We start from the raw sequence: 56922 nt of genomic DNA, 5'->3' as shown, positions 1-56922 counted from the left end.
ACGTCTTTTTGGGGTTTCAATCCTCTTGGAATGGAGGCAAGACTTCCGACGAAAACGCCGATGAGGCGGGGCAGGTCGAGGAACAGTGGGTGTTTCAATCCTCTTGGAATGGAGGCAAGACTTCCGACGCGTGGTCAGCCACGTTCTCAACACGTCACGCATCTGGTTTCAATCCTCTTGGAATGGAGGCAAGACTTCCGACGGTACCTGAAAGAGAGGTGAATACCGGTGCGAAAGGCAGCGGTTGCGGCCGCTGCAGGCCGTTGGTCGTAGCTCGGAGGCGTCATTTCCGCAGACCCTGTGCTAGCATGCGCTTGCTTCATGGCTTTTGATGAAGCCATCGTGAAGGCATTTTGCGCAACCCTATGTAAAAGAACATCTTGCGCGTGTGCCGCAGACCCCCCGCCTTGAGCGGACATTTTAGGTCTGCAACGCGCGTTGAATTCAATGGCATAGCACTGATTTCAACGCCACACGATTGCAGGGTATGTAAGCGGCTGGAGAATGTCAAGCGCCGCGGCCCACTTTTTCTGTGCGGTGGGCTGACGGGCGCGGTGGACTGCCCGACTGCGGAGATTGCCCGGCTGGGGAGATTGCCCGACTGCGGAGATTGCCCGACTGCGGAGATTGCCCGACTGCGGAGATTGCCCGGCTGGGGAGATTGCCCGGCTGGGGAGATTGCGCTTTCAGGATGACCTAAAGGCCCCCACGCTCACTGCGTTCGCTCGCAATGACAACAGCGGTTGATGAAAAATAGAGCGTCGATGGTTCAGATGGCTATTCGGGGTGGTCTGCCCAGCTGCACGCGCAGCGCACGGAAACAACTCACCCTTTTCATCGGCCCCGTCGTGTAACGCCCGGCCCGGTCGGATAACGTAACATTGCAGGCGGACCTGTCGCGCGGCTCGTGGGATATTACTTCCGTGCGAGGCGGTGCGCCTGCCTCGCCCCCACGCCACTTTCTGACACGATGCGCCTATCGCCATGACCCCGACCGATGCCATCCGCGCCGAAGATCAGTCGATTTGGCTCGACTACATCCGCCGCAGCCTCATGCAAAGCGGCGACTTGCATCGCCTCATTGCGGAGGACAACCTGCGCGGCATGACCTCCAACCCGTCCATCTTTCAGAAAGCCATTGGCGGCACCGGCGAGTACGACGCCGACCTGCACGCCCTGGTGGAGGCGCAGCCCGACGCGCCCGCCGAGGCGCTCTACGAACAAATCGCCATTGCCGACATCCAGCGCGCCGCCGACATCATGCGGCCCGTGTTTGAGGAGACCGGCACCGACGGCCTCGTGAGCCTGGAGGTGTCGCCCCACCTGGCCCGCGATACCGAGGGCACCATCACCGAGGCCCGCCGCCTGTGGCACGCCGTCAACCGCCCCAACCTGATGATTAAGGTGCCCGCCACCGACGCCGGCATCCCGGCTATCGAGCAGCTCATCAGCGAGGGCATCAATGTGAACATCACCCTGATGTTTTCGCTCGACCACTACGAAGCGACCGCCGAGGCCTACATCCGCGGGCTGGAGCGCGCCAACGACCCCACGGGCATCCACTCGGTGGCTTCGTTCTTTGTGAGCCGCGTGGCGGTGATGGTCGACGATCTGCTCGACGAAAAGGATGTCGATGTCGACTTCAACGGAAGTGACGTGGCCATTGCCAACGCCAAGATGGCGTATCAGCGCTTCCAAGAAATCTTTCATGGCGATCGCTTTGCCGCCCTCCGCGCGGAAGGCGCGCTCGTGCAGCGCCCGCTGTGGGCCTCCACCAGCACCAAGCACCCCGAGCGCTCCGATGTGCAGTACGTAGAGGAGCTCATCGGCCCCGAAACGGTCAACACCATTCCGCCGGATACGCTGGATGCCTTCCGCGACCACGGCACCGTGCGCGGGGCGACCGTCACCGAAACCCTCGACGACGCCCGCGCGGTCCTGTCTGGGCTGGCCGACGCCGGCATCGACCTCGACGACGTCACCGAGGCGCTACAGGAAGAGGGCATCGACAAATTTGTGCGCCCCTTCGACAACCTCCTCGACGCCATTGAGGAGAAGCGCGCGCAGCTTGCAGGCGGTACCGGACCGGCACGCTACGCCCTCAGCGCAGACACCGAATCGGCGGTTGAGGAGCAACTGGCGGCCTGGGATGCCGCGGACTTCGGCGCGCGCTTCTGGCGGCACGATCCCACGCTGTGGGCCGATGTGGACACCCCCGAGCTGGCCAACCGCATGGGCTGGCTCACGCTGCCCGCCCGCATGAATCGCCACCTGGCCGACCTGACGGCCTTCGCCGATGCCGTCCGCGATACTATTGACCACGTGGTGGTGTGCGGCATGGGCGGCTCTAGCCTCGCCCCGGAGGTGTACAGCGATGTGTTTGGCGCAGCGGAGGGCTATCCGTCGCTCACCGTGCTCGACAGCACGCACCCCGAGCACCTGGAGGCCCTGGCCGATACGCTCGACCTCAACCGCTCGCTGTTTCTGATTGCGTCGAAGAGCGGCACCACCGTTGAAACGCTCTCGTTCTTCCGCTTCTTCTGGGATCGCGTACAGGCCCTTACCGACACGCCGGGCGACCACTTCGCCGCGGTCACCGATCCGGGCTCAAAGCTCGTGGCGTTGGGCGCAGAGCGCAACTTCCGACGCGTGTTTACAGCCATGCCCGACGTGGGCGGGCGGTACTCGGCACTCACGCACTTTGGCCTCGTGCCGGCTGCGCTCATGGGCGCCGACCTGCACGGGCTGCTGTTTCGGGCGGGCCTCAAGGCAACGGCGGAGGGCTTCGCGGCGCCCGCGACAGCTCCGCACGACGGCCTCAAACTGGGCGCGGTGCTGGGCGCGCTCTGGAACGACGGCCGCGATAAGCTGACGTTTGTGCCCAGCGCGGGCCTTGCGGCGCTTCCGGCCTGGCACGAACAACTGATTGCCGAGAGCACCGGCAAGGATGATGTGGGCCTCGTGCCGGTGGCCGGCGAACCCCTCGCCGGGCCCGACGCCTACGACGACGATCGCGTGTTCATCCACTTTCACCTGGAGGGCGCGGAGGACGAGGCGCTGCACGAGACCCTCGATGCGCTCGAAGCAGCCGGCCACCCGGTCCTGCGCATCGCCCTGCGCGACACCACCGACCTCGCCCGCGAGATGTACGTGTGGGAGGTCGCCGTGGCCGCTGCCGGGGCCGTGATGGGCATTCAGCCGTTCAACCAGCCGAACGTGGAGGCCGCCAAGAAGCACGCCAAGGCCGCCATGACGGGCGACGACCCCGCCGGCGACGCCGTCTCCACCGTCGATGGCACCGACACGGCCGCCCTTACCGACGCGCTGCGCATGTGGATGGGCACCGTGCAGCCGGGCGACTACCTGTCGGTTCAGGCCTATCTCGCCCCGAATGCTTCCACCGATGACGCCTTGCATACCCTGCAAGCCCGCCTGCGCGACCGCCTGCAGGCAGCCACCACCCTGGGCTACGGCCCGCGCTTCCTGCACTCGACCGGGCAGCTGCACAAGGGCGGCCCCAACACGGTGCGCGTGCTGCAACTGGTGGACACGCCCACGGCCGATGTGCCGGTGCCTGAAACGGACTTCACCTTCGAGGCGCTGATCCGCGCGCAGGCCCTGGGCGATTACCACGCGCTGCGCGACCAAGACCGCACGGTGCTGCGCATCCACCTGGGCCCCGATCCCGCATCGCGGCTCTCTGTGCTGATCGCCGCGCTGGAAGATGCACAGGCCCAAGCGACAGCGTAGCCACCACACGCTCGTTACGCTCCTTTCCACGCCCACCAACCACACTATGAACGGACTCTTTGAGTTCTGGTACATGCTGCCGGTTTCCGTCGTCTTTGCCACCGTGGCGCTTGGTTCGGGCGTGGAAGGGGCCACGTTTTTCTCGCCGTTTTTCATCCTGGTGCTGGGCCTCGACCCCATGACGGCCATCGGGGCGGGGCTCATCACCGAAGTGTTTGGCTTTAGCAGCGGACTGTATTCGTACGTCCGCCGTCGCCTCATCGACTATCGAATGGGCGGACAGCTTTTGGCCGTGGCTGTACCTATGGCTCTGGCAGGCACGTACGCGGCGCACTTCATCGCCGACGACATTCTAAAAACCATCCTTGGCATGGGCTTGGTCGCCGTTGCCATCAGTTTTGTGCGCACGCCCGATGCGGAAACAGTCAGCGCGCTGAATGACGATGCCGTTGTAGATGCCGACGAAGCCGAGCGCTGCGTGACCCCCTCCGATGGAGAGGAAGTCTGTTACCGCGTCTTCAATCGCACTGAAGGACTCTTCACCGGTGGCATTGGCGGGTTGTTTATTGGAATGGTATCCACCGGTCTAGGCGAGATGAACGGGTACTTGCTCCTGCAGCGCTGCCGCATTCCCTCCCGCGTGGCCATTGCTACGAGCGTCTTTGTGGTGGCCGTAACGGCCCTCGTGGCCTCGGCCGGGCACGTCGTCGAGTTTGTGCGTGCCGGCGGCGATCAGCTTACGCAGTTGCTGCACCTGCTGCTGTGGGTGGTGCCCGGCGTGGTGGTGGGCGGACAAGTGGGGCCTGCGGTGGCCGAGCGCATCCCCGACCGCGTGCTAGAGCTCGGGATGGGCGTGCTGTTTCTCCTGGTTTCGGGCATCCTCCTGGCCGAAGTGGCTCTGACCTAATTCTCACGTGCTATGATTGATGCTTTTGTGTTTGACCTCGACGGCACCCTGGTGCAGACCGAGCGCCTAAAGGCCCGCTCATATGCACAAGCCGCGGAGGAGCTATGCCCCAATGGCCTCTCTGAAGACGCTGTCCTCAATGCTTACAGAGACGTGGTGGGGCGCTCGCGTGAGCATGTGGCCACCACGCTCATGGAACGCTTTGACCTGACCGACGCGGCCCACGAGTACATGGAGGCGCAGGATGGTGAAGCACACGCACCCTGGCAGGCCTTCGTCAACGTGCGTCTCGGCTACTACAATGCCATGATGCGCAACCCCGACACCATTCGCGACCACCGGTGGACGCACACCATCGGCCTGTTGCAGGCCGCCCGCTCCAACCAGTGTGCCGTGGCGCTGGCTACCACCTCGCGGCGCGACCAGACCGAGCGCGTCCTTGAGGCCCTCGGCCTTGCTGATGCGTTTGACTGCATCGCCACCGCCGATGACGTGCAAGCAACCAAGCCGCACCCCGAGATTTATCGGCTCGTTGCTGTTACGCTTGGCATTCGTCCCGATCATTTGTTGGCTATCGAAGACTCGCCGGCAGGCGTGCAGGCTGCCCGAACCGCCGGCTTGCATTGCATAGCCGTTGCGACAGACTTTACCCGAAACGCCTTGTACGACGCCGATTTGTTGCCCAGCGACCGGATCGTCGACGATCCGAACACGCTGCCAACAGCGGTTCAATCCCTCCTCGACACTCAATCATCAGACGCCTAATCCGTATGACGCTTGGAATGGTAGGACTTGGCAAGATGGGTGCCAACATGACGCGCCGCCTCTTGCAAGACGATCACGACGTGGTGGGCTTCGACCTGAATGAGGACGCCGTCGCCGCCATTACGGACGAAGGAGCCGCCGGCGCCCCCACGCTGGAGGCTCTCGTCGACCGGCTCGACGCACCGCGCGTCTGCTGGATCATGGTGCCGGCCGGCGATCCCGTCGACCAAACCATCGACACGTTGCTTCCGCTGCTAGAGGCGGGTGACATCCTCGTCGATGGCGGCAACTCGAACTACAAAGACACGCTCCGCCGCGCCGAGCGCGTGCACGACGCGGACCTTCACTACGTCGATGTGGGCACCTCGGGCGGCGTGTGGGGGCTGGAGCAAGGCTACAGCATGATGGTGGGCGGCTCCGACGAAGCCGTCGATGTCCTCCGTCCGGCCCTCGAAACGCTCGCGCCGGGGCCCAACAAGGGCTGGGGGCATATGGGCGCCGTGGGCAGCGGGCACTTCGTCAAGATGGTGCACAACGGCATCGAATACGGCGTCATGCAGGCGTATGCCGAAGGATTTGACATCCTGCAGGCCAAAGACGACTTCGACCTCGACCTCCATCAGGTGGCCGAGACGTGGCGCTTTGGCTCGGTCATTCGCTCGTGGCTGCTCGACCTGACCGCCCGCGCCCTGGAAGACGGCGATGCCCTGGACGACATCGCGCCGTGGGTGGACGACTCGGGCGAGGGCCGCTGGACCGTGAAGGAGGCCATTGACCTCGACGTGCCGGCGCCGGTCATTACCGATGCGCTCATCAGCCGCCTGAATTCCCGCGTGGAAGACTCCTACACGCACAAGCTGCTGGCAGCCATGCGCAATCAGTTTGGCGGCCACGACGTGAAGGAGAGCAACGACTGATGATGTTGGCGCGCCGCATGACCCATCGGTGTCCGTAACCCACCAATCGAACAAGACATTCAACCATGGCCCCGATCGATCCGCACCTGTTTGTCATCTTTGGCGCCACCGGCGACCTCACCAAGCGCAAGCTGCTGCCCGCGCTGTACCACCTCATGCAAGAGGCCGGCGTCGCCGAGCAGTGCTACATCCTGGGCGTGGCCCGCTCGGAGTGGTCGGACGACGACTTCCGCGCCGAGGCCCGCGATGCGCTCGCGGACGAGGAGCTGGGCCACTGGTGCGACGAGCATCTGTTCTACCAATCCATTGGCTCCAACTCGCAGCGCTACGATGCCCTCCGCGACCGCGTGGAGGCGCTGGAGGCCGCGCACGACCTGCCCGGCAACCGCGTATTTTACCTCTCGCTGCCGCCGGCGGTGTACGGCGACACGGTGGAGGCCATCGGCGAGGTGGGACTCAACGCGAGCGACGGGTGGACGCGCGTCGTCATCGAAAAGCCGTTTGGGCACGACCTGGCCTCGGCGCAGCAGCTCAACGAGCGCATCCACCGGCACTTCTCCGAGGACGAAATCTACCGCATCGACCACTACCTGGGCAAAGAAACCGTCCAGAACCTGCTGGCCTTTCGGTTTGGCAATGCCATCTTCGAGTCGCTCTGGAATCGCGACCGCATCGAGCGCGTCGAGGTCACCGTGGCCGAGCCGCTGGGCGTGGGCACGCGCGCCGGGTACTACGACGACGCCGGCCACCTGCGCGACATGGTGCAAAACCACCTCACGCAGCTCTTTACGCTTGTGGCCATGGAGCCGCCGGCCACCTTTGGTGCAGACGCCATCCGCGGCGAGAAGGTGAAGGTGCTGCGGGCCACGCGGGCCATTGACAAGTCACAGGTTGTCTTTGGCCAGTACGATGCCGGTACCGTAGCCGACGAAGAGGTGCCCGCCTACCGCGCCGAAGACGGCGTGCCCGACGACTCGGACACCGAGACGTTTGTGGCCCTTCCGCTGTACGTTGACAACTGGCGGTGGCAGGGCGTGCCGTTTTACCTCCGCACCGGCAAGCGCCTGCCCGAAAAGCGCACCCAGATTGCCGTGCACTTCCGCTGCGCGCCCGTCTCCATCTTTGAAACGGAAACCGGCGGCGCGTGCGACGTCAACCCCAACGTGCTCGTCATCACCTTGCAGCCCAACGAGGGCTTCGATCTGCACTTTGAGGTGAAGAAGCCCGGCGACGGGATGCAACTGGCCACACAGCGCCTCGACTTTCGATACAAAGATGCGTTTGGCCCCATTCCCGACGCATACAGCACGTTGATCCGCGACATCATCACGGGCGATCAGACGCTGTTCGTGCATAGTGACGAGGTAGAAGCATCGTGGCGCCTGTACACGCCCCTCTTGGCGGCCGACCTGCCGGTGCACACCTACCCGGCCGGAAGCTGGGGGCCGGAGGCGGTAGCGCAGTTGCTGCCGCGCTGGACGAACGGCGCGGTGCCCGCGTCCGAAGGAGCCGCCGCGTAGGCGCTCCCGACGGCCGTCAGATGCCGGAGGCGATGAGGAGTTCGATGTCGCGGTGGCTCATGCCAAACATGGTCGCCAGGCTCTTTTTGGTGAGATGCTGGCGGTACACGTAGGTGCCATTGCGCAATCCTTCGTCGCGCCATAACGCCTCGTTGATGGAGCCCGCCTCGCCGATGCGGATGAGGTACGGCACCAGCACGTGCGTGAGCGCATAGCTGGCCGTGCGCGCCGCGTTCGAAGGCATGTTGGGGACGCAGTAATGAATGATGTCGTGCCGGCGGAAGATGGGCTTCGAGTGGGTGGTGGGGCGGCTCGTCTCGATGCAGCCGCCCTGGTCCATCACCGCATCGACCACCACGCCGCCCGCGGTCATCTCGGCCACCATGTCTTCCGTCACGAGCATGGGCGACCGCTGGCCGTCCGACATCATCGCCCCAATGACGACATCGGCCGAGCGCACCGCCTGCCGGATGTACTGCTCGCTGGCCATGGCCGTCGTCACGCGGCGGTCGAGGTAGTGCTCTAGCGTGCGCAGCTGGCCGAGCTCGGTGTCCAGCACAATGACGTGGGCGCCGTAGCCCAGCGCCGTCCGCGCGGCCCACTCGCCCACCACGCCCGCGCCCAAAATGACAACCGTCGCCGGCGGCACGCCCGAGATGCCGCCCAGCATGACGCCCTTTCCGCCCGCATTGCTCTCCAGGTAGCGCCCCGCCACCTGGATGGCCATCGAGCCGGTAATCTCGTGCATCATACGGATAAGCGGAAACGTACCGTCCGGGTCGCGGATGAACTCGAACCCGACGCCCGTGATGCGATGGTCCATCAGGTGCTTCAAAAAATCGGGCGTGGTGCCGCCCAGGTTCAGCGCCGAGATGAGCAACTGACGCTCCTGCAGATAGCCGAGCTCGTCGTCCCCGGGCGGGCCCACCTTCACGATGAGGTCGCAATGGCCGTACAGGTCGCCCGGCCCGTCCATCAGCTCGGCGCCCGCCTCCATGTACTCGTCGTCCTGAAAGTGCGCCTGCCGGCCCGCGCCTTGCTCCACGTACACCTCGTGTCCATTGGCCACCAGGGTGCTGGCGCCGGTGGGCGTAAGCGCCACGCGGCGCTCCTCGTTGGCCACCTCGCGGGGCACCCCAATACGCAACGCTTCGTGATCGCTGGAGCGCTTTAGGCGCCGTTCCATCGTCATGAGGCCTTGCTCGCTCGCAAGGCCCTGCAGCGAAGGGATTTCCATAAACGCAGTTGATTGCCAAAAGACAGGTATGCCCCGCGCCGGATGCTGGGGCCTACCGGGTAATATAACGCTCCGGCCGGAGAGTGTCATCCCGGCGCGGCAGGTGCTATCCTTGAATTTCCGTGACCAGCTCAATCTCTTTGAGCACGGCTTGCACCTCGAAGCACTCCTCGAAGGTGCCCTCGTACACCGTGGCCTTGCCCTGCGTATGCACCGTCCAGGCATGCTTTTCGGCCTGACTGCGCGAGCATCCCGTGGCCTTCACCAGCTGACCGATCACCTCCTCGAAGGTGTGCACGTCATCGTTGTACAGGATCACCGCCCAGGGCTTATCGGTGCCGGTACCGTCGTCGGTACGCTCTTCGGTGGTTACGTCGGGCGTGGCCGGTTCGATGGTGGGAGACGGTGCTTCGGGCATGGAACTACGGGCGCTAAGACGAGCGAGCAGCGAACGTTGGAGGCTAAGCCGCAGCGGCATCAACGGCCGCTACAGTAATCGTGTAATTCTCCGTCACCGGGTTGGCGAGCAACTTTTCGCAGGCGGCTTCCGCAACGGCGCGAGCCGCTTCGGCATCGGCGGCGTCGATGGTCAGCTCCACCCGCTTGCCCATGCGCACGTCTTCGACCTGCGGATAGCCCAGGTTGTCGAGCGCGTGGTGCACGGCTTTCCCTTCGGGATCGAGGATGGACGGGCGCAGCGTAACGGCAATCGTGGCTTTGTACATAACACAGAAGCTTGAGCATGGAAAGCGGACGGCAGACGTACGAGCGGTATGCGCTGCGGGTTCACGCGCACGGCACGTTCACCGCGCTTCGCAGGGCCCGCGAGGCCCCCGGTGCTCACTCCTCCCCCGGCGCCCGCGCACCGTCGGAGGGGCCCTGCTCGATGGGCGCCGGCGTGGCCAGGGCCTTCCCCAGCTGGTAGATGGCACGGCCCACCCCGTGCGCCAGGTACACCATCAGCACAATGAACAACCCCAGGGCCTGCAACCCCACGATGAGCACGCCCGCCAGCACGTACAGGGCCGTCTTTTGGGGATGGGCCCGCACGTAATCGACCGTTGGGGTAGGGATGCTGTCAAACTCGATGCTCGACACCATGAGCGCCGAGAGGGCCACCACCACGGGGATCATGACCGACGCGGTATCAAGGCGCAGCGTATCGGCCCAGGCCGACTGCTCGGCGGCCAGGATGAGGGCCACCAGCGCGATGCCTTGCCCGGGAATGGGCAGTCCTTCGAAATAGTCTTTGCGCTCGCCGTCGTAGCTCATGTTGTAGCGCGCCAGGCGCACCGCCCCGCAAAGCGCCGGCAGCGCGGCCACGATCATGCCGATGGGCTCAAGGTCGTGCAGGCCGTAGGTGTACACGAGGTACGCCGGTGCCACCCCAAACGACACCACATCGCTGAGCGAGTCGAGCTCTACGCCAAACGGACTGGCGGCGTTGGCGAGGCGCGCGGTCATCCCGTCGAGCAAGTCGAAGAACGCCGCCAGGATGATGAGCCACGCAGCCATGACGTACGCCCCCTCATGAATCTGCGTAAGGGCCAAGAAGCCGCTGAACAGGTTCATGAGCGTAAAGAACGACGGCACCGCCACGCGCGGGGGCGGGCGTTCGCCGCGCTGCTCGCGCCGGGCCGAGCGGTAGGCCTTGTATCGATGCCGAATGCGCCGCGGATCGGAGCGGGCGCCGGGCGACGAGGAATCGGAAGCAGGCATTAGGGCGTGGTGGCGGTCTGTTCAGAAGCATCGGCAGCCGCCGGGGGCGCATCGGGGAACGTCCCCAGCACGGTTTCACCCGCCCGCACCACATCGTCCACGGTAGCGGTAACCTCCACGCCCGGCGGCACGTGTACGTCCATGCGCGATCCAAACTTCACGATCCCGAAGCGCTCGCCCGCCCGCAGCGTATCGCCGGTCTCCACATGAAAGACGATGCGCCGCGCCACGGCACCGGCAATTTGCTTAAACAGCACCTTGGAGCCGCTGGGGTGGCGGGTGCCAATCTCGGAGCGCTCGTTCTTCTCGCTCGCCTTTGGGTGCCACGCCACCAGGTAATCGCCCGGCCGGTACTTTACGTACTCAACGACGCCGTTGGCCGGCGCGCGGTTTACGTGCACATCGAGCGGCGAGAGAAAGATGGAAATGCGTGTAGACGGCCCCTTGAGGTACAGGGGCTCGTTCTCCTGCACAACCTCTACCACGCGGCCATCGGCCGGTGCCACAAACGCTTCGCCGTTGCGGGCCACCGGCGGCGTGGTGCGGTCGGGATCACGAAAGAAGTACACCGTGAAGGCCACCAGGGCCACAGCCAGCACAAGCACCGGCGCGCGCGTCATCCACGACTGCAGCCACAGCGAACCGATACCCAAAAGAAGCGCCAGCACCGTAGCACCGGCAATAAGCGAATAGCCTTCGCGAGCAATCACAGACAAATCGAGGGGTCGGGAGAGCGATGATACGAGGAGGCGCTACTGCTGCACGAGCGGAGCCGCCGTGCCCCACGTCGCGCCAAACACGAAGTCGGCCAGCGTCTTGCGCGAGCGCGGGGCCGTTTCGCCGGCTTGCATCTTTTCGGGCAGCTGCTCCGGATCGCCCAGGTAGCCCAGCGCAAGGCCCGTCACCGGCTCCACGTCCTCCGGCAGATCAAACGTTTCGTGGATTACGTCCGGCTCGATGCCCGCCATCTGGTGCACGTATAGCCCACGCATGGTGGCTTGCAGGGTGAGCGCCGCCGAGGCCGCGCCCAAGTCGTGGCGCGCGTGCGGATTCGACCGTCCATTTTTCGCAAAGGTCGTACGCACCAGGCCCAGCAGGAGCACCGGCGCCGTTTGGGCCCACGCCTGGTTGAACGAATTCAAGCACGAGAGCACCGCTTCGTAGTGGGCAGCATCACCGTCACGGCGCGCAATGATGTAGCGCCACGGCTGCTCGTTGTACGACGACATCGTCCAGCGCGCCGCCTCCAGCACCTCGCGGAGCGTCTCCGCAGGCACCACGCGGTCGGCAAAGGCCCGCGGACTAAACCGGTTACGAAAGGGCGCGTCAATGCTATGGTGGGTGTCGGCCCGCTTCACATCGGGCGTAGCGGTCGTGTCGGTAGCCACGGAAAATGAGGGTTGATGGGCATAAATGAACGAGCGTATGCTGTACCTTCCGTAGAGGCAAAGGTTCGTGCGCACAGCGCGCCCGTCATAATTTGCGTAATTTTTCGGATGCGTCGCCTGCGGCGGGGATCCTTCCGCACCCGTTGCCCGGTTTCATTGGGTGTTGCTCTACTCATCACGCGCCACGCCTATGTCTACGTACGACGTCGCCATCATCGGAGGCGGCATTGTGGGCCTTGCCACCGCCTACCGGCTCACGCAACGCGCCCCCGATGCGTCGGTGGTGGTGCTGGAGAAGGAAAGCCGTGTGGCGGCGCACCAAACCGGGCGCAACTCGGGCGTCATCCACGCCGGACTGTCGTACACGCCGGGGTCGCTCAAGGCCAAAAACTGCCGCGAAGGGCGCCGCATGCTCGTCGAGTTTTGCGAGCGCGAGGGCGTGGCGTACGACCTGTGCGGCAAGGTGATTGTCGCCACCCGCGAAGAGGAGCTGCCCATCCTTCAACGGTTGGAGGCCACCGGACGCCAAAACAAGATTGCGTTTGAGCGGATTGGCCCCGAACGCCTCCGCGAGATTGAGCCGCACACGCGCGGGCTGGCGGCGCTGCACGTGCCCAACGAGGGCATCGTAGACTATACCGGCATGAGCGAAGCGCTTGCGCGCATCATCCGCGAGGCCGGCCACGACATTCTGCTGAACACTGCCGTACGCACCCTGCACACGGCCCGCACCGGCGTGACGCTGCAAACCACCGCGGGCGACGTGCAGGCGCGCTACGTGGTAAACTGCGCGGGGCTCTACGCCGATCGCATCGCGCAAATGAGCGGGCAAGACCCCGAAGCCAAGGTGGTGCCCTTTCGCGGCGAGTACTATCAGCTCGTTCCCGAGCGGCGCCACTTGTGCAACACGCTCATCTATCCCGTCCCCGATCCGGCGTATCCGTTCCTCGGCGTCCACTTTACGCAGATGATTGACGGGCGCGTGGAGTGCGGCCCCAGCGCGGTGCTCGCGTTTGCCCGCGAGGGGTATCGCCTCACCGATGTGAACTGGCCCGAGCTGTGGGACATCCTCACGTATCCGGGCTTCTGGCGCCTAAGCGCCACCCACTGGCAAAAGGGGCTGATGGAACTGGTGCAGTCGCTCAGCAAACGCTACTACGTCCACAAGGCCCGCCACCTGATTCCAGAGGTAACGGTCGACGATTTCGAACCGGCACCGTCGGGCGTGCGGGCGCAAGCGCTGCACCCGGATGGCACGCTGGAGGATGACTTCTGGATCAAGACCACCGACCGCGTCGTGAACGTCATCAACGCGGCGTCGCCGGCCGCCACCGCCTCGCTGAGCATCGGACAGCTTATCGTCACGCGCTACCTCGAACAGCGCCTGTCTTCGGTGACGGCTACGGCGGCGTAAGTCCTCCTGCACCCGAACGCTTTGTGCCGTGGCTGCTGCCCCCTCAAACGATACGTGGAACGATGCCCTGCAGCTGATTATGGCGGTGGGGGGGCTGGCGCTCTTTCTGGTGCTGCTGTACGAGATGGAGGTGCCGCCGCGCGATGGGAGCTTCCTGAACCCGCCGCTGGTGGCGCTGGCGGGCGTTATCTTGCTGTGGCCGCTGCGCAAGCGGCCGGCTGTGCAGGCCCTGCTGGTGTCGGGCGGTACGCTGTTGCTGCTGTGGATTCTGGACACCGTAAGCGGCATCCTCATTCCGTTTGTGGCGGTTTATCTGCTTGCCTACCTGCTGAATCCGGTCGTTACGCACCTTCACGAGCGTCGGGGCATTCCCCGCTGGGCGTCGTCCCTCACCACCACGCTGCTTGCGGTGGGCGCGCTGGTTCTGTTCTTTTTCGTGGTGGCCCCCAACCTCGTCGGCCAGCTCGACAGCCTCTCGCAGCGTCTCATCACGGCCGTCGAGGAGGTACGTGCCTGGCTTGGCACCACGAACATCATTGAGCGGGTGGCTGAGGCGAGCGGCCTGTCGAAGCAGCGCCTGTTGGATCAGGGCGCGGCGCTCATCGAGCAGCAGGTGGAGCAGCTTCCGAGCACCATCGAAGACCTGATGCAGTCGGTGGGCTCGGTGCTGGGCGCGCTCACGCTCGTGGCACTGGTGCCCGTGCTGCTGTTTTACACGCTCAAGGACTACCCGCGCATCCGCGATGCGCTGATCGCACTCTCTCCCACAGCCAACGGCCGGCGCGACTACCTGCTGAAGGCGGGCGGCATCGTGGGGCGGTACCTGCGCGGGCAGCTCATCATCAGCGGCATTGCGACGTTGAACGTGTCGGTGGCGCTTTACCTGTTCGATGTGCCGTTTTGGCTGCTGATTGGCCTGCTTACGGGCGTGCTCAACTTCATCCCCAACATTGGCGCGCTCATCAACACGGGCGTCGGCGCGCTGCTTGCCTTTGCCTTTAGCGGCTGGGTGAGCGCGGCCGTCGTGGTGGGCGTGCTCCTCGGCCAGTACACCCTGGAGCAAAGCCTGCTTACGCCCAACGTGATGCAGTATCAGGTGGGCCTGCACCCGGTGCTCGTCCTGTTCTCGCTGCTCGTCTTTGGCTCGTTCATGGGCGCCTTTGGCCTGTTTGTGGCGGTGCCCACCACGGCCATTCTCGTTACGGGCTACCGCGCCTACAGCGAGGAGCTGACGCTTGACCTGCACGCGTACAGCAACCCGCCGGGCGCGTAGCCCCGCGGCGGCCCGCTCACGAACCGCCGGTGGTATCTGGCGCGAGGGCCTGCTCTAGCGCGCGCAGTCGCTCGCCGAACGTGGAGAAGTCGCCCTGCTGCAGGGCCTCGCGGGCCTCTTGCAGCAGCTGACGCGCCCGCTGAAGCTCCGCCGCCGATCGGTCGACGCGGCGCACCGGCGTAGCTTGCGTGGCATCGCCCTGTTGCGGGCCGTCGGACTCTACGCCCGGTGTGGGCAGGAGCTGCCCCTCGAACACGGCGTTGAGGGCCTGCTCCAGCGTGGGCTCCATGGCCACCTCCTCGCCGTACGACACAATCACGCGGCGCAGCTGCGGAATGCTGATGTTTTGCGCGATGAGAAAGATCGGCTCCACGTAGAGGAACGACTCCTCGATGGGCACCACAATCAGGTTGCCGCGCACCACCCGCGAGCCCCGCTGATCCCACAGCGACAGCTGCCGCGAAATGTCGGTGTTCTGGTCGATGCGCGACTCGACCTGGTTGGGGCCATAAATCAGCTTCTCCTTAGGGAGCTTGTACGCCACAAGCTCGCCGTAATTGGGCGGGTCGCTCTTGGCCGCCACCCAGGCAATCATGTTGTCGCGGTTGGCTGGCGTAAGCGGTGTCATCAAGAGAAACTGCAGGCGCTTCTCATCGGGCAAGCGCGTTAAGACGTAGTACGGCTCAATGACCTGCTGCTGCCCCGCGTACTGCTCCATCGGCCGCTCCCACAAGTCCTCGTTGTTGTAGAACACTTGCGGCGACATCATATGATACCGGTTGTACTTTTCGACCTGAATGGTGAACAGGTCTTCGGGATAGCGCACGTGGTCGCGAAGCGTGGGCGGCATGGCATCGATCGGCTCAAAGAGCGAGGGAAACGCCGCCTGGTACGCCTTCAGGATCGGGTCGTTGGGCCGGTTGACGTAGAACGATACGTCGCCGTTGTACGCGTCCACCACAATCTTCACCGCATTGCGGATGTACTTCGTCCCGCGAAAGCGTCCACTCTGCACGGGCTCGGCATAGGGGAACGACTGACTCGTGGTGTAGGCGTCGATGATCCAGTACTGCCGGTCGTCGCCCATCACAAAGTACGGATCGCTGTCGAGCCGCAGAAACGGCGCAATCTTTTGCACCCGCTCGGTGATCCGATTCCAAAACTGGATCCTCGAATCGCTGGTCAGGTAGTCCGACAGCAAAATGTTGTAGTCGCCAAGCTCGTAGGCAAAGAGCAGCTGCCGCCATCCGGACGCGAGCGAGACGCCGCCGGTGCCCTTGTAGGAGATGTAGACGTTGTCGTCGCCCTTGGGGTAGGCCAGTTCCTGTGCCGACGTACTGACGATGCGGTAGGTAGGCACGGCCTCGCCGTAGTAGATGGCCGGCTCCTTAACGGCAAAGCTGGAGTCGGTGGTTACGGGCGGCAGGTCTTTCACCAGGAACTCCGGCGACCCTTCGGTGCCCTCGCGCGCTACGAGGTTGGCTACGGCGCCGTAGCCGTGGGTAAACTGCAGGTGACGGTTGAACCATGTGTTGGCATTGCCCGGCAGCGTCTGCGTCAACTCGCGGGCCGCGAGCATGACCTGGCGGTAGTCGCCGTTCACCATGTAGCGGTCAACATCGACGTTGTAGAAGCGGTAGTACGGGCGAATCTGCTGCAGCTGAATGTACGTGTCGATGAGCAGCCGCGGGTCCCACAGGCGGATGTTGCGCAGCGTCGACTGGTTCGTTTCGATGTCTTGACGCGTCAGGTTGGTGCGCGCGGCGTACGAGCGTTCTTCAATGGTGTTGAGGCGGTAGGCCTCGCGCGTGTTGGCAATGTTGTATTCAATGTAGGGGCGCTCCACGTTCAGCTCGTTGGGCACCACGTACACCTGCTGGACGAGCGCGGGCGCCGCCACGAGGCCCGCGGCAAGGAGCACCACATAGCCGCCGATGCCCCACCCCAGGGTGAGCCACGCGGTTTGGTAGACGCTATAGCCCACCACGCCGATGAGCACCACCGTGGCCGCAACCATCATCCACAGGGCCGGCAGCGTGACATACACGTCGGTGTAGCTGGCGCCGTACACCGTGCCGCTGGCGTTGAGCAGCAGTTCGTAGCGATCGAGGTAGTACCCCCACGCCCATCCCACCAGCAGCAGCATGACGTTCCATCCCACGTGGCGCACCACGGCGGGGCGCAGCTTAAACTGCCCTTCCTCAATGCCGATGGTGCCCGTGAGCAAGTAGGCCGTTACCACGGCCATCAGCGCAAGCACGGCCAGGCCCACCCACGCGCTCTGCAAGATCTGGATGAACGGCAGCTCCAGCAGATAGAACGAGAGGTCAAGCCCATACAGCGGATCGGTTTGACCGTAGGGCGTGGCCTGCCAGTACCGCACGAGCGCATCCCACTGGCTCGAAAACCCGAGCGCAAAAAGCAGCCCGAGGCCGCCGGACATCAGATACCCCACGCGCCGCAAGCGGGCCTTGGTGAGCGGCTTGCCGCCCACGCGTGGCGCCTCGCCCTGCTGTGCCCATTGCGACGCCCACAGCGGGGGCATCGTGCGGATCACCCACGCCACGTTGATCCCAAAGTAGGCCGTGGCCACCACAAACATGCCCACAAATAGCCCCACCTTGAGCTGCAAAATGGTGCTGTAGACAGACGCAAACGTGAGCGCGTCCATCCACAAGTACTTTACGATGATGTTTGAGCCCACGAGAAGACCCGTGAGCATGAGCCCTACAACAGCCAAAAGGGCTTGTACGCCGCGGTTGGAAAGCCAGCCAGCCATAAAACATCCGTTCGGTAGAAGAAATCCGTCCGGCATGCCAATGCCATACCGTGCGTCAGGTTCAGAGCGCAGACCCAAAGGTTACGCCTAATCCGCCTGATCCGAGAGTTCTTTTGGGTCGTGCCACTCGGCGGTTGGCTCAACGTGCGGGGCCGGCTCGGGGCCGGGGTCGTCCCATCCTTGCGCGCGGGCCGTCATGAGCGGCTCGACGGTCATGTCACGGTCCACCACAATCTGACAGGCCAGCCGGAAGCTGCCGTGCTGCTTGATGTCGTGCAGCTTTTCGTGCTCGGCCTGGGTCATCACCTCGGGCTCGCCCGCTGCGAAGCGCACCCGGCACGTGGTGCACTGGGCGTGGCCGCCGCAGCGATGGCCAATGTCGATGTGTTCGGCCATCGCCCGTACGAGGCGCGTGCCATGTTCAACGTCGAAGGTACCAACATCCTTGATGGTCAGTGTGGGCATCGGCAAAAGGGGGCAGTGTGTGAACGAGTGTGTGCGTGCGGCCCACAACGATCGGGCGGTGCATGGGCGCTTGGGGCGGCAGGCCTGCTACGCCCCGCCGCCCGCGGCTACCGGGCCTGATCAGGATAAATGGGCTTTGTGCGTGAGTGGGCCTGGTCGAAGATGATGGACGTTTCTACGTTTTGCACCTCGGGGCGCGTGGTGAGCGCACTCAAGATAAAATCGCGCAGGTGTTCGGAGCCACGTACGGCCACGTGCAGCATGAAGTCCGTGCGGCCGCCCAGGTGATACACCGCAAGCACTTCGGGCCGGTCGTTAGCGGTCGAGCGGAAGCGGTCGACGGTGTACTGCGAGTGCTTGCTGAGCTGCACCGTTATCATCGCCTGCAGCTGAATGCCCACCGCCGCGGCATCCACCGTGGCGTGAAAGCCCGTCAGGACGCCGTTCTCGCGCAGCCGGCGCACGCGCTCTAAGCACGTCGACTCGGCCACGCCCACCTCCTCGGCCAGCGTCTTGTTCTGGATGCGCGCGTCGCGCTGCATGGCGCGGAGGATGGCGTAGTCGGTATCGTCAAGCAGAGCCATAGGCGAAATGGGGTGGAGGGCAGCGGCGAACAACACATGACTACAAAGTGCAGCGAAGTCCGGGGAAATGCAACCGCTTCCGCTAGCACAGCTGCTCGGCCGTGTACGCATTTCCCCCACACGGCCCTGGCGCGTGCCCTGACACGCGCATGTGGCATTTGTCCAAGGGCTTGTGCGGATCTTGCGGGCAACACCCGCCCCTCGCAGCGCCGAAGTTACATCCGCAATCCATTGTGGCCCCCATAACGCCATAGGCCCATGCTCCGCATTCTTCTTTCGATTCTCGCCAGCGGCATCCTATTCATCGGCGCCTCTCCCCCGCCGGCCGCACCTACGCCGTACACCATTCTGCCCGATCATAGCACGCTCACGATTGCCGGCACGTCGACCCTGCACGATTGGACATGCGACGTTCAGTCGTTTGAGGGCACGCTCCGCGCCGCCCCGGCCGATTCTTCCGCAGCGGCTGTTGCCGCCATCAGCGGCGGACAACTGCGCGTCCCGGTCGCGGCCATCGAGTGCGGCAAAGACCGCATGAACAACAACCTTCGCGACGCGCTGCGTGCCGAGGCCTACCCCACCATCTTTTATATGATCGAGAGCGCCGAACTGACGGCCCTCCCAGATTCTGCCGGGGCATGGTCAAGTGCGCAGGCGACCGGCACGCTTATCATTGGCGGCACACGGCACAAGCTGACGGTACCGGGCACGGTGCAGCGACAGCCCGACGGCCAGCTGCGCATTGTGGGCGACGTGTCCTTCAAGATGTCGACGTGGGGCGTTGAGCCGCCGAGCGTCATGCTGGGTACCATCACCACCGGCGACCGCGTGACGATCGGGTTCGACATCCTCGCGGCCCCGTCGCGCTAACCCGCCACCCGCTCCTTCTGTCCCTTTTTGGTGGATCCCATGAACCGTTTACGCGCCTGCTTACTGCTGCTGTTGGTCATCGCGGTCGAACCGACCGGGGCCCACGCACAGTCCTTCGAGCTGCTGGATGCCAGCCGCTTCTGGATTCGCGGCACGTCGTCGGTCAATACGTTCACCTGCCGGGCTCCCTACGTACGCGCCGCGGGCAGGCTGCCCCTGTCGCAGCCGGTACGCGCCCGCCCCGACAGCCTGCAGCCCCGCCTTGCGGTGCCGGTGCAGCGCTTCGACTGCGGCAACGACCGCATGACAAACGATCTGAAAGAGACGCTGAAGGCGCAGGCGCATCCCACGATTCGATTTCAACTGCAACGCGTGGAACGCGTCGTGCCGCCCGACACCACCGGCGGCTGGTACCGCCTGCACGTGCTGGGCACCCTTACCGTGGCAGGCACCGAGCGCCTGGTGCGCGTGTCGGCCCGCGGGCAACGCCTGGGGCCCGGAACGTATCGCGTCACCGGCTGCAAGCCGCTTCACATGACGTACTTCGGCATCACGCCACCAACCAAGTTCATGGGGCTGATTGAGGTGCACGATCGCATCCAGGTGCATTTCGACCTGGCCGTGCAGGTTGCTTCGGCAACGCCTGCGGTGGCCGCGGTGACGGCACCGGCCCCCACACCATCCTGTTCTTCAAACTAATCATTCCCCGAGGTTATCATGCAACAACGCAACCAACAGCATCCCCCACGCTTTTTTGCGCTGCTCATGGCCGCGCTCCTTTCCATCGGCGCGCTGACGGCCCCCAACGCCTACGCCCAAGAGCGGGCGGCGTGGAAGCAGGCCGACGATGCCCGCCAAGAACGCCTCAACACGCCCTCGTACGACGAAGGCGAGCGCCTCAAGATTGGCGTACAAGCCGTGGGCGTCATGCAGCTGCTCTCGCAAAGTAACGACGGTAACACCCTGCCCGACATTGAGGGCGGCTTTCAGAGCGCTGCCGGTAACCTCACGCTCGATGCCCGCATCACCGATGGCATTGACGTGTACGCCGAGCTCTACCTGAGCAGCCCCAACCATCAGGGCGACGTGTACGACCGCGAGGGCTACCTCTACATCGACTACCTTCCGGAGCTGTTTGGACCGGTCAATGGTCTGTTCAAATACGTCGACCTGAAGGCTGGCCACATGGAGCTCAACTTTGGCGACGAGCATTACTACCGCTCGGATGTCGCCCAGGTGATGGACAACCCGCTGATTGGCAACTACATCGTTGATCCCAACACGATTGGCGTGGGCGTTGAGCTGTACGGCTTTGCCGGTCCGGTGACGGCCATGATAGGCTACAACAGCGGCGCCACCACGGGCGACTTTACCGACGGCCACCGCAATGCCTGGCTGGGCAAGGTAGCCTTGGGACGCCTGGAGGGGCCGTACCGCCTGTCAGGATCGTTTTACCGGGTGAACCAATCGCGCAACGGCCCGGGCTACCCGCTGGGCGGTTCCTCGTCGAACCTGTTCGCCGGCAACTTCAGCGGCTCGCGCTACGCAGCCATCTGGGACGGCAGCGCGACGGCGGGTCAGCTTACGCTGGGCGGCGGACAAGATGTGACGGCGTATCAAATTGACGGCCGCGCCACACCGGCGGAGGGCTTTACGCTCTCGGGCGTGTACGGCTGGTTTCAGGACGACGACACGAACGGCTTTTTCGTGAACCCCGGCGCCGGGCGCACCGGCGACGACGGCAATCCGACCGATGAGTGGATGTACTACGGCGTGACGGCGCAGTACTACGTGGCCAAGCCGCTGTACGTGGCGGCCCGCTACAACGCCGCCGCGGCCCAAACACTTGGCGATGCTAGCGCCGAGGGCACCGTGCAACGCGTACAGGCCGGATTTGGCTTGTGGGTTGTCCCGAAACAGCTGCTGTTCAAGGTCGAATACGTCAACCAGTGGGCCAGCGACTTTGCACCGAATGCGGCGCGCCTTCGCAGCCTCGACCTCGCCACCGACCCGACGTTCTATGGCGTGGTGGCCGAGATTGCCGTAAACTTCTAACCCCCGGACTTCGCACGTATCGGTGGTTCAGGCGGCCTGTTGCATGAATGCAGCGGGCCGCTTGCTTGTGGGCCACTCGCGGAGTTAGCGCAATCCTTCGGGCGTCCAGCGGTGCTGCTCCAGGTCTACGCGGCCGTCGTCGGTGAATGTGACGCCCTCGCTGCGCAAGCACTCCTCCATGAACGTAGGCGACGGAAAGTGCCGCTTGCCCGTCAGGGCACCGTGGCGGTTTACCACGCGGTGGCACGGCAGCCCGCTATCTACCGCGGCCTTTAAGGCCCATCCCACCGTGCGGGCGGCGCTGCGCTGCCCGACGGCTTCTGCGATGTCGCCGTACGTAGCCACGCGGCCCGCGGGGATTTGGGCCACCACATCGTACACGCGATCAAAAAAGGAGGACGTAGCCATAACAGAAGAAACGGATGCTTAGGCCGTGTGTGAAAACGCCTCGCGGACCGCATCCGGTTGGACAGCCGCTGCTGCTGCGTTGTTCTGCATCGCTGTAGCCTCGTTACAGCTGCTTTGAGCGCCGTGCACCTACGGCTTCCACCCCGGGCGTGGGCGGATCACCCAAACCGCTCAAACTTGGCGTACATCGCATCAATCGCGTCCGCGTACTGCTCCTCAATGGCTGCGCGCTTCAGCTTCATCGTGGGCGTTAGGGTGCCTTCCTCCACCGTGAACGGGGTGGCCAGCAGGTGGTAGTTGCGGATTTTTTCGTGCGCCGCCGCGTCGTGGTTGAAGGCGTTGAAGGTTTCCTTGGCCAAGCGCTCAACCGCTGGATCGGTGAGCAGGGCCTCGTCGCTCACCGCCACTTCGGCGTCTTCCGCGTCGCGCACATGCATGCGCAGCGTCTCCAGATCTGGCACCACGAGGGCCGTGAGGAACGGCCGGTCCTCGCCAATCACCACGATCTGGTCGATCCAGCCCTTCGTCTTGAACTGGTCCTCGATGGGCCCCGGGTAGATATTTTTCCCGCCGCGCGACACGATCATGTGCTTGATGCGGTCGGTCACCATCAGGTAGCCGTCGTCGAAGCGCCCCACGTCGCCGGTGTGGTACCAGCCGTCCGAATCAAACGCGGCCCGCGTTTCCTCGGGGCGCTTCCAATACCCGCTCATCACGTTGGGGCCCTTCACCACAATCTCCCCTTCGGCCGTTGTGAGCGCCGAGGGGTAGTCGTCGCCATGCTGCGTGCCAATCAGCGCCTCGCTCTCCAGATCCATAATGCCCACCTCCACGCCCGGCAGCACGTGGCCCACGGTGCCGTAGCGCGGCTCCTCAAGCGGATTCACGGCCATCACCGGGGCAGTCTCCGTCAGGCCGTAGCCTTCAATGATGGTCACGCCCGCCGCCTGAAAGAACGTGCCAATCTCTTTCGGAAGGGCGGCCCCGCCCGACACCGCAAACTTGAGGTTGCCACCCAGCTTCTCATGGAGCTTCGAAAACACGAGCGTATGCGCCAGCTTGTACTGTGCCCGCAGCCACGCCCCCGGACGGCGCGCCGCGGCGTAGCGCTTGCCGATGCGCACGGCCCAGTCAAACACCGACTGCTGCAGGGCGCTGCCTTCCGATGCTTGCTTGGTCACGCGGTTGTACACCTTCTCGAACATGCGCGGCACCGAGATCATTACGGTGGGCTTTGTTTCGAGCAGGTTCTGCGATACCGCCTCAATGCTCTCCGCATAGCTGATGGTGCCGCCGGCCGAGAGCACCGCCGTGAATCCCGCCGTGCGCTCAAAGGCGTGGCAGAGCGGCAAAAACGACAGGTGGTGATCGTCATCGTTGAAGGGTACGCGCTGCAGGGCAGCCTTTACGTTCGAGCAAAAGTTGCGATGCGTGAGGATCACCCCTTTGGGCTCGCCCGTGGTGCCGCTTGTGTAAATGAGCGCGCTCGTGTCGTCGGGCGTCACGTCGCGGGCGCGCTGTTCCAACGCATCGGTGTGGGCCCGCCAGTACTCGGCCCCCGTGGCCCGCGCCTCCGCCCACGCCGTCATCCAGTCCGGCGGATCGTCCGGAAGCGCATCCATCACCACCACGCGCTTCAGGTCGGGACACGCCTCGAAGATGGATTCCACCTTTTTGCGCTGTACGGGCACCGACACAACCAGCGTCTCGGCCCCGGCATCTCGCAGGATGTACCCCACCTTGGCGGGCGGAAGCGACGTGTAAATGGACACGTTCACGCCGCCTAGAATTTGCGTCGCCAGGTCTGTGATGGCCCACTCGGGGCGATTTTCGGACAGCAGCGCCACGCGATCGCCCGGCATAACGCCTTCTGAAGCCAAGTAGCCCGCCACCGCATGCACTTCGTCCTGCAAGCGCTCCCACGGAATGTTCACCCAGGTGTCGTTGGCCTTATGCCGCAGGGCCGTGTGCTGCGCGCCGTCGTAATGATCGGCGAGGCGGGTGAACAACTGCGGGATCGTGTTGAAGGCGACCTGGGCGGGCATTGACGTTGCATACTTGGAGCGGAGGACGAACCACCACGCGCCAACCGTTTAAGGAATGCCCTGTTTCCAGAGTGTTACGGACGTGTAGCGACGCCTCCGTACATGCACGCGTTCTGCCCGGCCGTACCAACGATCGACCCAACGATTCGACGAAGAAGGGGCACCATGCAAAAAGCGCCTGAGCCTTAACGGCCCAAGCGCTTCGATTGGCGTTTCGTTGTGCGGTGCCCAAGAGAGGATTCGAACCTCCACGGGCGCAATGCCCACTGGCTCCTGAAGCCAGCGCGTCTACCAGTTCCGCCACTTGGGCGTGGATAGCACCGGCTGCGGCGCACGAGGCGTCACAGCGCGCTATCAAAGACGCAGCGCGCGCTTCGGTTCCTTGCAAATTGTGTCAAGGATGCGTGGGAGGCCTTCAGATCGCTGCGCCCCCGATGGCTAGCAACGAAAACCTTGGCGTCTGACCTTTCGCATTTCTCCCCTATTGTTACGATACTGTTAACTCGCCCATAGGAACGCCCCTCCTGATCCCCATGACTCGACACGGACTGACCGAACGGCTCCGCAAAGAATTGGCGTTTACCGACGAAGACCTCGCCCTGAATCGACAGGGCAAGCTCTCGGACGCCCAGAGAAGCACCCTGGAAGGACAACGCAGCCGGCAGTCCAAGCAATTGCTTTATTTCAGCCTGGCGGTCGGTGTTGCAGGGATCGTTGGGCTATTTTATGAGCCCATGCTTGGCATCATCGCGCTGATGGCCGCGGCGGGCGCTTTTGGGTTGCGGGCACTCGGCGCGTACGGGCACCAACGGCAAGCCATCAGCCGCGAGGGCGCGTGCACGATCATTAGCGGTCCTGTCGCGCTCCATCGCACGTCCAGGGCTGGAGATACAGGGCCTGCTTTTGAGTATCATGTGTGGCTCAACGTACAGGCCACCGAACGACCCGATGGGCGTACGGTAACAGCCGCCGAACAAGTGAAGACGGTGCCGAAATCCGTTTGGGACGCCTTTGTGGACGGTGCCACGTACCGCGCCTATCTCTGCCACGAGTTTCTAGTGGCCGCCGAGTGCTTGGCCCCTCCACAAACGGACTGAGCCGCTGGAAAGACACGGCGCTTCGCTCTGCCATTCCGCAGACGACGCCCGAGACGGACTGCTGCTGCATTTCCTGGCACTATCGGGGCGCTCGTACAACTGCCCCGCATGCCTTGCAACATCGAAGTCCGTCCCGGGCGCATCCACACGTCAGCGTTTCGCACCGGACTTAGCCCAGCGTGTCGTGCACGGTTTGCCCAATGAGCGCCGGGTTTTTCACCACCGTAGCGCCCGCGGCTTCGAGCGCCGCAAACTTGGCTTCGGCCGTTCCGCTGCCGCCCGATACAATGGCGCCCGCGTGGCCCATGCGGCGGCCGGGAGGTGCCGTTTGTCCGGCGATGAAGCCAAAGACCGGCTTGCTCATGTGCTCCTTGATGTAGGTGGCCGCTTCTTCCTCAGCCGATCCGCCAATCTCGCCAATGAGCACCACGCCCTCGGTATCGTCGTCGGCCTCAAACAGCTTCAGCGCGTCCACGAAGCGCGTGCCAATGATGGGATCGCCGCCGATGCCTACGGCCGTGCTTTGGCCAAACCCGGCGCGCGTCAGCTGATCAACCGCCTCGTAGGTAAGCGTGCCCGAGCGCGAGATCACGCCAATGGGCCCCGGCTCAAAGATCATCGCCGGCATGATGCCGACCTTGCATTCACCCGGCGTAATGAGCCCCGGGCAGTTGGGGCCAATCAGGTGAGCGCCCATCTTTTGCACGTAGTGATAGGTGGGCTTCATGTCCTTCACCGGAATGCCCTCGGTGATGCAGATGATTACCTCAATGCCGGCTTCGGCGGCTTCCTGCACCGCATCGGCAGCAAACGGCGGGGGCACGAAGATAATGGAGGTGTTTGCGCCTTCCTGCGCCACCGCTTCCGCTACCGTGTTAAACACGGGCCGATCGAGGTGGGTGGTGCCGCCTTTACCCGGCGTAACGCCCGCCACCACGTTGGTGCCGTACTCAATCATTTGCTCGGCGTGGAAGCTGCCTTCCTGGCCGGTAATGCCCTGCACTACCAGGCGCGTGTCGTTGTCGACGAGAATGCTCATGCGTAGATGAAGTCGTTGATGATAAGGGTGTGATCTATGCTGCGTTGGCACGCTCAAGGTGCGCGCCGACCTGCAGTAGGGTGGCTTCGTCGAAGGGACGCCCCAACAATTGGAGTCCGACCGGCAGATGCGGCGGCGTTGGGTGCGCCCCAATGGGCAGCGCAAGGCCCGGTACGCCGGCCAGATTGGCGGCGACGGTGTAACGGTCGCTGCGATACATCGCCAGGGGGTCGTCGGCTGCCTGCTTTCGGAACGCCGTACCTGGCGTGACGGGCGCAAGCAGCACATCGACCGTATCAAAGACGCGGTCAAAGTCGTTTCGGATGAGGCGCCGTACGCGCTGCGCTTTGTCGTAGTAGGCTTTGTAGGCCCCGGTCGAAAGGGTGTACGTGCCCACCATGATGCGCCGTTTTACTTCGTCGCCAAACCCTTCGGTGCGCGTTTGACGGTAGAGGTGCTCCAGCGCATCGGCATCGGCGGGCGGGGCGGTGTTGGTGCGATGGCCATAGCGCACGCCGTCGTACCGGGCCAGGTTGCTCGACGCCTCGGCGGTGGCCAGCACGTAGTACGTGGGCACCGTGTACGCGGTATGCGGCAGCGACACGTGCGTCACGGTGGCGCCGGCGTCTTGCAGCGCCTCCACCTGCGCCTGGATCATGCGTTCGATGTCGGCATCGAGCGCATCATCGAAATACTCCTGGGGGAGACCCACCGCGAGGCCGTCGATGGGCTGAGAGCAAGCGGCGCTGTAGTCGGGGCATGGCACGGAAGCCGTTGTGGCATCGTGCCCGTCGCGGCCCGCGAGGCACCCCAGCAGGGTCGCTGCATCCTGCACGCTGTGCGTAAGCGGCCCGATGGTGTCGAGCGACGAGGCGTAGGCCACGAGTCCGTAGCGGCTGACGCGGCCGTAGGTGGGTTTTAGGCCCACCGCGCCACAAAACGCCGCCGGTTGCCGGACCGACCCGCCGGTGTCGGAGCCCAACGCGGCGTGACACAAACCGGCCGCAACGGCCGCTGCCGAGCCGCCCGAGGAGCCGCCGGGCACGTAGTCGGCTTGTTGCGGATGGGCCACGGGGCCAAAATAGGAGGTTTCGTTGGTCGACCCCATCCCAAAGGCATCGCAGTTCGTTTTGCCAATGAAGATGGCGCCGGCTTCGCGCAGCCGCGCAATGACCGTAGCGTCGTAGGAGGACGTGAAGTCGGCCAGCATTTTCGAGCCGCAGGTGAGCTGCTGCCCGCGAATGCTGATGGTGTCTTTAACGCCCAGCACGAGGCCGTCGAGGGGGCGTTCGTTACCGCGCTGGCGCTGGCTGTCGAGGTAGCGCGCGTGGTTGAGCGCGCCGTCGCGGTCGACGCTCAAGAAGGCGTTCAGGTCGTCGTTGCGGGCATCAATCCGCTCCAAAAAAGAAGAGACCAGCGCTTCGCAACTGGTCTCTCCATGCACCAGGGCCTGGCGGGCCGCGGCAAATGTTTTATATTTCATACCTACAACGGGCCTTCAGAAAAGCGTCGTAGCAGAAACAGGACGCACGGGGCTCACTCGCTCCCCGACGTACGCGATGGATCGTCGGCGCGGGCCGGCTCGGGCGCCGGCTCCGGACGTGACGCGTCCGACGTTTGCGGCTGCGTGGCGCCTTGGGGGGCCTGCGGCTTGTCGATGCGCCGCCGCTGATCCTCCGCATTCAGCTCGCGCGATATCTCGTTGGTGGCATCCTTGAACTCGCGGATGCCCTTGCCCAGCCCGCGCGCAATTTCCGGAATCCGGTTGGCGCCAAAGATGAGCAGCACGACTAGAAAAATAAGAATTAGCTCGCCAAATCCAAAGCTCCCGAGCATAGCATGACCTCGTAATTAAAGACTGCTGCCGATGGCAACGCGCATGTGCCAAGGTACGCGACCGGGCAGACCATCGCCAGGAAAAATACAACGAAATTGAGCGGCCTACGGGCGCTCTGTTCTGCCGCTATCCCGAACGACACCTGCACCCTGCGGTTCCTTTTGCCAGGCTGCGGCTGGGCCAAGGGCTACTGCACCACCGACAGGCGATCGGTCGCTGTGTAGGTGGGCGTCTCGGCACGCAGGAAGTACGTGCCGCTTGCAAGCTGCTGTGCATTGAACGTGAGGGCGTAGGTGCCGGGCGCATGCTTCTTATCCACGAGCGTCGCCACGCGCCGTCCCATCACGCTCCACACGGTGATGGTGAGCGGAGTTGCACGCCTCACGCGGTACTGGATGGTGGTGCGCGTAGCAAAGGGATTGGGCGCGTTGCCCAACAGCTCCATCGGCGCCATCTGGGCATTCTTGGCCAACTGCGACTCGGCCGGCGCCCCCACGCCGACTTTAAGCACCCCCGACGTTTGGGCGGCCTGCCCCGACAGGCGCTGCCGAATCCGGTAGTACACGACGCCCGCGCTGGGCGGGTCGTCGTAGAACACGAAACGGGCGGAAGACCCGACCCGCACGTCGTCGGGCGGGCGCTGTGCGATCACGTTGAAGGCTTGGCCGCGGGGCGACCGCTCAATCACAAAGGCGTCGATGCCCGCGGCCGTCGTTTGCCATTGCAGGCGCACCCGGCCGTCGGTGACGGCCGCCCGCAGGTTTCGAATGGACGGCGGCACGGGCAACGCAACAGGTGTCTCCGATACGCCGTCCGGCAGCGACGTGACACCGCGCAAGGGACGGCGTGCTGTGGATGCGGTATCGCGGCGCCACCGGGCGGCGGCAATCATGGCGGGGGTAGGGGCTTGCGACCACAGGCGGAGCGCGGCCACCGTGCCCACAAACGCCGCCCGCTGCGCTTCGGGGCGTCCGCCTAGTGCCAGCGCGCCCCGAGCCACCGGCCCCATCGGCTGCCGTAACGAGTCGACCGGTTGCCCGTCAAGCCACAGCGTAAGCTGCTCTGAGGCATCGGCGTACGCGAAGGCAACGTGATGCCACTGCCCATCGGCCACGGGCGCTTTCGTAAGGGCCACGTGATGGCGCGCGCCGCGGCTGAAGTAGTACCGCAACCGTCCGGCGCGGTCGATAACCACCTCCAGCGGATACCGCTGCCCCTCGACGCCCGTCCAGCGCGAGAGCACCACGGCATCACGAGCGAGGGTACGGATCCAAAACGCGCCACCAAACGAAGCGCGTCCCTCCCCCGAACGCCGCGCGTCCTGCAGCGGCAGCGCCACCGGCTGCGCGGCCTCATCCGAAAAGACCAGGGCCGGATGGGCTGTACCACGCGACGCCCGCGGCTGCGCATGCAGCCGGATGCGTTGCGCGGCCACCGTCCGCCCGCGCTGCCACCCGTTCGCGGTGCGGTCGAGCGTGGCCACCGACCACCGCGTGGCCCCCGGCTGCCGGCCGGTGCGCACGCGAACCACGAGCTGGTAGGGGCCCCGAAGCCTGGCGCGCGCTTCGAGGCGGTACGCGCCGTCCGCTTGCCCTGGTACGACGCGCACAGCGGCGGGCGTCGTGCCAAAGCGCAGAAGCGCCACGCGCTGCAGCTCCCAATCCGCCGGAAGCTGCACCTGCACGGCAAGCGTGGAGTGCTGCAGGTCGATCGACGCAAACAGTTGGGTGACGGCCTGCACCGGGCGCTGCACCGATGGCGCACCGCCTACTTGCGCCACCACACGGGCGCTGCAGGCACTCCACACGAGCGCCAGCAGAGCCAGTCCGAGGCCGATACGTTGTCGCGCGTTGTGCATGGACGGGGGCGGGCCGCCGGGGGAGGATCACCGATACGTCACAGCAGCCATGTATCATGCAAGACTACACGCGGTAAGCATACTGTTCGTAACCATCAATCACAAACGTCCCCTTGGTTTATGACGACCCACGAAGCCACAATCACCTCCATCCACCCCATCACGCCCCACGTCAAGCAGTTCATCTTGGAGGTGCCCGGCCACACCTTCGACTTCCAGCCGGGCCAACACACGCAAATCCGGATCGAACAGCCGGACGAGGACGCGCCCGTGCTGCGCCCCTACACGCCCGTCACGCTTCCTGGAACCTCGTCTATTGCGCTCACCATTAAGCGCTACCCCGACGGCACCGTATCCTCGTGGATGGACACCCGCAGGATTGGCGACACCGTAACCATCACGGATCTATCCGGAAACCTGTACTTGCGGGAGCCCGCCCGCGATGCGGTGTTTTTCTCCACCGGCACGGGCATCACCCCCATGATGGCGCTGCTAAAGCATTACCTGAACGAAGGCACCGGCAACGCCCTGTTTGTACACGGCGAGCGCACCCAGGACGACCTGATCTATCGCGAGACGCTCGACCACCTGTCCACCGACTACGCATCCCTTTCCGTCGACTTCGTGCTGTCGGATGAGGAGTGGAGCGGCCGGACGGGCTTCGTGCAGGAGCACCTGAACGACTGGAGCGATGCCCTCGACAGCGCAGACATCTACGTGTGCGGCGTGCCCGAGATGGTGGTCCAAACCACCGACGCGCTTGCCGAACGCGGCATCCCCGAGGACCGGATCATCACGGAAGGGTGGGAAGCCGGCGCCACCGAATAGCCGCTGTCTGAAGACTCTTTTCGGATATTGTGCTCGGCGGGCCCGTGGTGCCATCAGTCATGTGTCTAACGCATCGCGGGCCACCGATTCGGGAAGCGACTTTTTGCTGTCAACCCTTAGTTCTTGCAGCATTTCTACCTGTCGCGTGAGGTTTCCTCTTCCATCCACCAATCGATTGCGCACCGTTTGGTAGCTCTCCTGGACTTGGTCGATGCGCTTGCCCACATCCTCGAGTGCCTCCGCAAACAAAACGAACTTGTCGTAGAGTTTTCCACCTCGTTCTGCAATCTTTTGCGCGTTGCGGCTCTGATGTTCATGTCGCCAGATGTTTGCAATGGTAGCCAGTGTAGCCTGCAGCGTCGTCGGACTTACGATAATGACGTGCTTGTCGAAGGCATCCTGGTAAAGTTGCTCGTCGTGCTGCAAGGCCAGTGCAAACGCCGGTTCAATAGGCATAAACAGCAGGACAAAGTCGGGGCTACGGTCGTCGTATAAGCGATCGTATGGCTTTCCACTTAACGTCTGCACGTGGTTGCGCACCGATTCAATATGCTGCTGGAGATGCTTTTCGGAGGTTTGTTCTCCGTCTTCCTCGGCGCCCGCGCGCTCCCCGTCGCCTTTTGCCGAGACGTAGCGCCGGTAGGCGGTAATGGAAACCTTGGCGTCGACGACCACGAACCGGTCGTTTGGGAGCTTAACCACCACATCGGGCCGCAGCCTCCTCCCATCCACCGTTTCGCTAACTTGCGTTTCGTACTCCCGGCCCTTGGTAAGCCCCGATTCTTCGAGGATGCGCTCCAGGATCATCTCACCCCAGTCGCCCTGCGTTTTGGATTGCCCTTCGAGCGCCGTTGCTAAGTCGCTCGCGCGCTGGCTCATCTCCTGGTTGAGCTTGGTCAGCGTATGAATCTCCGTTTTGAGCGCGCTGCGGCCTTCTAGATTTTTCTCGTACGTCTCCTGCACCACCTCCCGAAAATCCTTCATCTTTTTGTTAAGAGGCTTCAGCAACGTATTAATATTTTTCTCGTTGCGCGCAATGAAGGTTTCGCTCTTCTTTTCCAAAATGTCGTTCGCTAGGTTCTCAAACTGCTCCCGCAGCCGTTCTTGTTGCGCTTCGAGCGAACTTTCCTGCGTTTTCAGCTGCTGCTCCAGTTCTTCGTTTGCACTTCGCAGTTCGCCCCTTTCTTCAGAGAGCTCGTTTACACGCTCCTCCAACGTGTTTCGCTCGTCCACGAGCTTCTCAATACGCTGTTCGTACGTTTCTCGCTGCTGCTGTAGGTGCCTTTCGTGCTGGGCCGCCTGATTGTCGATTTGATCACGCAGGGCCTTGCGTGCCGACTCCGCCTTTGCGGTTTGCTGAGCAGCGTATAAGTAGGCAACCACACCTCCCAACAGCAGACCAACACTAGCAGATAAAACGTACATCATGATAGAATGGAGTGATACGAATAAATTGATAAGCAATACGCAACGTACAGGATAATCCCCGCAATCTCAATACCCAATAGTGCAGTGCTGCTTGCCGGATGCGCAGATTGTTGTTGTAGCAGACACGCTACTTCATGTAGAGCTTCGCCTTCTCGGTGAGTACGTAGCGGCCCTCCAGCGGGTCGTCGAGGTCGAGGTAGTCCTCGGTGAGGAGCCAGCGCAGCAGCTCATCGGTACGGTGCGCGGCGGGTAGGTCGTCCCAAGCCGTACGGGGCCGGTCGTCGGCCACGTAGCGAAGCATCTGCTGCAGGGCCGACTCGTCGCTAGGCCGCACGGCCTCGGGGCGGTGGCGCCCCAAGCACACGTCGCACTGGCCGCAGCGCTCGCTATGGGCCTCGCCAAAGTACGTAAGCAAAAAGTGACGGCGGCAGGTGACGGCGGTGGCGTAGCGCTGCATGTAGCGCAGCCGCGCCTCGGCACGTTTGCGGGCAGCGCGCACCGTTGCATCGTCTACCGGCCACTGTTGCGCGCGCGGCGCGAGGAGCTGGATTTGCCCGGCCGTGCTGGGGCGGTTCCACCGCAGCAGCCCGCGTTCGGCCAAAAAGTCGAGGCCGTTCATCACGCGGGCCCGCGAGAGGGACGAACGCCGTACCAGCCGCCGCACATCCAGCGGCCACCAGTCCCGGAACGCATCCGCGTGCACGGTGCGCAAGAGCGTGTACACAAACGACCGCACCACCTCGCTCGACGACTGATCCGCGAACTGCCGCAGGGCGCGCGGCGTCTGCAAAAACCGAACGCGCCCGGTGTGCTTCCGGATGGGCAGCCGCTTCCAGGCTTCCTGCCGCTCCAAAAGCTCCATCGCCGTGCGAATCTTGCCCGGCGCAAACGATGTGACGCGCTGCATCGCTTCCATCGAGATGGGCACCGGGTCGTCGGGCATGGTGCCAACGGGAATCTGTCCGATGCTGCACGCCGCATCGTACACGCGGCGCGTCTCGCTGGCGGTGGGATGCGAGGATTCAATCAGCGCCTCCTGCGTCTCTACGTCGTTTGGATGGTACAACAGCACGGCGTGGGCGCGCTCCCCATCGCGGCCCGCGCGGCCTGCCTCCTGATAGTACGACTCCACCGATGACGGCATTTCGACGTGGATCACCGAGCGCACGTCGGGCTTGTCGATGCCCATGCCAAAAGCGTTGGTGGCGACCACCACCCGCGTCTCGTTGCTGATCCACCGGTGCTGCACGGCACCCCGCTGCCGCGCCGAGAGTCCGGCGTGGTACGGCTCGGCGCTGATGCCCTCGTGCTGCAACCACTGCGCCCACTCCTCCACCGAGCGCCGCGTGTTGCCGTAGATGAGGCTGGTGCCCGGCACGCCATTGAGCACCGCACGCACGCGGCGGCGCTTGTTGGCGTCCTGAAAGACCGTCCACGTGAGGTTGGGCCGGTCGAACCCGTGCACCACCGCCCGCGCATCACGCAGCTGTAGCTGCTCTATCACGTCGCGGCGCACATCGGGCGTGGCCGTGGCGGTCACGGCCAGTACGGGCGGGGTGCCCATCGCGTCGCGCGCGTCGCCAATCTGTCGGTACGCCGGGCGAAAATGATGCCCCCACTCGCTCACGCAGTGGGCCTCGTCCACCGCCAGCAGGCTGATGTTGAGGTAATCGAGGCGCGCGCTAAACAGGCGCGTGTCGAGCCGCTCCGGGGCCACGTACAACAAATCGTAGCGGCCGTGCTCGCTGTCGGTGAGGCGCTGCTCCACCTCGCGGTACCCCAGCGTGCTGTCGAGGTACGCCGCCGCAATGCCGCGGTCCTGCAGCTGCTCCACCTGGTCGTGCATCAGGGCAATGAGCGGCGAGATAACCAGCACCAGCCCCTCGCTCATCAGCGCGGGCACCTGGTAGCAAATGGACTTTCCGCCGCCGGTGGGCAGTACGCCCAGCACGTCGTGTCCCTGAAAAAGTGCCCCCAAAATGGCCTTTTGTCCCGGGCGAAAGGTGTCGTATCCCCAATGCTGCTGGAGCACCTCGCGGGCCGCGTGGAGGGTGTGCGCGTGCATGGATACCTGTTGGGAGTTCACGATTGGAACGGTTGCCGGCACGTGCCTTACACGTCGACGCTTCTTTCATGTGCCCACCGCTGCCCATGCCCGCCCCGCGCGTCTCCATCATCATCGTCACCTGGAACGGCCTCGATCTGCTCCAGCAATGCCTCCCCTCGGTGGTGGCCACCACGTATCCCAATGTGGAAATTATCCTGGCCGACAACGCCTCCGCCGACGGCTCCATTCCCTGGGTGCGCACCGCCTTTCCCGACGTTCGCATCGTGCAGCACCCCGACAATTGGCTCTTTGCCCGCGGCAACAACGCGGCCGTGCAGCGCGCCACCGGGCGCTACCTGCTGTTTCTGAACAACGACGTAGAAGTGCCGCCCGGCTGGCTCGATCCGCTGGTCGAGGCGATGGAGGCGCAGCCCACCCTGGGCGCGGTGCAACCCAAGCTGCTGCAGTACGACCGGCGCGACCGCTTCGAGTATGCGGGGGCGGCGGGCGGCTTCATCGATCGCCTGGGCTATCCGTTCACCCGCGGCCGCGTGTTCGACACCATGGAGCCCGATCGCGGGCAGTACGACACCCCGCGCGATGTCTTTTGGGCCACGGGGGCCGCGTGCATGGTGCGCCGCGCGGCCTTCGACGCGGTGGGACGGTTCGACGAGCGCTTCGAGATGCACATGGAAGAAATTGACCTGTGCTGGCGCCTGTGGCGGGCCGGATACCGCGTGCGCGCCCTTCCATCCAGCACGGTGTACCACATCGGCGGTGCCTCGCTGCCCCAGGGCACGCCGCGGAAGATCTACTACAACTTCCGCAACAGCCTGCTCATGCTCTACAAAAACCTGCCCCCGGCCCGGTGGGCCCGCGTGTTTCCGCAGCGCGTCGCCCTCGACGGCATCGCCGCCGCCCGCATGCTCCTGCAGGGCGAAGCCGCCGGCGCCCGCGCGGTGGTGCGGGCCTACCGCGACGCGCACCGCCTCCGCTCCTACTACACGCCGCCCCGCCGCTCGGCCGTGCGCATGCCCTACCGCCGCCTCATCGCCGCCGACTATTTTCTACGCGGCCTCCGAACGTTCGACGCGCTCCCCCGCCGCCACTTCACGTCCATCCGCGCCGCGGCGTAGCTGCACCACCGCCGCAACGCCCACAAGCACCAGCAGCATGCCCGCTACGGCAAGCGGCTTGGGCACCTCGCCGAAGAGTCCGTACGCCAGCAGCGAAGCCCCTACCGGCTCCAGCAAGGCAAGCATCGCCACCAGCGCCGCCGGAACGGCCTTCACGGCATAGTTGAAGGCCCCGTGCCCAATGATCTGCGGCCCCAGCGCCAGCGCAATGCCCATGGCATACGGCCATGCCGAATAGCCCAGGAGCGGAACGTCGTTGCTCCACGCCAGCCCCACCGTAACCGCCGCGGCTACAGTGTACAGCGGCGTGACGTAAGCCAACCAGTCCACCCGCTGCCGCACCACCCGTCCAATGAGCAAGTAGACGCTCACCAGCAGGGCCGCCCCCAGCGCCAGCCCGTTGCCCCACAGGGTTCCACCGGGGCCCGCGCCCGCATCGGCCCATCCAATGCAGGCCGCTCCGGCAACCGCCACCACGATGGCCCCCAGCGTCGCCCACCGCAGCCGCTCCCCGAGCACCACGTAGCCGAGACCCGCCAAAAAGATGGGGCTCGTGGTTACCAGTACCGAGGCGCTCGCCACCGAGGTGTACTGCAGCGACTCGATCCAGGCGACAAAGTGAAGCCCAAGGAGGGCGCCCGCTGCCCCGATGAACACCCACTCGCGGCCGCTGAGGGCACGCATCGTCCCCTGCCGCTGCGCGCGAATCCACCACGGCCACAGCACGACGGCCGCGGTTACGGTGCGCCACGTGGCCAGCGCGAGCCCCGGGACGTCGCCCGCCCATCGCACAAAAATGGGCGCCCAGATGAAGCTCAGAACGCCCGCTGCCAACGCGCCATAGAGAACCGGTTTGCTGTCCATCAGGAAGCATTGTTGGTGAGAAAAACGGAACGGCCTGTACCGGATGCGCAACACCTGCGTTTCTGCACCGGCCCGTTTGTCCACCGTCTCTTGCGCACGAAAACACACTGACGGAAGCGCAACCGCAGTTTTGACAGGCAAGCCGCTATTCCTTACAATAAAAGTCCACGCTCACCTTAACGTCGCTTTACTAATTTCCTTGATCTGCTGCACATAATGAACGATCTATCGTGGGGAGACATCACATGGGACATATTTCGCTACACTGCAGATCGGCATTCCGTTGCCGTGGGCCTGCTCCTGGTAGGGCTCCCTTACGTTTTTAGACCGGCGACAGCAACGACCGGGGCTCTTGTGGGATGGCTAGGCGGCATCGCTGGCCTCGTGTTGCTCGCGCTGGCTGCCGCAGCCTGTGCCTTCGCCGCCCACCAAGCCCGTCAGGAGACGATAGACGATAAGCGGCTGCGGCTTCTGGTGCACGTTCACGGCTTCGATGCACCCAAAGAGCCTGCACGGCGGCTGCATGCGGTGTACACGGCCCACACGTCCGCGGTTTGGACGTGGAGCGTGGCGCTTGCGCTCGTCATTGGGGCCGGCTTGTACAACCTGTTGCCGGTGCTTCCGCTTACGTCGCCTCTTGATTTGTTAGAACGGACGACCGTTACAGGGATCGTTTCCCTGGTTTTGCTTGCCGCCCCGCTGCCGGGCGCCGTTATTCTGGGCTACCTGTGGAACGAGCAGCCGTCCAGCGCAAAGACGGACGCGTTTCATCCGGCATCGTGAAAAGGTCGGCGTCGCGAGCGAGTGACGCACATTACGACGACTTCGATTCGTCGCGAAGCGTGGTGAGGTCAATGCTGGGCAGCTCCTCCGTTGGCGCAAAGCGGGCGTCCAACTTCTCCTGGACCAACGCTGCAAAAGCGGCCTCGTGCGAGGCGGGAACGAACCAGTCAAGACGCTGCCACTGGTCGTTGCTATCGACGTAGAAGAAACGGTAGTAGGTACGTCCGTCGCGGGTCGTTTGCACGTAGTCGCGGATCTGGCTCCAGGCCACGCTGCGTTCTGGCGCCGAAAGCTCAGGGATGAGGCCGTAGGCCGAGACGATGCGGGTGCGGGCAATCCAGGTCGCAGCCCACCAGCACAGGCCCCCCACCGGATAGCCCAGCACCACGTAGCGCGGCGGGGCCCCGCCCTGACTCACCTGATAGGCCACCCCAACGCCCACAAGCAGCAAAAAGAGCGTGGGCCCCAGCGGAATGCACGTTACCGGGCCGCAGGTCCACGTCATCAGGGGCCGGCGCACCCGCAGGCGGCGCACCACGGCAACGCTCAGCGTGAGCGACGTAGCCGTCACGAAGGCACCAATGAGCCCTATGTGGAGCCATGCAAGCATTGACGACGTCATCGGCCCATGAGCGTGGCGGACAGTTGTCGGAGAGAAAAGCGCTTGCAGGATGCGTAGGCGTCGCTACGCAGCGGCTTCTTCTGGCGTCCAGTAGCGTACCAAGAGCATCTCTGCAACCAAGCATAGCAACGCCAGGAGCAAAAACACGTTCCAGATTTCGGTGCCGGTTTGGCTGGCGCGCAGGGCGCTGGTTACAGTTGCGGCCTGCAGGTTCTCCGGGGCAACCACCTGCACCGATTGTCCGAACACAGCCGACAGGTGCTGCGCGATGCTGTCGGGGGCGAGGGCGCGCAGGTTCGACTCCTCGGGCGCGAGATTGACGGCCACGCGCTGCACAAGCGAATCGGCGGTGCGCACGTCGTACCAGCCGGTGGTATGCAGGTTAGCGCCCACGCTCAGGACGGTGGCCCCGAAGGCGCGGCGCTGCGACGGACGCCACTCGCGGCCCGCGGGTCCTACGAGCCGCACGACGGCATCGGGCGGTACGCCCGGCAGCCGGAGCTCGCCCGTGCGCCCTGCAATGAGTGCGGGCGATGCGGCGCGCCCCCCCGACGACAAGTAAAACACCGACCGGTAGAGCAGCGGCACAAACAGCCCGCGCAGGGGCAGGTCCGTCCAACGCGGCGCGGGTGCAGCGGCCATAAAAAGCGCGCGCCCCGTGCCGTGGCGCATATCGGTAAGCAAGGGATAGCCGTTGGACAGCGTGATGAGCGCCTGCTGCTGCCCGCCGCCAAACCGCATGTTGAGCAGGTAGTACAGCGCCGGCGACTCGACCCGCACGCCGCCGCGCCGCGAAGCAAACACGCCCTCAAACAGCGGATGCTTAAGCGCCACGTTCGCAAACGACGCCACCGACGCGCGTCCGCCCAGTGCCCCGCTGAAGCCCACCACGCGCCCCTGGCCTAAGGCCTGCAGCAGCGCGGTGTAGTCGGCCGGTTGGGCCTGCGCGTTGGGAAAGAACAGCAAGCCGCCGCCGTTACGCACGTACCGCGCCAGCGCCTGCACCTCGCCGCTCGACAGATCGCGCGGGCCAACGAGCACCACGGCGTCGTAGCGCCCCAGCGCCGTGGCCGAGAGGGCGCTCTCTGCAATGGTGGTGGTACGAAAGCCAATCCGTTCGTTGGTGAGGGGCCGCGCCAGGGCCAGCGATACATAGCGCATCGCATCGGTGCCTTGCCCGCGCACCAGCAGCACGCGGCGCATGCGCGGCACGTGCAGCGTAAAGAACCGCTCGTTATCGGCCGTAAACGGATCCGCGTCGATGGCGATGCGACCGCGCAGCCAGCCGCGCCGGCTGGGCGTTGCCGTAAAGGTTACGGTGGTCGAGTCGTTAGGCGGCAGCGTAGCGGTTGCTTGCGCCACGCGGGCGTCGGCGAGGTACGCACTGGCGACCACGTCGCGCACCGTCTGCGGGCCATGGTTCATCAGCGTCGCCTCGATGGTGACGGGCTGCCCGCGCTCGATGATGCGGCTGACGATGCGCACGCCGGTGACGGCGACGTTGGCCGTGGCGGCGGAGGGCAGCGGAAGCAGCACCGGCTGGACGCCGGCGGGCCACGGCTGTTGGAGCGAGTCGCCCAGTTGCGTTGCTTGCCCATCGCTGATGCCATACACGACGCGGCGCGGCAGCGGGGCATCGGTTAGCGCGCGGGCCGCGGTGGTCATGCGCTCGGCCAGCGACGCGGCGCCCGCCAAAGGCTCCAAACGCTCCAGCCCCGCACGCACGCGGTCCAGGCTCGCCGTGCGCCCAATGGCGGTTGCCTCGGTCGCAGCCGTCGGCTGCAGCGCCACGACGTCGTCGGTGGTGGCCGCCCCCAGCACGCCGTTTGCCGCCGCCCGCGCTTGGTCGAGCAGCGTCCCGCCGGTGGGCGCCGTACGCCCCATCGACATTGAGTTGTCGACGACCAGGGCATGCGCCGTGCGGGCCGTGGGCGCCGCCGTGCCCATCCACGCACGTTCCACCGTGGGCCGGGCAAACGCCAGCACCAGGCACGCAATGGCCAGCATGCGCAACGCGAGCAAGATCCACCGCTTTACGCGAACGCGCTGCACGGCGGTCTCCTTAAGCGCCTCCACAAAGGCCAACGAGCTGAAGTCGACGCGCTGGGGTTTGCGCAGGTTGAGCAGGTGCAGCACCAGCGGAACGCCCACGGCGGCCAGCGCCAACAACGCCAGCGGATTGAGGAACGTCACGAGACCCAGAAAGCCATTAGGAGAAGAGCGCGCCAACGAAGCACCAGCCAAACCCCAGGCCCAACCGGCAGTTCCCCGGCACGGCCGACGGAGATCCGTGGAGACGCCCCAACGCTAGGCTTCCAGAAACGCCTGCAACTCCTCCAGGGAAACCGTCCGGAACGTAGGCTGGCCGTCGGGGGCCGCGTAGGGCATGTCGCATGCGTGCAGGTCGCGCAGGAGCGCGCGCCGCGCGGGGAGCGGCAGGGTGGTGCCGTGCGGTACCGCCACGCGGGTGGCCCACGTTTGGGCCAGGGCCTCGCGACGCTGCTCGGCCGCCGGCGTGCCCGACGTTTTGAGGTCGTCCATCACGGCTTCCAGGACCGAAGTTTCGCGGCCCGGCGGCACATCGGGCGGCACGCCGCGCACCGTCCACGTTGCCCCACTCAGGCGCTCCAGGTCGAACCCGAGCCCGCGCAAGGTCTCCTCCCACGCCTCCAGCCACGTCGCCTCTGCGGCAGACAAATCCATGGTGTGCGGAAACAGGAGCTGCTGCGAAGCCCCGGCCTCCGTGGCCGCCATGCGGTCGAGGGCTTGCTCGTAGCACACCCGCCGATGCGCCGCGCGCTGATCCACAAGCAGCAGCCCGTCCGCCACCGGCTGTAGCAGGTACCGCCCGTGCACGCTCCAGAGCGGGGCTTCGCCGGAGGGGGCCTCCTGCAGCGAGGCGTTGTCGCCTGCAGTTGTCTCAGCGTCGTCGGCCGGCGCCTCCACCGGACGGTACAGCGCATCGGACGACGCGCCGGGCGTCGGGGCGGTTGAGCGGGCGTCGGGGCGGGGCTTGCGCTTTGCCGTGGCGTCTTGTGGCGAGGCCGCGTTGGGCGCGGAGCGGGCGGCGGGCTGCGTGGCCGAACGAGCCCCTTCAGCCGGCGCGGCCCGCGGCTGGAACGATGGCGGATCGTCGGGGGACGCGTCGGGGCCTGCGCTGTCGTCGGCCGATAGGCGCGGCGCCTGCGCCTCGGCGCGCACCGCTTCACGAACGGCCACGCGCAGCACGTTGTAGAGGCCGCTCTCGTCGTCAAACTTCACCTCGGCCTTCGTCGGATGCACGTTCACGTCCACCCGGCGCGGGTCGACCGAGAGAAAGAGCGCGAAGAACGGAAACGCCCCCTCCGGCAGCAGGTCGCCGTAGCCGGTGCGCACAGCATGACTCAGGTACCGATCGCGCACGTAGCGGTCGTTGACAAACAGAAACTGATCGCCGCGCGTCTTCCGGTGGGCCGACGGCGCGCTCACAAAGCCGCGGAGGGTGGCGTCGCTCATGGAGCGCTCCACGCGCACCAGCCCATCGTCGTAGCGTGCGCCCATCAGGTCGCGGATGCGCCGCCGCGTCGCCGCAAAGAAATCGGAGGTGCGGGCCGCCGGCAGGTCGTAGTGGGTATGGTCATTGTGCGCGAACGAGAACGCGACCTCCGGGTGCGACAACGCCAAAAACTGGAACGTCTCCAGCAGGTGCTTCAGCTCGGTGCTGGGCGTTTTGAGGAAGTTGCGCCGCGCAGGCACATTGTAGAACAGGTTGCGCACGGCCATCGACGTGCCGTTGGGGGCAGCGCACGGCCGCACGTGCATCACCTCGCCGCCCTCGATGCGCACAGCGGTGCCCACGTCGTCTTCCACGCGCTTCGTCTTCAGCTCCACCTGCGCGACGGCCGCAATGGAGGCCAGCGCCTCGCCCCGGAAGCCCAGCGTGCGGATGCGCTCCAGGTCGTCGATCCCCCGAATCTTGCTGGTGGCATGCCGCGCAAAGCATTGCTCGGCATCGGCCGCGCTCATGCCGCAGCCGTCGTCCACCACCTGCACGAGCGTGCTGCCCGCATCCTGCACGATCACCTCAATGGATGTGGCCCCCGCGTCGATGGCGTTTTCCAGCAGCTCTTTTTCCACCGACGCCGGCCGCTGCACCACCTCGCCCGCGGCAATTTTGTTGGCCAGCGGGGCATCCATCGTGCGGATGATGCCGCTGCCCGGCTCTTCGTGGTCGGCCACTACGCGCCTAGGCTCTGGTACAGATAGATGGCGAAGCCTAGCAGCAAGGCCAGGTAGAACAGGTGCGTGGGGCTGCGGCGACTGCTGCGCATCTTGCGGCGCACGTGCAACCGGCGACGCAGCTCTTTTTCTTTCGAGGGATCGTAGTGCCGCGGGTCGTAGGAAAACGACCGGGGCTTGTTGGACGGCGAGAAGAAGCTCATCGGTCCGGCGCGGTTGTGATACGGCATGCGGAGATGGCACGAAGCCTACGGCGCCGTCGTTCCTCTTGTCCGCCGGCGCCCGGCACAGAACGGCCCGTACGGCGCCGTCAACCAGCCGTCAAAACAAGTGGGCCACGTAGCGCAGGTACAAGTAGACCAGCGGGGCCGCTGCGGCCATCGCATCGAAGCGGTCAAGAAAGCCCCCGTGGCCCGGCAGGGCCGTGCCGGTGTCCTTCAGCCCGGTCGATCGCTTCATCTGACTCTCGGCCAGGTCGCCCAGCTGACTCACCATGCCGCCGATGACGACGAGCGCGGCCACGTGCGTCCAGGCCAGGCCCTCAAGCACCGTCAGCTTGCACCCAACGGCCACAACCAAAGCAGCCAGTACGCCGCCCACGCTCCCCTCCCAGGTTTTATTGGGCGAGATGCGCGGCGCCAGCGCCCGGCGCCCAAACGCGCGGCCCGCGTAGTACGCAAAGATGTCGGTCGCCCACACCACTAGCAGCGTGGTAAGCGTCAGCCAGAACGCCTGCAGATCATCCATCAGGGGCCCGCGCGCCACGCGGAGCGCAACCAGCGCACTCAGCAAGCCGGTGGGATAGACCGCGCCCGCGAGCGTAGCGGCAAGCCCCGTGAGGGCCTGTTGCGGCCACCGAAAGGGAACGGCAACCACCACAGCCACCACGCCCAGCACAAGCAGCGGCGCAGCCCCCGACCACAGCGGAAGAACAACGAGTAGTCCCCCCAAGCCGTAGCCCGCCCATCGCCATGGCGGAGCGCCCGCACCCGCCGCCATCGCGTAAAACTCGCGCTGCGCCATGCCGCCAATGACGCCAATGAGCAGCGCCATGTACCAGCCGCCCAGGTACGTCAGTCCGATGGCGATAGGAGCCGCCAGCAGAGCCGTTCCAATGCGTTGCCAAGAGTCCGTCACGCTACGCAGTCGTCAGGCCGGTTGGTCGTCATCGTCGGGCGCTTCGTCGCTCGGCGCGTCGAAGTTCATGTGCTCATGGGCCGAGTCGAGCTTCGAGTTTTCCTCGGGCGTGTGCGCATCATCGTCGTCTTCGTAGACCGCGCCCAACGCGGCTTCCTCCAGCTCCTCATCGGTCAGCCGCTGTTCAAGCAACGCCAGCGCATCGTCCACGTGGTCCGGCGGTACCATGACGTGCACCGTGGCCAGGTCGCCCACGGTCAGGTTAAAGGCATGGTCGCGCTGCGTAAGCACCACGGCCGGAATGCCGCTATCGTCGAGGCGATCGCGCACAATGTCGGCGTCGTAGTCGGTACCGGTGCGATACACCGACACCCAATCTTCGTAAGTAGCCATAGCACACAAGAGATTAAGAAGAAGGAGACGAGTGTGGCCTGCGCTGTGCTGCGTAGCGATGCAAAACATAGGCGATGCCGCAGAAAAACACGAATCCGCTGAGTACGCCGTACCAGGGAATGCTCATCTGCTGTACGGTTTGCATATCGTAGGCCGGATGCTGCTGCACGTACTCGGCCGCTGCCACCGCAAACGCATTGTTTGCAAAGTGCACGGCAATTGCGGGCCACAGGCTTCCCGTACGCCACGTCAGGTAGGCAAGATAGATCCCCAGCAGGGCAAGCGGAAGGAATTGCGACGGGCGCACGTGGTACATCCCAAACAGCAGGCCCACCACCACGATGCCGCCCACCGCGCCAAAGGCTCGCTCAAACTGCCGCTGGGCATAGCCGCGAAAGATGAGTTCCTCGCAAAGCGCCGGGACGACGGCAAGCATGACCAGATTGAATCCGACGCCGAGGCCGCTGTTAAGCACTTGTGCGATGAGCTGAAGCTGCGTCTGCTCCAGCGCCCGCAGGGCGTCCGGCAGCGGAAGGGATTGGTTCACCTGGCCCAACCACTGCACCACCGGCGTGAGCGCCACGAGGCCCGCCAGGGCCCCTCCCACCAGGCGCAGGTCGACGCCGCGCATGCGCAGCAGCGCGCCCGCCTCGGTGGTATGCAAGCGCGCCAGGGCCACCGCCGCGGCGGCAAGGCCCAGCACCTGCCCCACCGAGTTGCTGATGATGAGCTCGGTTGTGTACGTATTCAGGAGCGCATCGGGCGAGGCCATTTGCTGCAGCGCATCGAGCCCGCCGCTCGCCATCACCTGCACCGCCAGCGCCACCGGCGCCACCAGCACCTGAAAAAATACGAAGGAGGCCAAGAGGCCAAACATGCCCATGCCGGCGCTGAACAGGGCGCCGCGGGGCACGCGCTCCAGCGGCCCATTTAATGGAATGCGACCGGCCGCGGCCCACGCGTCGGGGAGGACCGGGCGGCGTTCGGCGTTCGGCATGGCAAGCGGGGCGTGATCGAAAGAGACGGTGGGTATGGTAGCGCGCGCCTCGGGTGCGGTTTGGCCTTCGCGTAATCTTTGCTGGAACAAACCGGCGGGCGCGCAGCATACCACGTATCGCCTTTTGATAGGCGCTCATAGCCTGACGCGCGCTCGTAGCTCAGTTGGATAGAGCGTTGGATTCCGGTTCCAAAGGTCGGGGGTTCGAATCCTCCCGAGCGCACTGACGCCCCATGCCTTTCGGTATGGGGCTTTTTTGTGTGACGGCTGCTTTGTCTGCCGCCTACACGCCGCACCGCCGCTTTACAGTAGTGGGGAGGCGTGAAGGTGCTATAAAGCTCGCGCTTTTGAGCGCGGGATACATGGACCCCTCCACGTTTCGGTGAGAGGTTCAATGCCTTGAGCCGAAACCCTAAAGCTACCGGCGTGTGATATTAAGCGATGGAGCACATGGCCTACAAATACCGCGTGTACCCAACGAAGGAGCAGCGTCGCTTTCTGGCGCAGACCTTCGGTTGTGCGCGGTATGTTTGGAACTGGGCATTGGAGCATCGCACAAATGTCTATCACGATGAAGGCGAGTCGCTCGGCTTTGCGGCTATGTGTAAGCGCCTGACCCAACTCAAGAAGGACGACGAACACGAGTGGCTTAAAAAGCCGTCGAGTGTTGTCCTTCAGCAGTCGCTCCGCAATCAGGAGCAGGCGTTCACCAACTTCTTTGAAGGCCGCGCCGGGTACCCCTCCTTCAAGCAAAAGCGTGGAACCCAAACGGCCCGACACACGAAGGCGGCGTTTAGCTACGACGCCGACACCCGCACACTCAAGCTGGCGAAGGTGCCCGGTACGCTCAAGGTCAACTGGGGACGAGGGTCGTCCTTTCGTGAACTGCGCGGAGAACCAACCGCAGTCACGATCTCTAAAGACCCAGCGGGCCGCTACTTCGTCAGCATTGAGTTCAAAGCGCCTGTCCAGGACAAGCCCAAGACCGGGAAAGCCGTGGGCGTAGACGTAGGGCTCGAATCCTACATCACGCTCTCGACCGGCGAGAAGGTGGGCAATCCACGCTTTCTTGAAGACGCCTACCGCCGCCTTCGCAAGGAGCAGAAGGCGCTCTCTCGCAAGGAGAAAGGCTCGAATAATTGGGAGCGTCAAAAGAGGCGCGTGGCGAAAGCCTACGCGAAGGTGGCCGATCGCCGCAAAGACTTCCTGCACAAACTCTCGACGCGCCTCGTCTGCGCGTTCGACGTAATCACTGTTGAGACCCTTTCGGTGAAGAACATGCAGAAGAACCGCTCGCTGGCAAAAGCGATCAGCGACGCCGCGTGGAGTGAGTTCATACGCCAGCTTGAATACAAGGCAAAGTGGTACGACAAGACCTTGGTGAAGGTGGATCGGTGGTTTCCGTCCACGAAGCGCTGCTCTGACTGCGGACACGTAGGCGAACGCAAACCCTTACACGTCAGGGAATGGACGTGCACCGAATGCGGCTGTGTCCACGATAGAGACGTGAACGCGGCCAAGAACCTCAGTAGGGTCGGACAGGCCCGAACTGAAGCGATTGCTTCAAAAGCACCCGGAGATCAGCGTAAGACCATTGGAGCGTTCCGGCTTCATGGCAGCGGTCGATGAACGGTAGAATCTCCCGGCTTTAGCCGGGGGAGTGTCAAATCAACTGGAACGACACCCCAAGCGACAGCACCTCTTTAATCTGCAGCTTGTCGATGGTGTCTTTGTTGTAGATGGCCACAAACTCCAGCTGCGTGCTCAGCCAGCTGTTTACCTTCATCACCACCAGGTTCTCCCACGTCACGTCGACGGGCGTCTGGCGGTTGAGCGTCTGAAAGAGCCCCAGCGTGCTTTGGTACCGCACGTTCTCGAAAATTTCCTTGTTCACGCTGGTTGTCGACTCAATGCCGCCCTCAAACAGCACCGTGTTGGACGGATCGAGGCCGTAGAGCACCCGCAGCTCGCGCAGGCCCACGTACGTCTGCTTCGCGGCCACACCCAGGCGCGTCGAAAACCAATCATTGGGCTCGTACGACAGCCCCAACGATTCGGTGATGTAGGCCGGCGCGAAGAAGGCGGACGTTTTCACCGGCACGTTGGCATCGGCCAGCGGCGACGTGTCGGGGAAGGGGTTCTCGCTGTAGCTGAACCCGGAAGCAAACTGGGTGCGCAGCTCCGCAGCAATCGTAGGCTGAAACGTCCGCCAAAAGTCCTCGCCGCGGTACTGCATCTTCGTGCGCAGGCGAATCAGGTCGTCGGCCTTGCGCAGGGCCGGGTCTTGCTCCTCCTGCCGCAAGAAACCGAGGGCAAACCGCCCCTCAAAGGTCTGGCTCCAGTGTGTAGCCTGGCGCTGGGCTTTCGCATCGAGTGAGGCCGTAAAGGCGATCGTGTTCAGCCCGCCTTGCTGCCAGTTGCGATATGCGGCCTGCGAGCCGGCAAGCGAGCCGGTAACGTCGGTCGTCCAGGTGTCCACGGTGTCTGTGGGCGCGGCATCCTGCGCCTGCGCGCGTTCGCCACCGCCGGCCCACCACCATCCGAGAAATGCAACGAGAAAAAGCGCGCAACGCACCGTCATAGAATGTACCGTAGATTAGCTTGAAGAACGCAATGGAGGCCCCCGTGCATCACAGGGCGCACATGTACAAAAGCACATGCGTAGCATACAATGCGACGCGCCCCAAATGCAGGGGCGAACCGTGATCTTCTCGTGTTTACACCCAGCGGCGCGGCCTGAGCGTATGGAACAGCCAATTTTCGCGGTTGGTTGCACACCCCACGAGCCCAGATCCTAATGGTACGTTGCGTTATGCGTGTGCTCCTTCTGTCTGTTTTGTTGTGGAGCGTAACGGCTTCGCCGCCTGCGCATGCGCAACGGGCCGCTCCCCACTCGGTGCTGCAGGATTCACTTGTGCGGCACAACGGACGGGCCGGGCTCAATTACCTCTACAACATGCAGTTTGAGAAAGCGCGCCCGCTGTTTGCCGCCATCGAGGCCCGCTTTCCCAACCACCCCATCGCGCCGTTTCTGCAGGGCCTTAGCCTCTGGTGGAAGATCCTCCCCAACCTGGGCGACCGCTCGCACGACGATCGGTTCTACCACCTCATGGACACCGTCATCGCGCGGTGCGAGGCGCTGCTCCGCGAACATCCGAACAGCTTCGACGCGCAGTTCCTGAAGGGCACCGCGCTGGCCTTCAAAGCGCGCCTGCAGTCCAACCGCGGCGACTGGCTTGCGGCTACGCTCAACGGCAAGCGCGCCATCGGATACATCCGCACGGCGGCCGAGCAGGCGCCCGGCACCCCCGATTTTGCGTTTGGCAAGGGCATGTACGACTACTACGCGGCCATCATTCCCAAGGAATACCCGGTCTCGAAAGCGCTCATGTGGATGCTGCCCGACGGCGACCGCTCCCGCGGCCTGCGCCTGTTGCAACGTGCCGCCCGCAACGGATGGTACGTGCAAACCGAAGCGACCTATTTCCTCACGCAAATCTACTACCTCTACGAAGAGGATTTTTCAAAGAGCCGCCATTATGCCGAATGGCTCCTGCGGGAGCACCCCCGCAACCCCTACTTTCAGGTGCTGGCCGGGCGCATCTACGCGCGCTGGGGGCGCTGGACGGAGGCGCGGCGCGTCTTTGCGTCGGTCGTGAAGCGGCACGGCCACCACTGGACGGGATACACCGATTATCTGACGGCCACCGCGCGCTTCTACCTTGCCCGCGACCGCCTCTACGCCAATGCGTACGACGAGGCCCTCGTGCACCTGGCCTACCTGGAGGCGCTCACCGCCAGTGGCGCGGTGCAACCCGACCTGCGCGTGCTGGGCTACCTGTACCAGGGCATGGTGTACGACGCGCAGGGCCGCCGTGCCCTGGCCAAGGGGCGCTACCGCCACGTGCTTGGCATGCAAGATGCCCACGGGGCCCACGAGCGCGCCCGGCGCTACCTGAACGATCCCTACGCGGGATGAGCACGCGCGCTATTCCCTTCCGACTTTTGGACAAACATCCGGTGCGCACGCGGCGTACCGCATGTGTGATGTCCTTTCCCTGAAGCACGGGCTGCGCCATGCGCCTACACTACACCGAGTGGGACCCGGCCCGCCACGGCACCGCCGGGCCGGTCTTTGATCAACTGTTCGATCTCTTTCAAAAGCTGCTGCAGCACACCGCGGGCGACGCCGAGGAGGCGCTCGATTGGATGCGGCAGCTCGATGCCAAGTACGGCCTCACCGACGGGGCCGACATGGACCTTGACGACTTCATCGAGGAGCTGAAGAAGCGCGGCTACCTGCGCGATGAGGCCGATGGCGAGGGCCAGCGCATCGAGATTACCGCGCGCACCGAGCGGTCGCTTCGCCAGGCGGCCCTCGACGAAATCTTTCATGACCTGAAGAAAAACGGCCGGGGCAACCACGACACGCCCCACGCCGGCCGCGGCACCGATCGCCTGCCCGAGACGCGCCGCTGGCAGTTTGGCGACGACCTCACGCACCTCGATGTAACCGGCACCGTGCACAACGCGCTACGGCGCTCCGGCGGCGCCCGCGACTGGACGATGCGCGAAGATGACCTGCGCGTGCACCAAACCAACCACCAGGCCACGGTAGCCACCGTCTTGATGATCGACCTGTCGCACTCGATGGTGCTCTACGGCGAAGACCGCATCACGCCGGCCCGCAAAACGGCCCTCGCCCTCTCCGAACTCATCATGACGGAGTACCCCAAAGACACGCTCGACATTGTGGCCTTTGGCAATGACGCATGGGAGGTTTCCGTAAAGGAGCTGCCGTACCTGAACGTGGGGCCCTACTACACCAACACGCGCGCCGGGCTGCAGCGTGCCCGCGACCTGCTACACCGCCGCAAAAACCAGAACAAGCAAATCTTCATGATCACCGATGGCAAGCCCAGCTGCCATTTTGAGGACGGCCGCATGTACCGGAATGCCTACGGGCTCGACCGGCGCATCGTAAACAAGGTGCTCGACGAGGGCGTGGCCTGCCGGCGCGAGGGCATCACCATCACCACGTTCATGATTGCGCGCGATCCGTACCTGCAAAACTTTGTGCGCGAGCTCACCGAGGCCAACCGCGGCCGCGCCTACTACGCCGACCTCAACGACCTGGGCTCGTTCCTCTTCGAGGATTATGTACGCAACCGCCGCAAAAACGTGCGGTAAGCTGGTTGTAGAATCTGTTTTAATTCATGCGTCTGGGCTCCGCGCGGCCCCGGTGGACTCCCAAGCGCCCCCTGGTCGTGGACCGTAGCCCCACTACAAACTGCGACCGGAGGGCGATTTTCGCACCATCGTTGCTCGCGCTCGCCGTCTGCGGCGCCATTAAAACAGGTTCATAGCCTCCGCTGCTTGTGCTCATTCTACTGCCCCGTGCCTATGTCGCGCCGTGTTCCGTTTCGCCCGAAGCAAAGCCTCGGGCAGAACTTCATGCGCGACCCCAACACCATCCGCAAGCTGATTGACACGCTGCAGGCTGCGCCCGAGGATCCTGTGGTAGAAGTGGGTGCCGGGACGGGCGCGCTCACCGAGGGCCTCGCCGCCCGCTATCCGCAGTTTACCGCCATCGAGATCGACGAACGCGCCGTCGCCGTCCTCCGCGAGAAGCTCCCCGACCTGCCCATCCGCCAGGAGGATTTGCGCGAGACGCCCTGGGAGGCCCTGGCCGCCGAAGCGGGGGCCCCCTTGCACATCATTAGCAACACGCCCTACTACCTCACCTCGGAGCTGCTGTTTGCATTGCTGGAGGCCGAGGGTGCCGTGGCCGAAGCGGTGCTCACGATGCAAAAAGCCGTGGCCGACCGCCTCGTGGCCGCGCCCCGCACCAAGGCCTACGGCATTTTGAGCGTGCTCGTGCAGCTTTTTGCAACCCCGACCGAGGCGTTTACCATCTCGCGGCACGTCTTCTACCCGCAGCCCGACATCACCAGTGCGGCGGTGCACATCCGATTTGACAGCGACGCCCGTCCGCCCGATCTTACGCTCGACGACGTGCGGCCGGTGGTGCGCGCCGCGTTTAACCAGCGCCGCAAGATGCTGCGCAACAGCCTGCACGCCTGGACCAAAGATCGCGGCCTAACGCTGCCCAACGACTGGGGCCGCCGCCGCGCCGAAGCCCTCACGCCCGACGAGTTTGCCACCCTCGCGCGCTATCTGAACTCTCACACGGCGTAATCGCTCATGACCAACGGCGCCCCGACCACCACCCGTCCCGGCGGGCTTCTTGAAGTGGACGAAGCCCTCGTCGATGACATTGCCGCCCTGGTACGCAACGACCAGGAGGGCATGGTGCGCAACCTGGCCGCCGACCTGTATCCGGCCGACCTGGCGTTGCTGCTGCGGCACGTGCCGCGCGACGTGGCCCAGCGCCTGTTTTCCTGGCTGCCGCCTACCCAAGCCAGCGACACGCTCACCGAGCTGGAAGAAGACCTACGGCGCTTTCTGCTGCACGAGATTGACGAGCCGGCGCTCACCGACCTGCTCGATGCGCTGGACACTGACGATGCGGCCGACCTGCTGGCCGAGCTGCCCGACGAGGTGGCGCTGCGCGTGCTGCCCGCCCTGGAGGACACCGACGACCTCACCGAGCTGCTGGACTACGGCCCCGAAACGGCGGGCGGCCTCATGGCTCGCGAGTTTGTGGCCGTGCCTCCTACCTGGACCCTTGCCGAGGTGACCGAAGCGGTGCGCGCGCAGGCCCCCGACGTCGACGAGATGTACGCGGCCTTCGTGGTGGATGCCGATGGCGTGCTGCTGGGCGTGGTGTCGCTCAAAGATCTGCTGCTGGCCCCCGCCGACCGGCTCGTGAGCAGCCTCATGGAGCCGAACTTCATCTCGGTAACCACCGACATCGATCAGGAGGAAGTGGCCCGCGTGGTGCAGCGCTACGACCTCGTGTCGCTTCCCGTGCTCGACGAGCGCGGCCGCCTGATGGGCCGCATAACCATCGACGACGTCGTGGATGTGATCCGCGATGAGGCGGAAGAGGACATCCAGATCATGAGCGGCCTCACCGGCGACGAGGGCACGCGCGACTCGGTCTTTCGCGTGAGCCAGGGCCGCCTCCCGTGGCTGCTCATTGGCCTTTTGGGGTCGGCCCTTTCCGGCACCGTCATTCACTCGTTCGAGGTGCAGCTGCAGCAAGCCGTGGTGCTCGCCACGTTTATCCCCGTTGTTACGGCCATGGGCGGCAATGCGGCGGTGCAAAGCGCGGCCATCGCTGTGCAGGGCCTCAGCTCGGGCCGGCTGTGGATGGGCGACATCCTGCCGCGCATCACCAAAGAAATGGCCGTGGCGCTGCTCAACGGGCTGGTCATTGCCTCAATTTTGTGCGGCGGCGTGTTTCTTTTCAACATGGGTAATGTGCAGCGGCTGATGCTCACCATCGGCCTCACCATGCTTCTGGTGAGCCTGGTAGCTACCACGAACGGCGCACTCATTCCGTTTGTCTTGAAGAAATTCGGGGTTGACCCAGCCAGCGCCATGGGGCCGTTTGTAACAACTCTCAACGACATCATCGGGCTCACGCTGTACTTCTTCGTCGCGCAATTCTTCTACCTGTAGGCCCTCGACGGTTGACGCGGGGCCAGAACGTGCCGTGCGGGCTCGTTCATGCGCTGCCGCCTCATACAGGACCCGCCGGGCCGTAGCGCACGCTACGCCTCTGAACGCGCTTGAACAGCGCGCTGCACCGCCGTCGTGGTATCACACGTAAGATTCTCGGCCGGCTGCGGGATGGTGCCATCGGCCCCTGCCCCAAAGTACCTGCGTCGTGCCCACCGTGCCACGTGCACCAATCCAATCAGCACCGGCACCTCAATAAGCGGACCGATAACCGCTGCAAACGCCTGGCCGGAGTTCAGCCCGAATACACTGATGGCCACGGCAATGGCCAGCTCAAAGTTGTTACCCGAAGCGGTAAACGCTAAGGTGGCCGATTTCGAATAGTCGGCGCCCAGCGCGTAGGCCATCCACAAACTCACGCCAAACATCACCACAAAGTAGATGGTGAGGGGAAGGGCGATGCGCATAACATCCAGCGGCACAGACACAATCATGTCGCCTTTCAGGCTGAACATGAGCACAATTGTGGCGAGCAGTGCGATGAGTGTGAGGGGACTGATTGACGGAAGGAAAACCGTTTCGTACCACTCCGTACTTTTCCACCGGGGCAGCAGCCAACGGCTCAGCATGCCGGCAGCAAAGGGCACGCCCAGGTACAGCATCACGCTGCGGAAGGTCTCGCCAATGGTGATGTCGACCGTCGCGCCTTCAATGCCCAGCAGCGGCGGCAATACGGTGATGAAAACCCAGGCGTATACGCCGTAAAAGACAACCTGAAAGACGCTATTGAGGGCTACAAGGCCAGCGGCGTACGCGTTACTTCCGTCGGCCAACTCGTTCCACACCAACACCATGGCAATGCATCGCGCCAGCCCCACTAAAATCAGTCCCGTCATGTAGGCCGGCAAATCGGCAAGAAACGTGACGGCCAGCGCGAACATGAGCACCGGCCCGATCACCCAGTTCTGAAGCAGCGAAAGCGCAAGGACCTCTCCGTTTCGAAAAACGTGCGGCAGCGCCTGGTACTTCACCTTGGCCAGCGGTGGATACATCATCAGAATAAGGCCAATGGCCAGCGGCACGTTGGTTGTGCCAACACGCAGTTGATTGATGGACGTGGGCAGCCCCGGCCAGAAGGTGCCAAGCGCCACGCCCACGCCCATCGCCACAAAAATCCATACCGTGAGGTACCGATCGAGGGGTGCCATTTGCTGCGATACAGCCGCCGATGAAGCAGTAGAAGACATACGGAAATAGGCGAATGAAATGCAGACGACAGGCCCTCTGCCTGGGATTACGCCTTGACGCCGCGAACCGTAATGCTCCACAGCACATCGTGCAGCGATGCTGCGGACGCACTTGATGCGGCCTCGGAGATAAGCGTATCGGGGAGGTTGATGGTGCGCTCCGCAACCACCGTAACGTCCGTGAACCCAGCCGCTTCGATGTGCGCAAGGTAGTCGGGCTGCGCAATGGCTCCCGCGACGCATCCGGCATAGAGGTCGGCCGAGCGACGTACAGCCGGGGGTAACGCGCCGCGCGTGACGATGTCTGACACGCAGAAGTGGCCGCCGACGCGCAGGATGCGGTGAATCTCTGCAAATGCTTTGGCCTTCTCTGGTACAAGGTTGAGCACGCAGTTGGAAAGCACCACGTCTGCAATGCCGTCCGCAAGCGGAAGGGCTTCAATGGGGCCCTCGACGAAGCGCACGTTCGTAACGCCGAGCGTTTCGGCATTACGCCGCGCCTTTTGCACCATGGCAGGGGCAAAATCCACCCCGATCACCTCGCCGGAAGGCCCCACTTCATGACGCGCAACGAAGGCATCGTTCCCCGCACCCGCGCCCAAATCCACTACGGTGTCGCCGGTCTGCAGCTGGGCCGCATCGGTGGGCACGCCGCAGCCCAGGTTCAAGTCGGCCGCCGCTACGTGTCCCTCTATCTCGGCATACGATGCACCAATCATGTTCACCGGTACATCGGCATCTGTGGGGCCGCAACACGACGTGGGGCCGCAGCATGATGACTCCTCGGACGTTCCTGCTGCCTCTGCAATGGACTGGTACTTGGCCCGCACCGCTTCACGAAGGGCTGCGGGGTCATCTGCGTAATCCGTTAATGACTGTTGTTTGTCATTCATGGTTTATCTACGATGTTCGATGAAAGAGGAAAAATGATTTTGGAATGGCCTGTGGCCATACCTTCGGCAACGCACTATTCCTGCAGTTGCGGGATGAGACGTTCATCAATCCATGCGCCTATCGCATCCCGCACGGCCCGAAAGACGGCCTGCTGGTCTGCCTCAGTTCCGGTCGCTGCCGACGGGTCGGGAAAGCTGTGGTGCAGGTTCTTCACGCGTGCCGGTACATACGGACACACCTCGCGGGCATGGTCGCACACCGTGATCACGTAATCAAACGGCTCGTCGAGGTCGTCAACATGCTTGGAGGCATGCGCCGAGATGTCGATGCCCACTTCTTTCATGACGGCGATGGCATGCGGGCGCACGTAGCTCCGCTCAACGCCCGCGCTGGACACGCGAACGCGGTTGCCGTGGTGGTGGCGCATCCATCCTTCGGCCATTTGCGAGCGGGCCGCGTTGTGCGTGCATACAAACAGCACGTGGGGGCGATCATCAGGCACAGGTTAACAGCAGTCGGTGGTCGAAGCCTTCGAAGACGACTGCACCGCAGGGCCGTTCAGCAGCGGCTGTACGAAGGCCGTCCATTGCTCATGGAGCGCGCGTAGGCCCTCGGGGTCTATGCAATAGCACACCCGCGGGCCGTCGATGGTGCCCTGCACGAGGCCCGCGTCGCGCAGCACCTTCAGATGGTTCGACACCGTCGATTGCGCCAGCGGTAGTTCATCGACCAGATCGCCACAAATGCAGGTTTCGCGCTGCGCCAGCACCTGCAGGATCGCCAGCCGGGCCGGGTGGGTGAGCGCTTTGGTACGCTCCGAGAGCGCCGCGTGCGCCGCATCAAACTGATCGGATTTATTCCGCCTAAGGGTTGCCATGATATATCGACGATGATCGATTAAAGCACCGACGGATTGTAGTTGTGGGCCACAAATGGGTTCCGCAGCCCACATTAGGACGGAAGCCCCGGCTCCACCAACAGCACATCCTCGCGCTGCACGCGCACCGCACCGGGCGCGCTCCCCTTCGGACTCGTGACGTACTTCCGCTCGGTGACCATCACCGGCACCACCCCGCTGCCCCGCGCCTTGCTGTAGTAGGCGGCAATGCGGGCGGCGGTGTGCAGGCGGTGCTTGCCGGGCTGCGCGTCGCGGTTGGGCACATGCAAGATGGTGTGCGAGCCGGGCACGCCGCGCGCGTGCATCCACAGGTCGTATTTTTGCGCCCAGTGAAACGTCAGGTCGTCATTCTGCCGCGCATTCTTGCCCACCCACACCTCGTAGCCGTCCCCCAGGTCGAAGCGCCGGAACGGGAAGTCGTCGATGGCCTCGTCTTTTTGCTGCACGAAGGGCGCCAGCGCGTCAGCGTGCTGCTCCCGGAACGCCTTGATGCCGTCGAGCGACGACACGTCCCTTAGGGCCTCCAGCAACTCCTGAGCAGCCTCGGCGCGGGCCTGCGTCTCCATCAGGCGGGCCTCGGCCTCCTCGCGCGAGCGGCGCGTGCGGCGGGCCTTGTCGTAATACCGCTCGGCGTTTTCGATGGGCGAGCGCGCCGGGTCGAGGGGGATGGTAACGGGCGCGCCATCGGCAAACAGATCGGGGAGCACACCCTCCTCGGCGCCCGGCGGCACCTCCTCGGGCTGAGCCATGAGCAGGTGCGCCCAGTGCTCGTAGCGGGCCGCGCGGCTGGGCGCTGTGAGCGCCTCCAGCATCTGCTCGGCGCTCTGCTGGTAGTGGGCCGCGGCGTCGGTGAGGGCGTCGTGGAGCGGGTCGTACAGGCGATGGAAGTGCTGCTTGGCCAGCGTTCGCTTCACGTAGGTGGCCACCGCTGCGTCGACCGTATCGAAGCGCGCGCTGGGGTCGGTGCGGTGCTGCAACGGACACAGGGCGAACGCCGCCGGGAACGGATCGGGGCCGTAGATGACGGGCTGCGGCGTCTGCAGATCCGCCTGAATCGCTTGCGCGGCATCGAACAGGCGCGCCCGTTCCTCGGCCGAGCAGTCCGCTGGGTCGGCGGTCGACACGCCGGCCCGGTGCAGGGTCTCGCGGGCCAGGAGCGGTCCGAAGAGGGGCACGGCCGATTGCACCGCCTGCCGCGTCTTGTTGCGGTTGGGGCGCCAGCGCGCCTCGAAGTCTGCACGCGTGGTGGGCATGGGCGCGGGCCGCGGGGTGGGCGGCGCGGTGCCCCGTAGCGCCTCGCTTCGCTGAAAGGCCGCCTGCACCGTGTCGTCCACCACCCAGAAGATGTTGGCCCGGCTGCCAAACAGTTGCCACTGCAGCCGCGAGCCGTCCGCAAAGTCCATAAACAACATCCGGTCGAGCGGCGCCATGTGCACATCGGCCACCACCCGACCCACCACATCCGCAAAGACGGACGCCACGTTGCGGCGCGCCTTGTGATAGCCCTCCGTTCGAAACAGATAGATGAAGGGCTGCTGCACCGAGCAGCGAAGCGTCCAGTGCGTATCGTCCGCCGCCAGCACGACCGTGCACTCGTTTTTGACCTGCGAGTACGCATCGTGCACGGTGGCGCCCACGAAGTCGTTTGTCCACTCGCGGACCAGCGCTGCAAAGGTAAAGAAGCTGTCGTGCATCGAGAACGGGGGCAGATGAGGAGCGTACAGCGCGGGCCGTGGGGAACGACCCGATCGGCGAATCGGTCCCGCACCCAACGGCTTTCCTGCACCGCTTCCCCCTTGCCTATGCCCGCCCAAACGCTCCGCGAGCACGTACTGCATCAGCTCACCAAACGACAGGCGCATGCCACGTTTGACGACGCCGTCGCCCACTGGCCCCCCGCGGCCCGCGGCGTGCGT

Annotated in this window: 49 protein-coding genes, 2 tRNA genes, 1 pseudogene and 1 CRISPR repeat array (1 of these 53 only partly in view); of the genes and pseudogenes, 20 read left to right on the top strand and 32 right to left on the bottom strand. The window is 64.4% G+C overall.

Annotation, left to right across the window (positions count from 1 at the left end):
• Positions 1–202: a CRISPR direct-repeat array (repeat unit 37 nt; unit sequence GTTTCAATCCTCTTGGAATGGAGGCAAGACTTCCGAC) (it extends 221 nt beyond the left edge of the window).
• A gap of 782 nt (positions 203–984) precedes the next feature.
• The 5 genes from SALLO_RS0100265 (at position 985) to zwf (ending at position 7859) form a co-directional block, all read left to right on the top strand.
• The gene (locus SALLO_RS0100265) at positions 985–3750 is read left to right on the top strand and encodes a bifunctional transaldolase/phosoglucose isomerase (RefSeq protein ID WP_022834334.1); all 2766 of its coding nucleotides are present in this window, start codon (positions 985–987) and stop codon (positions 3748–3750) included.
• Between the two features lie 46 nt (positions 3751–3796).
• Complete coding sequence (locus SALLO_RS0100260; RefSeq protein WP_022834333.1) at positions 3797–4657, top strand: sulfite exporter TauE/SafE family protein; 861 nt, start codon at positions 3797–3799, stop codon at positions 4655–4657.
• A 12-nt stretch (positions 4658–4669) separates the two neighbouring features.
• Complete coding sequence (locus tag SALLO_RS17480; protein ID WP_022834332.1) at positions 4670–5422, top strand: HAD family hydrolase; 753 nt, start codon at positions 4670–4672, stop codon at positions 5420–5422.
• A 5-nt stretch (positions 5423–5427) separates the two neighbouring features.
• On the top strand, positions 5428–6339 hold the full coding sequence (gene gnd / locus SALLO_RS0100250; protein WP_022834331.1) for a phosphogluconate dehydrogenase (NAD(+)-dependent, decarboxylating): 912 nt from the start codon (positions 5428–5430) through the stop codon (positions 6337–6339).
• Between the two features lie 65 nt (positions 6340–6404).
• Positions 6405–7859: a glucose-6-phosphate dehydrogenase gene (gene zwf, locus SALLO_RS14180; protein ID WP_022834330.1), complete on the top strand. Its 1455-nt coding sequence runs from the start codon at positions 6405–6407 to the stop codon at positions 7857–7859.
• A gap of 16 nt (positions 7860–7875) precedes the next feature.
• On the opposite strand, the gene SALLO_RS0100240 is transcribed toward zwf, so the two are convergent.
• From SALLO_RS0100240 to SALLO_RS0100215, 6 genes are all read right to left on the bottom strand, one after another.
• Positions 7876–9096 carry an alanine dehydrogenase gene (locus SALLO_RS0100240; protein ID WP_022834329.1) on the bottom strand — a complete coding sequence of 407 codons (1221 nt, stop codon included), beginning with the start codon at positions 9094–9096 and terminating at the stop codon, positions 7876–7878.
• A 106-nt stretch (positions 9097–9202) separates the two neighbouring features.
• The gene (locus tag SALLO_RS0100235; protein ID WP_022834328.1) at positions 9203–9514 is read right to left on the bottom strand and encodes an ATP-dependent Clp protease adaptor ClpS; all 312 of its coding nucleotides are present in this window, start codon (positions 9512–9514) and stop codon (positions 9203–9205) included.
• Between the two features lie 43 nt (positions 9515–9557).
• Positions 9558–9821, bottom strand: coding sequence for a phosphoribosylformylglycinamidine synthase subunit PurS (purS, locus tag SALLO_RS0100230; protein ID WP_022834327.1), 264 nt, complete (start codon positions 9819–9821; stop codon positions 9558–9560).
• A gap of 115 nt (positions 9822–9936) precedes the next feature.
• A complete protein-coding gene (pssA, locus tag SALLO_RS14175) occupies positions 9937–10815 on the bottom strand; it encodes a CDP-diacylglycerol--serine O-phosphatidyltransferase (RefSeq protein ID WP_022834326.1) in 879 nt (292 codons plus the stop codon).
• Positions 10815–11525 (bottom strand): phosphatidylserine decarboxylase family protein, encoded by a 711-nt coding sequence (locus SALLO_RS14170; protein WP_084696308.1) that lies wholly within the window; start codon positions 11523–11525, stop codon positions 10815–10817. Before SALLO_RS14170 ends, pssA begins: the two co-directional genes overlap by 1 nt.
• A 42-nt stretch (positions 11526–11567) precedes the next feature.
• On the bottom strand, positions 11568–12203 hold the full coding sequence (locus SALLO_RS0100215; protein ID WP_084696072.1) for a nitroreductase family protein: 636 nt from the start codon (positions 12201–12203) through the stop codon (positions 11568–11570).
• A 190-nt stretch (positions 12204–12393) separates the two neighbouring features.
• Here SALLO_RS0100215 and lhgO point away from each other — a divergent pair, with 190 nt between their 5' ends.
• Both lhgO and SALLO_RS14165 read left to right on the top strand, forming a co-directional pair.
• Positions 12394–13617 carry an L-2-hydroxyglutarate oxidase gene (lhgO, locus tag SALLO_RS0100210; RefSeq protein ID WP_022834323.1) on the top strand — a complete coding sequence of 408 codons (1224 nt, stop codon included), beginning with the start codon at positions 12394–12396 and terminating at the stop codon, positions 13615–13617.
• A gap of 28 nt (positions 13618–13645) precedes the next feature.
• Complete coding sequence (locus tag SALLO_RS14165) at positions 13646–14890, top strand: AI-2E family transporter (RefSeq protein ID WP_022834322.1); 1245 nt, start codon at positions 13646–13648, stop codon at positions 14888–14890.
• A 25-nt stretch (positions 14891–14915) separates the two neighbouring features.
• Here SALLO_RS14165 and SALLO_RS14160 read toward each other — a convergent pair.
• The 3 genes and pseudogenes from SALLO_RS14160 to SALLO_RS0100190 form a co-directional block, all read right to left on the bottom strand.
• Positions 14916–17669: pseudogene (locus SALLO_RS14160) on the bottom strand (UPF0182 family membrane protein); the annotation flags it as partial.
• Positions 17670–17756: 87 nt separating this feature from the next.
• Complete coding sequence (locus tag SALLO_RS14155) at positions 17757–18134, bottom strand: 2Fe-2S iron-sulfur cluster-binding protein (protein WP_022834320.1); 378 nt, start codon at positions 18132–18134, stop codon at positions 17757–17759.
• A 107-nt stretch (positions 18135–18241) separates the two neighbouring features.
• Positions 18242–18718: an Lrp/AsnC family transcriptional regulator gene (locus SALLO_RS0100190; protein WP_022834319.1), complete on the bottom strand. Its 477-nt coding sequence runs from the start codon at positions 18716–18718 to the stop codon at positions 18242–18244.
• 258 nt (positions 18719–18976) lie between these two features.
• Between SALLO_RS0100190 and SALLO_RS0100185 the strand changes: the two genes are divergently transcribed.
• Genes SALLO_RS0100185 through SALLO_RS0100175 form a run of 3 tightly spaced genes read left to right on the top strand, consistent with a single transcriptional unit; the run spans position 18977 to position 21643 of the window.
• Entirely contained in the window at positions 18977–19588 is a 612-nt protein-coding gene (locus SALLO_RS0100185; RefSeq protein WP_022834318.1) for a YceI family protein, read from the top strand.
• A gap of 39 nt (positions 19589–19627) precedes the next feature.
• Positions 19628–20287, top strand: coding sequence for a YceI family protein (locus SALLO_RS14150; RefSeq protein WP_084696070.1), 660 nt, complete (start codon positions 19628–19630; stop codon positions 20285–20287).
• An 18-nt stretch (positions 20288–20305) separates the two neighbouring features.
• The gene (locus SALLO_RS0100175) at positions 20306–21643 is read left to right on the top strand and encodes a hypothetical protein (protein ID WP_022834316.1); all 1338 of its coding nucleotides are present in this window, start codon (positions 20306–20308) and stop codon (positions 21641–21643) included.
• Positions 21644–21727: 84 nt separating this feature from the next.
• Here the strand turns inward: SALLO_RS0100175 and SALLO_RS0100170 are convergent, their stop codons facing one another.
• The 3 genes from SALLO_RS0100170 to SALLO_RS0100160 all read right to left on the bottom strand — a co-directional run bounded on the left by SALLO_RS0100170 (position 21728) and on the right by SALLO_RS0100160 (position 24406).
• Positions 21728–22051, bottom strand: a complete 324-nt coding sequence (locus SALLO_RS0100170; RefSeq protein ID WP_022834315.1) for an MGMT family protein — start codon at positions 22049–22051, stop codon at positions 21728–21730.
• 158 nt (positions 22052–22209) lie between these two features.
• Positions 22210–24096 carry an AMP-dependent synthetase/ligase gene (locus SALLO_RS0100165; RefSeq protein ID WP_022834314.1) on the bottom strand — a complete coding sequence of 629 codons (1887 nt, stop codon included), beginning with the start codon at positions 24094–24096 and terminating at the stop codon, positions 22210–22212.
• Positions 24097–24321: 225 nt separating this feature from the next.
• A tRNA-Leu gene (locus SALLO_RS0100160) sits at positions 24322–24406 on the bottom strand.
• 223 nt (positions 24407–24629) lie between these two features.
• Here SALLO_RS0100160 and SALLO_RS0100155 point away from each other — a divergent pair.
• Positions 24630–25193 (top strand): hypothetical protein, encoded by a 564-nt coding sequence (locus SALLO_RS0100155; protein ID WP_022834313.1) that lies wholly within the window; start codon positions 24630–24632, stop codon positions 25191–25193.
• Between the two features lie 169 nt (positions 25194–25362).
• On the opposite strand, the gene sucD is transcribed toward SALLO_RS0100155, so the two are convergent.
• The 4 genes from sucD to SALLO_RS0100135 form a co-directional block, all read right to left on the bottom strand.
• Positions 25363–26232 (bottom strand): succinate--CoA ligase subunit alpha, encoded by an 870-nt coding sequence (gene sucD / locus SALLO_RS0100150; protein WP_022834312.1) that lies wholly within the window; start codon positions 26230–26232, stop codon positions 25363–25365.
• 34 nt (positions 26233–26266) lie between these two features.
• Positions 26267–27715 (bottom strand): Asp-tRNA(Asn)/Glu-tRNA(Gln) amidotransferase subunit GatA, encoded by a 1449-nt coding sequence (gene gatA / locus SALLO_RS0100145; RefSeq protein ID WP_022834311.1) that lies wholly within the window; start codon positions 27713–27715, stop codon positions 26267–26269.
• 53 nt (positions 27716–27768) lie between these two features.
• Positions 27769–28068, bottom strand: a complete 300-nt coding sequence (locus tag SALLO_RS0100140) for a Sec-independent protein translocase subunit TatA/TatB (RefSeq protein ID WP_022834310.1) — start codon at positions 28066–28068, stop codon at positions 27769–27771.
• Positions 28069–28256: 188 nt separating this feature from the next.
• Complete coding sequence (locus SALLO_RS0100135; RefSeq protein WP_040605691.1) at positions 28257–29927, bottom strand: LamG-like jellyroll fold domain-containing protein; 1671 nt, start codon at positions 29925–29927, stop codon at positions 28257–28259.
• Positions 29928–30047: 120 nt separating this feature from the next.
• Here SALLO_RS0100135 and SALLO_RS0100130 point away from each other — a divergent pair, with 120 nt between their 5' ends.
• On the top strand, positions 30048–30755 hold the full coding sequence (locus tag SALLO_RS0100130) for a ferredoxin--NADP reductase (RefSeq protein ID WP_022834308.1): 708 nt from the start codon (positions 30048–30050) through the stop codon (positions 30753–30755).
• Between the two features lie 57 nt (positions 30756–30812).
• Here the strand turns inward: SALLO_RS0100130 and rmuC are convergent, their stop codons facing one another.
• Together rmuC and SALLO_RS0100120 are read right to left on the bottom strand one after the other, a co-directional pair.
• Positions 30813–32219: a DNA recombination protein RmuC gene (gene rmuC / locus SALLO_RS0100125; RefSeq protein WP_157621096.1), complete on the bottom strand. Its 1407-nt coding sequence runs from the start codon at positions 32217–32219 to the stop codon at positions 30813–30815.
• Positions 32220–32310: 91 nt separating this feature from the next.
• Entirely contained in the window at positions 32311–34269 is a 1959-nt protein-coding gene (locus tag SALLO_RS0100120) for a RecQ family ATP-dependent DNA helicase (protein WP_228702747.1), read from the bottom strand.
• 65 nt (positions 34270–34334) lie between these two features.
• Between SALLO_RS0100120 and SALLO_RS0100115 the strand changes: the two genes are divergently transcribed.
• Complete coding sequence (locus SALLO_RS0100115; protein ID WP_022834305.1) at positions 34335–35366, top strand: glycosyltransferase family 2 protein; 1032 nt, start codon at positions 34335–34337, stop codon at positions 35364–35366.
• On the opposite strand, the gene SALLO_RS14145 is transcribed toward SALLO_RS0100115, so the two are convergent.
• Entirely contained in the window at positions 35298–36230 is a 933-nt protein-coding gene (locus tag SALLO_RS14145) for a DMT family transporter (RefSeq protein ID WP_022834304.1), read from the bottom strand. The two genes, SALLO_RS0100115 and SALLO_RS14145, sit on opposite strands and share 69 nt — an antisense overlap.
• Before the next feature lie 354 nt (positions 36231–36584).
• Here SALLO_RS14145 and SALLO_RS0100105 point away from each other — a divergent pair, with 354 nt between their 5' ends.
• Complete coding sequence (locus SALLO_RS0100105) at positions 36585–37013, top strand: hypothetical protein (protein WP_028566725.1); 429 nt, start codon at positions 36585–36587, stop codon at positions 37011–37013.
• A gap of 31 nt (positions 37014–37044) precedes the next feature.
• Here the strand turns inward: SALLO_RS0100105 and SALLO_RS0100100 are convergent, their stop codons facing one another.
• From SALLO_RS0100100 to SALLO_RS14135, 7 genes are all read right to left on the bottom strand, one after another.
• Complete coding sequence (locus SALLO_RS0100100; RefSeq protein ID WP_040605690.1) at positions 37045–37623, bottom strand: hypothetical protein; 579 nt, start codon at positions 37621–37623, stop codon at positions 37045–37047.
• A 75-nt stretch (positions 37624–37698) separates the two neighbouring features.
• The gene (locus SALLO_RS14140) at positions 37699–39828 is read right to left on the bottom strand and encodes a vWA domain-containing protein (protein ID WP_051141226.1); all 2130 of its coding nucleotides are present in this window, start codon (positions 39826–39828) and stop codon (positions 37699–37701) included.
• Between the two features lie 114 nt (positions 39829–39942).
• Positions 39943–41853 carry a DNA mismatch repair endonuclease MutL gene (mutL, locus tag SALLO_RS0100090; protein ID WP_040605688.1) on the bottom strand — a complete coding sequence of 637 codons (1911 nt, stop codon included), beginning with the start codon at positions 41851–41853 and terminating at the stop codon, positions 39943–39945.
• Entirely contained in the window at positions 41853–42083 is a 231-nt protein-coding gene (locus SALLO_RS0100085; protein WP_157621093.1) for a hypothetical protein, read from the bottom strand. Before SALLO_RS0100085 ends, mutL begins: the two co-directional genes overlap by 1 nt.
• 91 nt (positions 42084–42174) lie before the next feature.
• The gene (locus SALLO_RS0100080) at positions 42175–42990 is read right to left on the bottom strand and encodes a phosphatidate cytidylyltransferase (protein ID WP_022834299.1); all 816 of its coding nucleotides are present in this window, start codon (positions 42988–42990) and stop codon (positions 42175–42177) included.
• Positions 42991–43002: 12 nt separating this feature from the next.
• Positions 43003–43383, bottom strand: coding sequence for a putative signal transducing protein (locus tag SALLO_RS0100075; protein ID WP_022834298.1), 381 nt, complete (start codon positions 43381–43383; stop codon positions 43003–43005).
• Between the two features lie 13 nt (positions 43384–43396).
• A complete protein-coding gene (locus tag SALLO_RS14135) occupies positions 43397–44380 on the bottom strand; it encodes a CPBP family intramembrane glutamic endopeptidase (protein ID WP_022834297.1) in 984 nt (327 codons plus the stop codon).
• 149 nt (positions 44381–44529) lie between these two features.
• Between SALLO_RS14135 and SALLO_RS0100065 the strand changes: the two genes are divergently transcribed.
• Together SALLO_RS0100065 and SALLO_RS0100060 are read left to right on the top strand one after the other, a co-directional pair.
• Positions 44530–44603: transfer RNA gene (locus SALLO_RS0100065), tRNA-Arg, on the top strand.
• Between the two features lie 227 nt (positions 44604–44830).
• Entirely contained in the window at positions 44831–46009 is a 1179-nt protein-coding gene (locus SALLO_RS0100060; RefSeq protein ID WP_228702746.1) for a transposase, read from the top strand.
• Between the two features lie 34 nt (positions 46010–46043).
• Here the strand turns inward: SALLO_RS0100060 and SALLO_RS14130 are convergent, their stop codons facing one another.
• Positions 46044–46961, bottom strand: coding sequence for a DUF3078 domain-containing protein (locus SALLO_RS14130; protein ID WP_022834295.1), 918 nt, complete (start codon positions 46959–46961; stop codon positions 46044–46046).
• 231 nt (positions 46962–47192) lie between these two features.
• Between SALLO_RS14130 and SALLO_RS0100050 the strand changes: the two genes are divergently transcribed.
• The 4 genes from SALLO_RS0100050 to mgtE all read left to right on the top strand — a co-directional run bounded on the left by SALLO_RS0100050 (position 47193) and on the right by mgtE (position 51967).
• On the top strand, positions 47193–48359 hold the full coding sequence (locus SALLO_RS0100050) for a tetratricopeptide repeat protein (RefSeq protein ID WP_157621090.1): 1167 nt from the start codon (positions 47193–47195) through the stop codon (positions 48357–48359).
• 98 nt (positions 48360–48457) lie between these two features.
• A complete protein-coding gene (locus SALLO_RS0100045) occupies positions 48458–49570 on the top strand; it encodes a vWA domain-containing protein (RefSeq protein ID WP_022834293.1) in 1113 nt (370 codons plus the stop codon).
• A 213-nt stretch (positions 49571–49783) separates the two neighbouring features.
• Positions 49784–50578 carry a 16S rRNA (adenine(1518)-N(6)/adenine(1519)-N(6))-dimethyltransferase RsmA gene (rsmA, locus tag SALLO_RS0100040; RefSeq protein ID WP_028566722.1) on the top strand — a complete coding sequence of 265 codons (795 nt, stop codon included), beginning with the start codon at positions 49784–49786 and terminating at the stop codon, positions 50576–50578.
• A gap of 6 nt (positions 50579–50584) precedes the next feature.
• The gene (gene mgtE, locus SALLO_RS0100035) at positions 50585–51967 is read left to right on the top strand and encodes a magnesium transporter (RefSeq protein ID WP_022834291.1); all 1383 of its coding nucleotides are present in this window, start codon (positions 50585–50587) and stop codon (positions 51965–51967) included.
• Positions 51968–52059: 92 nt separating this feature from the next.
• Here the strand turns inward: mgtE and arsB are convergent, their stop codons facing one another.
• From arsB to SALLO_RS0100010, 5 genes are all read right to left on the bottom strand, one after another.
• Positions 52060–53214 carry an ACR3 family arsenite efflux transporter gene (arsB, locus tag SALLO_RS14125; protein ID WP_051141225.1) on the bottom strand — a complete coding sequence of 385 codons (1155 nt, stop codon included), beginning with the start codon at positions 53212–53214 and terminating at the stop codon, positions 52060–52062.
• Positions 53215–53261: 47 nt separating this feature from the next.
• Entirely contained in the window at positions 53262–54107 is an 846-nt protein-coding gene (gene arsM, locus SALLO_RS0100025; protein ID WP_022834289.1) for an arsenite methyltransferase, read from the bottom strand.
• A gap of 74 nt (positions 54108–54181) precedes the next feature.
• Entirely contained in the window at positions 54182–54610 is a 429-nt protein-coding gene (locus SALLO_RS0100020) for an arsenate reductase ArsC (RefSeq protein ID WP_022834288.1), read from the bottom strand.
• A gap of 3 nt (positions 54611–54613) precedes the next feature.
• Entirely contained in the window at positions 54614–54985 is a 372-nt protein-coding gene (locus SALLO_RS14120) for an ArsR/SmtB family transcription factor (RefSeq protein ID WP_022834287.1), read from the bottom strand.
• A 74-nt stretch (positions 54986–55059) separates the two neighbouring features.
• A complete protein-coding gene (locus SALLO_RS0100010; protein ID WP_022834286.1) occupies positions 55060–56700 on the bottom strand; it encodes an Rqc2 family fibronectin-binding protein in 1641 nt (546 codons plus the stop codon).
• Positions 56701–56922: the final 222 nt, after the last annotated feature.

Origin of the sequence: Salisaeta longa DSM 21114 (assembly GCF_000419585.1) — a bacterium.
GTDB classification, from domain to species: domain Bacteria; phylum Bacteroidota; class Rhodothermia; order Rhodothermales; family Salinibacteraceae; genus Salisaeta; species Salisaeta longa.
Note: the sequence above shows the minus strand (reverse complement) of the source record. Positions and strands in the feature narration are given on the sequence as shown.

What these genes read in the sequence shown, in the direction of transcription:
- SALLO_RS0100175 (WP_022834316.1), top strand. Translation starts at nt 20,306, where the DNA reads ATGCAACAACGCAACCAACAGCATCCCCCACGCTTTTTTGCGCTGCTC.
- SALLO_RS0100060 (WP_228702746.1), top strand. Translation starts at nt 44,831, where the DNA reads ATGGCCTACAAATACCGCGTGTACCCAACGAAGGAGCAGCGTCGCTTT.
- purS (WP_022834327.1), bottom strand. Translation starts at nt 9,821, where the DNA reads ATGTACAAAGCCACGATTGCCGTTACGCTGCGCCCGTCCATCCTCGAT.
- SALLO_RS14150 (WP_084696070.1), top strand. Translation starts at nt 19,628, where the DNA reads ATGAACCGTTTACGCGCCTGCTTACTGCTGCTGTTGGTCATCGCGGTC.
- SALLO_RS0100240 (WP_022834329.1), bottom strand. Translation starts at nt 9,096, where the DNA reads ATGGAAATCCCTTCGCTGCAGGGCCTTGCGAGCGAGCAAGGCCTCATG.
- SALLO_RS0100045 (WP_022834293.1), top strand. Translation starts at nt 48,458, where the DNA reads ATGCGCCTACACTACACCGAGTGGGACCCGGCCCGCCACGGCACCGCC.
- SALLO_RS0100165 (WP_022834314.1), bottom strand. Translation starts at nt 24,096, where the DNA reads ATGCCCGCCCAGGTCGCCTTCAACACGATCCCGCAGTTGTTCACCCGC.
- SALLO_RS0100130 (WP_022834308.1), top strand. Translation starts at nt 30,048, where the DNA reads ATGACGACCCACGAAGCCACAATCACCTCCATCCACCCCATCACGCCC.
- gnd (WP_022834331.1), top strand. Translation starts at nt 5,428, where the DNA reads ATGACGCTTGGAATGGTAGGACTTGGCAAGATGGGTGCCAACATGACG.
- SALLO_RS0100100 (WP_040605690.1), bottom strand. Translation starts at nt 37,623, where the DNA reads ATGCTTGCATGGCTCCACATAGGGCTCATTGGTGCCTTCGTGACGGCT.
- SALLO_RS0100235 (WP_022834328.1), bottom strand. Translation starts at nt 9,514, where the DNA reads ATGCCCGAAGCACCGTCTCCCACCATCGAACCGGCCACGCCCGACGTA.
- SALLO_RS0100085 (WP_157621093.1), bottom strand. Translation starts at nt 42,083, where the DNA reads ATGCCGTATCACAACCGCGCCGGACCGATGAGCTTCTTCTCGCCGTCC.
- SALLO_RS0100155 (WP_022834313.1), top strand. Translation starts at nt 24,630, where the DNA reads ATGACTCGACACGGACTGACCGAACGGCTCCGCAAAGAATTGGCGTTT.
- SALLO_RS0100115 (WP_022834305.1), top strand. Translation starts at nt 34,335, where the DNA reads ATGCCCGCCCCGCGCGTCTCCATCATCATCGTCACCTGGAACGGCCTC.
- SALLO_RS0100170 (WP_022834315.1), bottom strand. Translation starts at nt 22,051, where the DNA reads ATGGCTACGTCCTCCTTTTTTGATCGCGTGTACGATGTGGTGGCCCAA.
- SALLO_RS14135 (WP_022834297.1), bottom strand. Translation starts at nt 44,380, where the DNA reads ATGCCGAACGCCGAACGCCGCCCGGTCCTCCCCGACGCGTGGGCCGCG.
- SALLO_RS17480 (WP_022834332.1), top strand. Translation starts at nt 4,670, where the DNA reads ATGATTGATGCTTTTGTGTTTGACCTCGACGGCACCCTGGTGCAGACC.
- SALLO_RS0100050 (WP_157621090.1), top strand. Translation starts at nt 47,193, where the DNA reads ATGCGTGTGCTCCTTCTGTCTGTTTTGTTGTGGAGCGTAACGGCTTCG.
- SALLO_RS0100260 (WP_022834333.1), top strand. Translation starts at nt 3,797, where the DNA reads ATGAACGGACTCTTTGAGTTCTGGTACATGCTGCCGGTTTCCGTCGTC.
- SALLO_RS0100135 (WP_040605691.1), bottom strand. Translation starts at nt 29,927, where the DNA reads ATGCACAACGCGCGACAACGTATCGGCCTCGGACTGGCTCTGCTGGCG.
- SALLO_RS0100185 (WP_022834318.1), top strand. Translation starts at nt 18,977, where the DNA reads ATGCTCCGCATTCTTCTTTCGATTCTCGCCAGCGGCATCCTATTCATC.
- zwf (WP_022834330.1), top strand. Translation starts at nt 6,405, where the DNA reads ATGGCCCCGATCGATCCGCACCTGTTTGTCATCTTTGGCGCCACCGGC.
- rsmA (WP_028566722.1), top strand. Translation starts at nt 49,784, where the DNA reads ATGTCGCGCCGTGTTCCGTTTCGCCCGAAGCAAAGCCTCGGGCAGAAC.
- SALLO_RS0100075 (WP_022834298.1), bottom strand. Translation starts at nt 43,383, where the DNA reads ATGGCTACTTACGAAGATTGGGTGTCGGTGTATCGCACCGGTACCGAC.
- pssA (WP_022834326.1), bottom strand. Translation starts at nt 10,815, where the DNA reads ATGCCTGCTTCCGATTCCTCGTCGCCCGGCGCCCGCTCCGATCCGCGG.
- gatA (WP_022834311.1), bottom strand. Translation starts at nt 27,715, where the DNA reads ATGAAATATAAAACATTTGCCGCGGCCCGCCAGGCCCTGGTGCATGGA.
- arsB (WP_051141225.1), bottom strand. Translation starts at nt 53,214, where the DNA reads ATGTCTTCTACTGCTTCATCGGCGGCTGTATCGCAGCAAATGGCACCC.
- SALLO_RS0100010 (WP_022834286.1), bottom strand. Translation starts at nt 56,700, where the DNA reads ATGCACGACAGCTTCTTTACCTTTGCAGCGCTGGTCCGCGAGTGGACA.
- SALLO_RS0100190 (WP_022834319.1), bottom strand. Translation starts at nt 18,718, where the DNA reads ATGGCTCTGCTTGACGATACCGACTACGCCATCCTCCGCGCCATGCAG.
- SALLO_RS14120 (WP_022834287.1), bottom strand. Translation starts at nt 54,985, where the DNA reads ATGGCAACCCTTAGGCGGAATAAATCCGATCAGTTTGATGCGGCGCAC.
- mgtE (WP_022834291.1), top strand. Translation starts at nt 50,585, where the DNA reads ATGACCAACGGCGCCCCGACCACCACCCGTCCCGGCGGGCTTCTTGAA.
- arsM (WP_022834289.1), bottom strand. Translation starts at nt 54,107, where the DNA reads ATGAATGACAAACAACAGTCATTAACGGATTACGCAGATGACCCCGCA.
- SALLO_RS14145 (WP_022834304.1), bottom strand. Translation starts at nt 36,230, where the DNA reads ATGGACAGCAAACCGGTTCTCTATGGCGCGTTGGCAGCGGGCGTTCTG.
- SALLO_RS0100265 (WP_022834334.1), top strand. Translation starts at nt 985, where the DNA reads ATGACCCCGACCGATGCCATCCGCGCCGAAGATCAGTCGATTTGGCTC.
- lhgO (WP_022834323.1), top strand. Translation starts at nt 12,394, where the DNA reads ATGTCTACGTACGACGTCGCCATCATCGGAGGCGGCATTGTGGGCCTT.
- SALLO_RS14130 (WP_022834295.1), bottom strand. Translation starts at nt 46,961, where the DNA reads ATGACGGTGCGTTGCGCGCTTTTTCTCGTTGCATTTCTCGGATGGTGG.
- sucD (WP_022834312.1), bottom strand. Translation starts at nt 26,232, where the DNA reads ATGAGCATTCTCGTCGACAACGACACGCGCCTGGTAGTGCAGGGCATT.
- SALLO_RS0100140 (WP_022834310.1), bottom strand. Translation starts at nt 28,068, where the DNA reads ATGCTCGGGAGCTTTGGATTTGGCGAGCTAATTCTTATTTTTCTAGTC.
- SALLO_RS14155 (WP_022834320.1), bottom strand. Translation starts at nt 18,134, where the DNA reads ATGCCCACACTGACCATCAAGGATGTTGGTACCTTCGACGTTGAACAT.